The organism is Cyanobacterium sp., from assembly GCF_054166785.1.
The window spans coordinates 1-57,671 of sequence record NZ_JBSZCP010000052.1 but is presented as its reverse complement, the minus strand read 5'-3'; the positions used below and the strand labels follow the sequence as shown (position 1 = coordinate 57,671).

42 protein-coding genes and 2 tRNA genes (1 of these 44 running past the window's edge) are annotated in these 57,671 nt (G+C 40.5%); 18 read left to right on the top strand and 26 right to left on the bottom strand.

Features of this window, described 5'->3' with window-relative positions; genetic code table 11:
- From ACXITR_RS10650 to ACXITR_RS10630, 5 genes are all read left to right on the top strand, one after another.
- Positions 1–192 carry the 3' portion of a carbon dioxide-concentrating mechanism protein CcmK gene (locus tag ACXITR_RS10650; RefSeq protein ID WP_015221526.1) on the top strand. 120 nt of this gene lie to the left of the window's left edge, so only the last 192 of its 312 coding nucleotides appear in the window; the start codon falls outside the window, past its left edge; the stop codon is at positions 190–192.
- Positions 193–254: 62 nt separating this feature from the next.
- The gene (locus ACXITR_RS10645) at positions 255–602 is read left to right on the top strand and encodes a carbon dioxide-concentrating mechanism protein CcmK (RefSeq protein ID WP_069790047.1); all 348 of its coding nucleotides are present in this window, start codon (positions 255–257) and stop codon (positions 600–602) included.
- 15 nt (positions 603–617) lie between these two features.
- Complete coding sequence (locus tag ACXITR_RS10640) at positions 618–926, top strand: EutN/CcmL family microcompartment protein (protein ID WP_446684091.1); 309 nt, start codon at positions 618–620, stop codon at positions 924–926.
- Between the two features lie 125 nt (positions 927–1,051).
- Positions 1,052–3,058, top strand: a complete 2,007-nt coding sequence (locus ACXITR_RS10635) for a ribulose bisphosphate carboxylase small subunit (RefSeq protein WP_457997197.1) — start codon at positions 1,052–1,054, stop codon at positions 3,056–3,058.
- A gap of 98 nt (positions 3,059–3,156) precedes the next feature.
- On the top strand, positions 3,157–3,870 hold the full coding sequence (locus ACXITR_RS10630) for a hypothetical protein (protein ID WP_457997196.1): 714 nt from the start codon (positions 3,157–3,159) through the stop codon (positions 3,868–3,870).
- Here ACXITR_RS10630 and ACXITR_RS10625 read toward each other — a convergent pair.
- Positions 3,842–3,991: a hypothetical protein gene (locus ACXITR_RS10625; RefSeq protein WP_457997195.1), complete on the bottom strand. Its 150-nt coding sequence runs from the start codon at positions 3,989–3,991 to the stop codon at positions 3,842–3,844. The genes ACXITR_RS10630 and ACXITR_RS10625 overlap by 29 nt on opposite strands.
- 8 nt (positions 3,992–3,999) lie before the next feature.
- Positions 4,000–6,816, bottom strand: coding sequence for a hypothetical protein (locus ACXITR_RS10620; protein WP_457997194.1), 2,817 nt, complete (start codon positions 6,814–6,816; stop codon positions 4,000–4,002).
- Positions 6,817–7,138: 322 nt separating this feature from the next.
- Here ACXITR_RS10620 and ACXITR_RS10615 point away from each other — a divergent pair, with 322 nt between their 5' ends.
- Positions 7,139–7,297, top strand: a complete 159-nt coding sequence (locus tag ACXITR_RS10615; RefSeq protein ID WP_457997193.1) for a hypothetical protein — start codon at positions 7,139–7,141, stop codon at positions 7,295–7,297.
- Between the two features lie 29 nt (positions 7,298–7,326).
- Here ACXITR_RS10615 and ACXITR_RS10610 read toward each other — a convergent pair whose 3' ends face one another.
- From ACXITR_RS10610 to ACXITR_RS10575, 8 genes are all read right to left on the bottom strand, one after another.
- Positions 7,327–8,994 (bottom strand): right-handed parallel beta-helix repeat-containing protein, encoded by a 1,668-nt coding sequence (locus ACXITR_RS10610; protein ID WP_457997192.1) that lies wholly within the window; start codon positions 8,992–8,994, stop codon positions 7,327–7,329.
- On the bottom strand, positions 8,994–12,782 hold the full coding sequence (locus ACXITR_RS10605; protein WP_457997191.1) for a hypothetical protein: 3,789 nt from the start codon (positions 12,780–12,782) through the stop codon (positions 8,994–8,996). Before ACXITR_RS10605 ends, ACXITR_RS10610 begins: the two co-directional genes overlap by 1 nt.
- A gap of 3 nt (positions 12,783–12,785) precedes the next feature.
- Positions 12,786–14,720, bottom strand: a complete 1,935-nt coding sequence (locus ACXITR_RS10600) for a hypothetical protein (protein ID WP_457997190.1) — start codon at positions 14,718–14,720, stop codon at positions 12,786–12,788.
- Between the two features lie 379 nt (positions 14,721–15,099).
- Complete coding sequence (locus tag ACXITR_RS10595; protein ID WP_457997189.1) at positions 15,100–15,672, bottom strand: hypothetical protein; 573 nt, start codon at positions 15,670–15,672, stop codon at positions 15,100–15,102.
- A gap of 124 nt (positions 15,673–15,796) precedes the next feature.
- Entirely contained in the window at positions 15,797–18,481 is a 2,685-nt protein-coding gene (locus ACXITR_RS10590; RefSeq protein WP_457997188.1) for a DUF7925 domain-containing protein, read from the bottom strand.
- A 507-nt stretch (positions 18,482–18,988) separates the two neighbouring features.
- Entirely contained in the window at positions 18,989–19,498 is a 510-nt protein-coding gene (locus ACXITR_RS10585; RefSeq protein WP_457997187.1) for a Spy/CpxP family protein refolding chaperone, read from the bottom strand.
- A 217-nt stretch (positions 19,499–19,715) separates the two neighbouring features.
- Positions 19,716–20,084, bottom strand: coding sequence for a hypothetical protein (locus ACXITR_RS10580; protein WP_457997186.1), 369 nt, complete (start codon positions 20,082–20,084; stop codon positions 19,716–19,718).
- Entirely contained in the window at positions 20,081–20,650 is a 570-nt protein-coding gene (locus ACXITR_RS10575) for a sigma-70 family RNA polymerase sigma factor (RefSeq protein ID WP_457997185.1), read from the bottom strand. The genes ACXITR_RS10580 and ACXITR_RS10575 overlap by 4 nt, the downstream gene beginning before the upstream one ends.
- Positions 20,651–20,943: 293 nt before the next feature.
- Between ACXITR_RS10575 and ACXITR_RS10570 the strand changes: the two genes are divergently transcribed.
- Complete coding sequence (locus ACXITR_RS10570) at positions 20,944–22,632, top strand: alpha/beta hydrolase (protein WP_457997184.1); 1,689 nt, start codon at positions 20,944–20,946, stop codon at positions 22,630–22,632.
- A gap of 109 nt (positions 22,633–22,741) precedes the next feature.
- Here the strand turns inward: ACXITR_RS10570 and ACXITR_RS10565 are convergent, their stop codons facing one another.
- Together ACXITR_RS10565 and ACXITR_RS10560 are read right to left on the bottom strand one after the other, a co-directional pair.
- The gene (locus ACXITR_RS10565) at positions 22,742–24,382 is read right to left on the bottom strand and encodes an MBL fold metallo-hydrolase (protein ID WP_457997217.1); all 1,641 of its coding nucleotides are present in this window, start codon (positions 24,380–24,382) and stop codon (positions 22,742–22,744) included.
- A gap of 12 nt (positions 24,383–24,394) precedes the next feature.
- The gene (locus tag ACXITR_RS10560; RefSeq protein WP_255365533.1) at positions 24,395–24,517 is read right to left on the bottom strand and encodes a hypothetical protein; all 123 of its coding nucleotides are present in this window, start codon (positions 24,515–24,517) and stop codon (positions 24,395–24,397) included.
- A 155-nt stretch (positions 24,518–24,672) separates the two neighbouring features.
- On the opposite strand from ACXITR_RS10560, the gene ACXITR_RS10555 reads away from it, so the two are divergent.
- On the top strand, positions 24,673–25,428 hold the full coding sequence (locus ACXITR_RS10555; protein WP_457997183.1) for a winged helix-turn-helix domain-containing protein: 756 nt from the start codon (positions 24,673–24,675) through the stop codon (positions 25,426–25,428).
- Here ACXITR_RS10555 and dcm (ACXITR_RS10550) read toward each other — a convergent pair.
- Both dcm (ACXITR_RS10550) and ACXITR_RS10545 read right to left on the bottom strand, forming a co-directional pair.
- Positions 25,394–26,737, bottom strand: a complete 1,344-nt coding sequence (gene dcm / locus ACXITR_RS10550) for a DNA (cytosine-5-)-methyltransferase (protein WP_457997182.1) — start codon at positions 26,735–26,737, stop codon at positions 25,394–25,396. The two genes, ACXITR_RS10555 and dcm (ACXITR_RS10550), sit on opposite strands and share 35 nt — an antisense overlap.
- On the bottom strand, positions 26,730–27,089 hold the full coding sequence (locus tag ACXITR_RS10545) for an Eco47II family restriction endonuclease (RefSeq protein ID WP_457997181.1): 360 nt from the start codon (positions 27,087–27,089) through the stop codon (positions 26,730–26,732). The genes dcm (ACXITR_RS10550) and ACXITR_RS10545 overlap by 8 nt, the downstream gene beginning before the upstream one ends.
- A gap of 211 nt (positions 27,090–27,300) precedes the next feature.
- On the opposite strand from ACXITR_RS10545, the gene mutS reads away from it, so the two are divergent.
- Positions 27,301–29,922 (top strand): DNA mismatch repair protein MutS, encoded by a 2,622-nt coding sequence (gene mutS, locus ACXITR_RS10540; RefSeq protein ID WP_457997180.1) that lies wholly within the window; start codon positions 27,301–27,303, stop codon positions 29,920–29,922.
- Positions 29,923–30,140: 218 nt separating this feature from the next.
- Here the strand turns inward: mutS and glpX are convergent, their stop codons facing one another.
- From glpX to ACXITR_RS10525, 3 genes are all read right to left on the bottom strand, one after another.
- Positions 30,141–31,178, bottom strand: coding sequence for a class II fructose-bisphosphatase (gene glpX, locus ACXITR_RS10535; protein ID WP_457997216.1), 1,038 nt, complete (start codon positions 31,176–31,178; stop codon positions 30,141–30,143).
- Positions 31,179–31,323: 145 nt separating this feature from the next.
- Positions 31,324–33,975 carry a chloride channel protein gene (locus ACXITR_RS10530; RefSeq protein ID WP_457997179.1) on the bottom strand — a complete coding sequence of 884 codons (2,652 nt, stop codon included), beginning with the start codon at positions 33,973–33,975 and terminating at the stop codon, positions 31,324–31,326.
- 80 nt (positions 33,976–34,055) lie between these two features.
- Entirely contained in the window at positions 34,056–34,538 is a 483-nt protein-coding gene (locus ACXITR_RS10525; protein ID WP_457997178.1) for a DUF4079 domain-containing protein, read from the bottom strand.
- Positions 34,539–34,717: 179 nt separating this feature from the next.
- On the opposite strand from ACXITR_RS10525, the gene ACXITR_RS10520 reads away from it, so the two are divergent.
- Both ACXITR_RS10520 and lpxC read left to right on the top strand, forming a co-directional pair.
- Positions 34,718–34,790: transfer RNA gene (locus ACXITR_RS10520), tRNA-Thr, on the top strand.
- A 127-nt stretch (positions 34,791–34,917) separates the two neighbouring features.
- Positions 34,918–35,721: a UDP-3-O-acyl-N-acetylglucosamine deacetylase gene (gene lpxC / locus ACXITR_RS10515; protein WP_457997177.1), complete on the top strand. Its 804-nt coding sequence runs from the start codon at positions 34,918–34,920 to the stop codon at positions 35,719–35,721.
- A 391-nt stretch (positions 35,722–36,112) separates the two neighbouring features.
- On the opposite strand, the gene glpK is transcribed toward lpxC, so the two are convergent.
- Positions 36,113–37,600 (bottom strand): glycerol kinase GlpK, encoded by a 1,488-nt coding sequence (glpK, locus tag ACXITR_RS10510; RefSeq protein ID WP_457997176.1) that lies wholly within the window; start codon positions 37,598–37,600, stop codon positions 36,113–36,115.
- Positions 37,601–37,643: 43 nt separating this feature from the next.
- Positions 37,644–43,736: a translocation/assembly module TamB domain-containing protein gene (locus tag ACXITR_RS10505; RefSeq protein WP_457997175.1), complete on the bottom strand. Its 6,093-nt coding sequence runs from the start codon at positions 43,734–43,736 to the stop codon at positions 37,644–37,646.
- 214 nt (positions 43,737–43,950) lie between these two features.
- On the opposite strand from ACXITR_RS10505, the gene ACXITR_RS10500 reads away from it, so the two are divergent.
- Positions 43,951–45,348 (top strand): methyltransferase domain-containing protein, encoded by a 1,398-nt coding sequence (locus ACXITR_RS10500; RefSeq protein WP_457997174.1) that lies wholly within the window; start codon positions 43,951–43,953, stop codon positions 45,346–45,348.
- 34 nt (positions 45,349–45,382) lie between these two features.
- Here the strand turns inward: ACXITR_RS10500 and ACXITR_RS10495 are convergent, their stop codons facing one another.
- Positions 45,383–46,000, bottom strand: a complete 618-nt coding sequence (locus ACXITR_RS10495; RefSeq protein WP_457997173.1) for a hypothetical protein — start codon at positions 45,998–46,000, stop codon at positions 45,383–45,385.
- A 229-nt stretch (positions 46,001–46,229) separates the two neighbouring features.
- Between ACXITR_RS10495 and ACXITR_RS10490 the strand changes: the two genes are divergently transcribed.
- Positions 46,230–46,541 (top strand): hypothetical protein, encoded by a 312-nt coding sequence (locus tag ACXITR_RS10490; protein ID WP_457997172.1) that lies wholly within the window; start codon positions 46,230–46,232, stop codon positions 46,539–46,541.
- A gap of 79 nt (positions 46,542–46,620) precedes the next feature.
- Here ACXITR_RS10490 and ACXITR_RS10485 read toward each other — a convergent pair whose 3' ends face one another.
- Positions 46,621–47,613 carry a DnaJ C-terminal domain-containing protein gene (locus tag ACXITR_RS10485; protein WP_457997171.1) on the bottom strand — a complete coding sequence of 331 codons (993 nt, stop codon included), beginning with the start codon at positions 47,611–47,613 and terminating at the stop codon, positions 46,621–46,623.
- A gap of 258 nt (positions 47,614–47,871) precedes the next feature.
- On the opposite strand from ACXITR_RS10485, the gene ACXITR_RS10480 reads away from it, so the two are divergent.
- Positions 47,872–47,944 (top strand) — tRNA-Thr (locus ACXITR_RS10480).
- Between the two features lie 25 nt (positions 47,945–47,969).
- On the opposite strand, the gene ACXITR_RS10475 is transcribed toward ACXITR_RS10480, so the two are convergent.
- The 3 genes from ACXITR_RS10475 to ACXITR_RS10465 form a co-directional block, all read right to left on the bottom strand.
- Positions 47,970–49,358 (bottom strand): TldD/PmbA family protein, encoded by a 1,389-nt coding sequence (locus ACXITR_RS10475; RefSeq protein WP_457997170.1) that lies wholly within the window; start codon positions 49,356–49,358, stop codon positions 47,970–47,972.
- A 93-nt stretch (positions 49,359–49,451) separates the two neighbouring features.
- Positions 49,452–49,958, bottom strand: coding sequence for a thermonuclease family protein (locus ACXITR_RS10470; RefSeq protein WP_457997169.1), 507 nt, complete (start codon positions 49,956–49,958; stop codon positions 49,452–49,454).
- 20 nt (positions 49,959–49,978) lie between these two features.
- On the bottom strand, positions 49,979–50,344 hold the full coding sequence (locus ACXITR_RS10465; protein WP_457997168.1) for a 2Fe-2S iron-sulfur cluster-binding protein: 366 nt from the start codon (positions 50,342–50,344) through the stop codon (positions 49,979–49,981).
- An 89-nt stretch (positions 50,345–50,433) separates the two neighbouring features.
- Between ACXITR_RS10465 and ACXITR_RS10460 the strand changes: the two genes are divergently transcribed.
- Both ACXITR_RS10460 and ACXITR_RS10455 read left to right on the top strand, forming a co-directional pair.
- On the top strand, positions 50,434–51,354 hold the full coding sequence (locus ACXITR_RS10460; RefSeq protein ID WP_457997167.1) for a cation diffusion facilitator family transporter: 921 nt from the start codon (positions 50,434–50,436) through the stop codon (positions 51,352–51,354).
- Positions 51,355–51,446: 92 nt separating this feature from the next.
- Positions 51,447–55,598 carry a PAS domain S-box protein gene (locus ACXITR_RS10455; protein ID WP_457997166.1) on the top strand — a complete coding sequence of 1,384 codons (4,152 nt, stop codon included), beginning with the start codon at positions 51,447–51,449 and terminating at the stop codon, positions 55,596–55,598.
- 30 nt (positions 55,599–55,628) lie between these two features.
- On the opposite strand, the gene dcm (ACXITR_RS10450) is transcribed toward ACXITR_RS10455, so the two are convergent.
- A complete protein-coding gene (gene dcm, locus ACXITR_RS10450) occupies positions 55,629–56,639 on the bottom strand; it encodes a DNA (cytosine-5-)-methyltransferase (protein ID WP_457997165.1) in 1,011 nt (336 codons plus the stop codon).
- A 145-nt stretch (positions 56,640–56,784) separates the two neighbouring features.
- Entirely contained in the window at positions 56,785–57,210 is a 426-nt protein-coding gene (locus tag ACXITR_RS10445; RefSeq protein ID WP_457997164.1) for a YraN family protein, read from the bottom strand.
- An 88-nt stretch (positions 57,211–57,298) separates the two neighbouring features.
- Here ACXITR_RS10445 and petN point away from each other — a divergent pair, with 88 nt between their 5' ends.
- Together petN and ACXITR_RS10435 are read left to right on the top strand one after the other, a co-directional pair.
- A complete protein-coding gene (petN, locus tag ACXITR_RS10440; RefSeq protein ID WP_015222656.1) occupies positions 57,299–57,388 on the top strand; it encodes a cytochrome b6-f complex subunit PetN in 90 nt (29 codons plus the stop codon).
- Between the two features lie 3 nt (positions 57,389–57,391).
- Positions 57,392–57,529, top strand: coding sequence for a hypothetical protein (locus tag ACXITR_RS10435; protein WP_201150088.1), 138 nt, complete (start codon positions 57,392–57,394; stop codon positions 57,527–57,529).
- Positions 57,530–57,671 lie beyond the last annotated feature (142 nt).

Below are 57,671 nucleotides of genomic sequence, written 5' to 3'. Positions count from 1 at the left end.
CGTGTAACCGTTATCGTTAGAGGAGACGTATCCGAAGTACAGGCATCCATCGCCGCAGGTATCGAAGGTGCTAACCGAGTAAATGGTGGTCAGGTACTATCTACCCACATCATTGCCCGTCCCCACGAAAACCTCGAATACGTTTTACCTATCCGTTACACCGAAGAAGTAGAACAGTTCCGTAGTTATTAATATTTTTTTAATAGCTACTACAACCATCATAGTGTCAGTCCAAACAACAAAAAGTAACGATTATGTCAATTGCAGTAGGAATGATTGAAACCCTGGGGTTTCCAGCCGTGGTAGAAGCCGCCGATGCCATGGTGAAAGCGGCCCGTGTAACCCTTGTGGGTTATGAAAAAATTGGTAGTGGTCGTGTGACTGTTATCGTCCGAGGAGATGTATCCGAAGTACAAGCGTCAATTTCTGCGGGAATTGACAATGTAAAAAGAGTAAATGGTGGTCAAGTGTTATCTCACCACATCATCGCCCGTCCCCACGAAAACCTCGAATATGTTTTACCTATCCGTTATACCGAAGAAGTAGAACAATTCAGAGAAAGCATCAACCCTCGTCCTCTAGGCGGTAACAGAAGACCATAATTTTAGGTTAATCAAGTGCAAATAGCTCAAGTATGCGGTACGGTCGTTAGTAATCTTAAGTCAAGAAATTTGACTGGGGTAAAACTTCTCTTGGTTCAGTTAATAGACGCTGAGGGTAATCTTCTTCCTACCTATGAGGTGGCAGGGGATACCGTTGGTGCAGGGATTCATGAGTGGGTTTTACTGACTAGGGGCAGTGCGGCAAGAAAGGAAGCGGGGCAAGAAAATCGTCCTGTGGATGCCATGGTGGTGGGCATTATTGATACAGTTACCGTCGCATCAGGAACGCTTTATAGCAAGAAAGATGAGGAGAGAATGTATTAATAATCTACTGCCTTTTTCCTTTCTCAACACCACGAGGACAAGGAGACTAACTGAGCATAACAGGGGACTGGTTAACCTCTTGTGTCCTTTCATAACAGTTCGTAGTATAAAAAATGGAGGTTTTCATGCGCGTCCCTAGAATGGCAGCGCCCCCTACTCCTTGGTCCAAGGATTTGAAAGAGCCGAGGGTAGATGAAACTGCCTATGTTCATTCTTTTTCTAATCTAATCGGTGATGTGACGGTGGGTTCCCATGTGATGGTAGCCCCCGGTACTTCTATTCGTGCGGATGAAGGTACACCCTTTTATATCGGTGATGATAGCAATATTCAGGATGGGGTGGTAATTCATGGTTTAGAAAAAGGTCGAGTCAGGGGGGATGACGGCAAGGACTATTCGGTTTGGATTGGTAAGGAAAGTTGTATTACTCATTTATCTCTAATCCATGGTCCGGCTTATGTGGGTAATAATTGTTTTATTGGTTTTCGTTCCACTATTTTTAATGCCAGAGTTGGAGATGGTTGCATCGTGATGATGCACGTTTTGATTCAGGATGTGGAGATTCCCCCTGGGAAGTATATTCCTTCAGGGTCGATTATTACTAATCAACAACAAGCTGACCGTCTTCCTGATGTTCAACCCGAGGACAAGGAGTTTGCCGCCCATGTGGTGCATGTCAATGAGGCTTTGGCACAGGGTTATCTTTGTGCTGAAAATGATGCTTGTATCACAGGTTTCCGAAATCAGGATGTTTCTGATTCTTCTAATCATAATAATAATCAAGATAGTAATAGTTATCAATCAGTAACTAATATGAGTTTAAATACAGATATAGTAAATCAAGTTCGTTCTCTGCTCAGACAGGGTTATAAAATTGGGGTGGAGTATGCGAGTGTACGTCGTTTCAAAACTAAGTCTTGGTTGACTGGTTCCATCGACAATAGCACCCAAGAAGCCCAAGTTTTAGCGCACTTAGAAAGTTTTTTAAATGAACACCAAGGGGAATATGTTCGTTTGATTGGGGTGGATACCCAGGCGAAAGCAAGGGTGGCAGAAATTATTATCCAGCGCCCCGATGATACCCCCGGGCAACCTTCCCGTTTAAATACTACTTCCGTCGCTCCTGCGGTAGCCAGTGGTAATGGGGCTGGTGCTTCTGTGGTGGCAGCCAATGGTACGGATATTAGTGGAGAAGTGCGATCGCTCATTCAGGGCGGTTTTAATATTGGGGTAGAACACGCCGATATTCGTCGCTTTAAGGCTAAATCTTGGATTACAGCCCCTAGTATTACCACCAATTCCGTTAATGAAGCGGTAAAAACTTTACAAGGTTATCTTAAGGAGTTTGATGGGGAGTATGTACGTATTATTGGGGTAGATCCTCAAGCCAAAAAACGGGTTTCCCAAACCATTATCCAGCGCCCCGGGGAGTCTGCTTCTGGGGGTAGTAATGGCGCGAGCCATGCCCCTCGTAGTAATGGTAATGGTGGCTCGGTGGCCACTAGCTTAAGTGCGGATGCGGTGCAACAGGTGCGCTCTTTGTTGAGTCAGGGTTATCACATTGGTACTGAACACGCTGATCTACGCCACTTTAAGGCGAAATCTTGGAAGAGTTGTTCCCCCATCAAGGCAACCAATGAACGGGATGTTTTAACGGCCCTAGAGGGTTGTATGCAGGATCATGCTGGGGAATATGTACGCATGATTGGCATTGATACGGAGGCTAAACGTCGTGTGTTGGAAATGATGATCCAGCGCCCCGGGGATACCCCTGAAGCTCACACCGTAAGGACTTCTCCTAGTGCTAATGGTGCTAGTCGTCCTGCCTCCGTGGCTTCTGCCCATGGTCGTAATGGTCACAGTGTCAGTAGCCGTTTAGGGGATGATGTACTGAAGCAGTTGCGATCGCTCCTAGCCCAAGGTTATAAAATTGGGACGGAACACGCCACCGTACGCCGTTTCAAGGCGAAATCTTGGCAGAGTTGCTCTCCTATCAATAGCACCAATGAATCTGAGGTTATCAGAGCTTTAGAAGGTTGTCTTCAAGATCATAACGGCGAATATGTCCGCATGATTGGCATTGATACTGAGGCCAGAAAACGGGTAGCAGAAGCTATTATCCAACGCCCATAGTTTCTTATTCATAAGGGGCCTTGCGCCCCTTTCCTTTCCATCAAAAACCCTTTACTTCCCCATTATTTTCAAGTTCAAAAAAAAACAATTTAGTCCGAATGTCATTACCCATTCTGCAACCAAGCACCATTAAAAATATTCAAATCAGAGGCGATGTCACCATCGATGATAGTGCGGTAATTGCTGACGGTGTGATCATCCATGCGCCCCAGGGGGCAAAAATCCTCATCCATGGGGGGGTGTGTTTGGGTATGGGTTCCATTATCACGGCTTTTCCCGATGCCACCATTGAAATCAAAGCTAATGCCATTTTGGGGGCTGGTTGTTTAGTTTTTGGACAGTGTATTATCGGTAATCAGGTTTCCATCGGTTCGGCGGTAACTATCTATAATATTGATGTTGAGCCTTTGAGTGTGATTCCTTCTGGTACGGTAAAGGGCGATCGCTCTCGGACTGTTAATATTGAAAGTGAGACTATTTCCGAATCCTCTGCCCCTTCAGAAAATATATCAGAGGATACTACCCCAGAGAGTAATCCAGCATTAGACAAAGTCAAAACCGACGCACAAAAGCAACAGGATCATCTGAACAAGTATAGAAATAAAATACCCCCCATTACCCCCCCACAAAATTCAACCCCACACCCTAACCCACAAATCCCAGAAGACAGTCAAAAAAAACAAGAGAGACAAGAGCCTATCAAAACCGATGATGATCCTTGGGGTATCGTAAAATCTGATTCCAAGGAAGTGGCAGGACAAGTTTATATCAATCGATTATTTGTTACTCTATTTCCCGAAAAAAATATTTAAGATTTGGTGGGTGGGCAATGCCCACTTTTTTTTGTGATTCATTAGGGGGCGATCGCCTTTTGTCTTTTTTTAAGGGTACGGTGCGATCGCCCAGGAAGCTAATTCCCCAAAACCACCGCACCACTAACTCTAGTTATGGTCATTTAGCTTCGCTCGGAAACGAATGTAACCATAGGAGGTGGTAGGATCACCCGGAGCCGTGGCTGGGGGTAAATCTCCCAACTTAACAACCACCGCCCCAGTGTTGTTAATACCACCACAGTTCACACTAGAAAAGCCAGAGCCAATAAAGCTATTTGGTTCTAGTCCTGGAGGGAAATAAGTACCTGCATCACCATCATTAATATTGGTAAGATCTTGATCCGTTAAAGTACCGTCACTATTCACGTCATAACCCCAACGGATACCTAGTCCTTCGCCAAAGCTATTGGGAACAAAAGTCATGTTGTCAGGAATGCGATCGCACACCAACACATTTTTAGCTTCAGTATCACCAGCAGAAAGGAAATAAACTGTATATTCTACTGTGTCACCCGGTTCAATTTCACCACCATTAATCGCCCCAATCAAGAAATTACTAGCAGTATTTGCAGTGGTATCAGGCCAGAAAGTAGTAGGAGGAATTTGCCGACCATTCACGGTAACTAAGTTAGGATTATTTAAATCATCACTATTTTCATCGTAAGCATAATTAGGATCATTGTTGTAAGCACTCATATCCTGTCCATTGGGTTTAGTGTTTGTTGTACCATTAATCGAGGTGATTCGTTTAACTAATAATACATTGGGATCAGAGGAAACAGGTTCAGGAGAACAGAATTTAAGAGTACCTAACATCCCAATTCCATGATTACTTGGATTAAAAGGAGAGGTGGTTTTGTAGTCAGAGAAAAACAACTCAATCTTATCTACAGGAGAGTTAAAAGAAACTAGAACATCTCCTCGGTTACTGGTTTGATTAGGCGCATCCCCTGTTCCATAAACCATATTCCCATTTCCGTTCGCACTAACTACTAAGACAGGATTAGAAGCAACGGGGGTTATCTTTGGTGCAACAAAATCATTACCATTAAACCCATAAAACACAACCTTATCAGACCAACTACCACCAGTATTTATGTCAATATCTCTTACATCCAACTCCACATTATCAATCAACTGATCAAATTCAATGGTTAAAGTTGCTCCTGCCCCTTGTTGACTAGGGTCGATTTGGTAGTGAAGACTTTTAGCCGAACCAGGAGGATTTAAACCTGCGCGGGTAAAAAGTTCATTATCATTCGGAGTATTCCCAAAGCCAGTAACGGAAGTAAATTCAGCATTATCGGTCAAGCCCGTAGTCAAAGTAATACCGACTCCTCCGACAGAATAGCTCTCCGTGCCATTTTTTCCTTCAGGCCAATTAATATCTGGATTATCCCAATTAAATTCCGCAATGAATGTGTCACAAACCAAAGGCTTTGAATCATCAGGAGCTTGAGGGAAAATCTCCAAGCTATCTTCATTATTTGTATTATCTAAATCTGGAGGGACTGTAACAGTATTAGTAATAGTCCCAGAATCAGTATTTACTCGTGCATGAAGATACAAGAAGGCTGTTTGATTAACAGCCAAAGTACCAACATCCCAAATACCTGTATTAGGGTTGTATCTCAAAGGATTAACCAAAATGCCCGCAACATCACTACTAATAGTTGAGCCGTCAGTAGGAGGATCATTGTTAGTATTACCCAGTAAATATTTATGACTAATATAGGTTAAATTATTCGGTAATAACTCATTGACTTCCACATTATTGGCAGTACTCGGACCATTATTTTTGACAGTGATTATATATTGGATCTCTGTACCTTGTATAGGATAGATATTATCAACAGTCTTACTAACTTCCAAGTCAGTCGAGACAGTAATATCAGCAGTAGAAGTATTGTTGCTGGAAATACTATCAATTTGTTCACCAGTGGGGGAAATTTGAGCAGTGTTACTTATGGTCTCTCCCACCTGGACATTCTGACCAATTGTCGCTGTCACAGTATAGGTTACAGACTGTTGGGGCGGAATCGTTACTAATTCATCGATACTTCCAGTTCCTGTCTTGGTCGTTGAACTAGAATCGCTGGGATTGCAATCTGCTGCTTCCGTTGAAGCACAAGTCCATTCAGCATTGATAAGTTCAGGTGGTAAATTATCGATTACTCTATAGTTTGTAGCTGTTGCGGATGGGTCATTATTTCGTACGGTGATGGTATATGTAATGGTTTGACCAGGAGATGCTTCTGAAACATTACTTTCCTTTGTTACCTCAACATCTAATGTATTAAGAGTACTCAGGGCAAATACTCCCCCACTAGCAATTAAATCAAGTCCTCCAGTAGCACCACTAGTTGAACTTGTATTACGAGGAAAAATATTCTCATTTTCAATATCTAATAAGCTATTGGGATTCATTCCAACATTTACATCTCCACCCACCAAAGAATAACCGTAAAAAACTTGGCTATCAGTGATACCTAGACTCTGATAGCTAAAGAAAATACTACTGATTCGTTGATTTCCAACACTGTTTGTGCGTGTCAAAAAACTTTCAGCATCATCTTTTCTTAGAACTTGTGTTGCTATTTGTATTCCACTTGGTCCCCAAGGATTCGTATCCGTATCTATTTCTATAGAAACAACATTTCCATATGCTGTGGGATTACCTTGACCATCAATGGCAGTGATTGGAGCTATCTTAAAAGCATCATTTCCTCCACGCTCAAGAATTAAAAAACCAATTTGGCTTAATGCCGCACTAGGTGCAGAAAGACCACCCGTTGCCACAAAATCTACTCTTTCGATGTTATTGTTGTTGCGCTCAGTTTGAGGTGTAGTACCACCATCACCTGTATTACCAAAAATATTATCACTTCCTCGATTGATAATATCCCCAAGAAGTACTTGTTTCATTATCAAGTCGTTTTGTTGATTTACAGAACGATCAACTTCAGTAGGGAATAAGTTTATATTTGTATTATTGTTTGTTGAAGATCCTTCAAAAAATACTAATTGTCTGTTACCTGTGACTAGAGGATTATTAACTCTCTTAATATTAATCTGATCAACCAGCTCAAGAAGATCGTATTCTTCACTTGTACCTCTGTTAAATCCTGTCAGCTTTTGATTATTTCCCTGACCAAAGCTATAATTTGTGGGACCTACGGTGTATTGGCTTTCAACAGCAGCTTCATTTGTAACTGTTAAACTAGTAATGGCAACTTGACTCATCGCTATGGGAGCAAAAGTTAAATTGATGGCTAGAAGAAAAGATGCTATGAAGATGGATATGATTCGAGGAATTGATTTACGGGTAATCATGGGATATTCTTGGGTTCGTTTCTTAATAAATGTTTTAAATAAAGTAAATTTTGGCCTATGGGGAATTTTATAAATTTTGTTTTATTCTGAAGGCATAAAAAATTATGGTAATGCCCTAATCTCGGCATTTCTGGATGGTTCTGATGTACCATATTCGGGTAGAAGGGCGATCGCACTTATCACTTGCCCAACTTGTAAGGGTAGGGATGCCTGAAAACGTCCTTCCTCATCCGCCATCACCTCGGCAATGGGTTCACTAAGAGGACCATATAAACCATCTTCGTCCACCCGATAGAGGGTAATCACCGAAAAAGGATCTGCCATACCATCAATGGCCGTGGTTTCACCGATTTTGTAGAAATAGGGTGCTAGGAATTGGGGTGCATTAATAGCTCCATGGGCGGTATCCTGACGGCGATTTTTTGAGTTGCGAGGGGGGTTAATCCCATCTCCCTTTTGATAGTCATGAATACCAGCTTGATTACGGGTAACAAGGTCAATGCTTAGACCATTAAGACCGCCAAAACGATTGTTAGTAATGATGTTAGCCATACTTTGAGGGTAAGCCGTTACTACTACCCCCGGCCCATTATGGTCAAAAATGCGGTTATTTTCGAGGCGATGACCACTACCCATTACATAAATAGCCCCCCTAATTTCTTGTAAACCATTGCCCATAATCTCGTTATCTTCGATGGTGATTGAGCCTTTTGTTCTAAATAAATAAATTCCACTACCCTGATTTTCCACGATGGTATTATTACTAATGCGAGAGTTGCTAATATCCCCCTCTAGGCGGATGGCATCGGGTACTCCTTGATTGCCATTACCACGGATGAGATTATTACTAATTAAACTATGTTGGGCATTTTTTCCTGTGATGATACCACTGCCTAAATGACCACTAATGTAATTATTTTCTACCCTAGTATTATTACCATTAAAAATATAAACACCGAACGCCGAGTTTACAGAATTTAACCCTTGATGGGGATTAAACCCGATCCAGTTATTTTCGATGACGATGTTTTCACTGGGCATTCTATCCCTAAAATCATAACTGTAGCCCAAAGGATCTTCAAATGTTTGATCTATTCTATTTCGTCGGGTGCGCTCGTAGTTAGACAATTCTTGATTAAAGTTTTCGGGGTGCAGTTGATGGGTGATGACGATATTACCCGCAGGGGTAACTAGATTTAGTCGGTTGTTGACTTGGTTGTTTGCCCTAAAACCGTAGATATTTAACCCTCGAATGGTAATATCACTGGAGCTAAGGGTTAAGCCCCGAAAGATGGGATTTTCAAGGTTTCGGGTGAGGGTAACTACGGGTTGGGGTATATTTTGTTGCTCTAGGGGGGAAATATCAGGGTTATAGCCTTGGTTGGTGGTGCCGTCAATGATAACGGGATTAGCGATGGGGGGCAATAAACCTTCTAGGGTTATGGTGGTATTATCAAGGTTAAAGTGAATCCTGGAAACTTCCTCATCTGGGAGGATTTCTACTTGGGTTTGTTCTAACTCACTTAATTCCTCTAGGGTTAAGGTATTGTTGATCAGGGCGATCGCCTCTCGGAGGGTTAAATGTTGATCTGGGTTGATGTCACCATCCAAGTTACTATTAACAATTATTTGATAATTTTGTCTTGTTTCTAAGGCTTGAATGGGGTTATTTCTTCCTGATAAAATACAAAAAATGGTTAAAAAAAACAATTTATTGCGGTTATTTATAATTATTTTAATTATTTGTCCCATTAAAGTGCGATCGCCCATTATTGTTTCACCTCAAATAGTTTAAAGTATTCTTCTTTACTTAAAAAGACATATTCTCCTTGTAAAAAATTGACATAGTCCATTAATTCCTCCGTAGAAAATTGATTAGTTAAATTAGGATCTGAAAACACCTTTGCCATCAAATCTTCATGGATGAAATCTTGGGAAATGTTATCTTCCTCCGTAATTTGTTCCCCATTATTGTCCCCCTCATCAACCACCATCGAAACCTCTGGGGCAGAGGAAACGGAAGAAGGTTGGGGAGGTAAAGCAGGGCGATTTTGCCCAAAACTATCAAATAAACCATTAAGTTTTACCGTGAGTCCTAAATAAGGGCCCCCTGCGGAGCGAGTACCGCTAAAATCTCGGTCATCAATCCTACCGAGGGCATAGCCTGCGGAGAGTCGCATATTGGGGGTGAGGTAATACCCCAATTCCACCAAGCCGCCCCCTTCGCTGTAGTTACCACCATTATCATTAATCCACCGTAATTCACTGGTAAGATCAAATTTGTATGCAAAGCGATACACTGCCCGTAGTTGGGAAAGGGTAATCAGACTATCCCCCACAAAATCTTCCGCCATAAAGGTAGTAGTATTACGCAGGGCAATCTTGCCATAAAATTCCCAGCGCCAATTGGGGGCGTAAATTCCCTCAAGGCTAAAAACATGATCTTCTAACCCTGAACCCCGTGACACAAGGATACTTTCTGGGATTAAGGATGGATTTTTTCGATATTCGTAGCGCAGTAGGGCATTAAAACGATCATCCTCTGGGTTGCGATATGCTAAACCTAGGCGTAATTGACTAGATGCCCCCAAGTCGAGGGTTTGGTTGGCAACATAGCTTTGGCGATAAGTACCCAAGGCGGTGAGACTCGGGGATATTTTTCCTGTGATGGAGGCACTAAAGGCGGTATTGCTGCGATCGCCCGATCTACGGTGATCTAACCCTGCACTAACCCGAAAATTAGGATTATCGGTATATTCAATGCCCACACTGTAGGAATGTCCCCCCGTGGGTTGGAGGGAAGAGGCGCCCTGTCCGGGGGCAAAGGGTTGGGCAAAGGTAGAACCGGCGGCGGTGCGCAAATCCTGTCCTTGGAAGATACGCTCATAGGCAAGGTTAACTTTTAACCCGGGGGCAAGGGTGATGCCTTGGGTGATGCCCACAGCTCCCTGGGAGCCAAATCCGCCCCCAAGAATGGCATAACGGGCGGTAAGGTTGGTATCCGATGCCACTTTGTAGTTAGCCGATACCCCTAAACTGGTGATGGACTGTCCTTCTAGTTGTCCTCCCCGACTAAACCAATTTTGTCCTAAACTCACCGTAATTCCCCGCATCACTTCCCAATCAAGATTTAAGGAGGTGCGATCGGAAAAAACTGCATCGGTGCCAGAGGAAACGGTAAATTCATTGGTGGCTCTAAATCGGAGGGTATCGGTGAAAGCATAGCTAAATTGCGATCGCACTTGGCTAGAATTCCCTGAAAAAGCATTGGGAGAAATACGATCTTCTCGGCTACGATGAATCCAATCCACCGTCAAATCAGCCCTATCTCCAAGGCGTTGTTGTATTCCAGCGGTAATGGTGGTCAAACTATTATCCACCCGACTCCCCGGCACGGGTTCTGTACCTGGAAAAAGTAGTTCATCAAAGGGAAGAGGACGGGGGGCAACCCCCACATTATCCTCATGGTCATACTGAAGTCGAAGATTGGTGGTGGGGGAAAGGGTAGCTTCAACCTGCGCTCCGTAACGAGTTTGCCCCGGCACAAAACTGATGGTAGCGTTATTACTAAATCCCGTTTCAGCGGACTGTAAATAAGCCCTCCCCCTAATCCTTTCCGTAATATCCCCCTCAAGCTCAAAACGGTAAGCAGAACCACTGACCTGCCCCATTCGTTCAGAATTATTATGGGAAATGGCATACTCCGCAATTAAATGACCATTTTCTCCTAAAGGAATAAAAGCATCAGCCCCATAGAGTTGAAAATCCCTTAAACCCTGATTTTCTTGGACAAAAGAACCCCCTAACCAACTCTCTCGCCCCACATTACGACTGAGGAAATAACGGAATCTACCTCCATACATAGTACCGCCCCCCCCTTCAGCGCCCTCAAACTGATAGGTTGCCACGATGCGACGTACCAAAATACGTCCTTGGTCATCCACAGCGGTACGGATGATGGGTGAACTAAAGAAAAGAGAACCCCGATCATAATCAATGTCATAATCAACCCCCCTTCGTAACTCCTCCCTTGCCAATACCGTACCCGGGCGGTTCAACTCCTCTAACTCAATGAAGATATTTTCACTCCCCGGAGACACCAAACGACGAGAAAGAAAATAGTCTCCCCTCGTGCCATCGGGGGCAATGGTATCCCGTTGGAAACCATCCACATTATTGGCAAAAAAGGCGCTCAACTGAAGATTTCCTAAAGTATAGTTACCCTTAAAGCCGTGTAAAGAGCGTTGGGTGGCGGTAAACTGTTGGGAAGCGCTAGAAAATTCTTGGGTACGAAAATCCCCCCACATAAAATAATCAGGCTCCACATTCAACCTTTCGGAGGAGCGTTCAAAGCGCAGGTAAAATGAGTCAATGGAGGGGGTAGTTTGTTCAATGGTCGAACTATCTCCGTAGGTAGGGTAAACCTGTTCCGAGGTTTGAAAACCCCCAAATAAGCGACTTCTGCCAAACTCGTCTTCATTAATTGCCCGATCGCTATTAAATGCCCCCGTAAACTGCCAATCTCCCACGGAGCCTGTGGCAAAGGCGGAACCCGTGACATTAAACTCCGTGACATTATCTTCATCGAGGGGTAAAAATTCCCGTCGGGGGCGATAAAAGTCCGTACCCCTTGCCCCCAAACGAAAATCGACCACGCCATTGATGATGGGTTCAGACCGTAGGGCGGTGTCAAACTGTACTTGGGTAAAGGCTTCTAGCTGACTGGTTCTGGCTTGAATCCTGACGGTTTGGGCTTGGGTGGCGGTGCGGAGAGTGGCGGTAAATTCCCCGTTAACTATCTTGGCTTGAAACCCCTGAGCGTCAGGGTTTGCGTCATTGCCAATAAATTCCCCCGCACTGGTATTGAGGGTAACGTTGGTATTGTAGTTAGAACGATTACCATTTTTGTCTAGTAGTTGTCCTCGCACGGTGACGGTGGAACGACCATCGGCAGGGACCCTTGATTCGAGGGTTTCGATTTCTAGTTTGCTAGGCGCTTCGGCGACCATCAGTTGATAGCGTACTTCGGGAAGTTCTTGCCCATTTTTTGTACCCCGCACCGAGAGGATGTTTTCCCCCATGGCTAACCCTACCCCATACCAGGTTTGAATTACTAATCCTGTTTGTCGGTTGGTTTCTACCCTACCGATGAGGGTAGGATCTACTAATCTTCCATTTACCCTTAATTCTACGTTGCCTTCCACGGGGTATTGCACCACTACGGTGGAGGAGGGAATGTTTAGTACGGCTCCTTCGGTGGGGGCTAAAATTCTGATTCTGTTTAGATCTTCGGGATCTGGCGTTTGGGTAATGGCTTCACTGGGAGTTAGGGTTTGTTCGGAGGTGGGGGTGGGAATATTTTGGGTTTCAGGTTGTTCGGGGGTGGGGGTTGAATCACTATCCGTTTCTTCTTGCTCAGGGCTTTGAGCCTTTACTTCCAAGGGTTGATAGCCTTGGCTGAGGAAGGTAAGCCCAAGGATTAAGATGACTAGGTTACGGAGGTTTTTTCCACCTGCTAACCAGTTTAATAGTAATTTAACGCACTGTTGATTGTTCATTTTTTACTGACCTCCTTCTTGGGCTTTGGGGGTTACGGCAAAGTTCATTCTGACCATACCGCCGGGGGCAACCCTCACTAAGCGAGATCGGCTGTTGCGTTCGCTGACGAAAAGGTTTGGCGCTAGTTCATATTCTGGAATACTCAAGGGATCTAATACCCCTGTATAGGAACCGGGGAGAACGTTGGTAACGGAAAATAGTCCATCGGCATCGGTGGTGATGCGGTTGCCGTTTTGCAGGAAGATTACGGCATTGGGTACTCCGGGTTCCCCTGGTTGTTGTTCCCCGTCAAAGTTTTTGTCCACGAACACCCGACCGATAATGGTGCCGTAGTCGGTGAGGATTCCGCTTCTTATCTCGAGGCGGTGGGTAGCAGGTCCTTCCCTTAAGGCTCTACCGTTGATGGTTCCTGCCAAGATGGCGGAGTTTCTACCGTTTCCTCGGATGGCATCGGGAGTAACCCTAGCACCATAGACGATGGTTAATACTTGTCCTTGGGTTAGTTCAAAGGTGGGATCCGTGGGTTTAAAGGTGACGGTGCGATCGCTCCTTGTGATGGAAATGTCCACGGGTTGATCTGCTAGTCTTCCTTTGACGGTATTCTCGATTAAGTTAATCCCCGCTGGTAGTTGGTCGGTGATTTCAATATTGCCTAATGTTCCTGTGGATAGGTTACGGGCATTGAGACGATACAGCACAATGTCTCCCGGTTCGGTAGCAATGCGATCGCCCGATTTATCTAACCGTAATTCCTGAGCCAAACATACATCGGTATCTAAATCCAATACCGCTAAATTAAGTCCAAATCTTTCTGCATCCTCCACCAAAACGAACTGTCCCGTAATTAAAGTGCGCTGGAAAGGATCTGTTACCGTCAATGGTCTTCCATCCAAAGATTGAGCCGTATATTCAATGATAGTATCCCCAATTCTTTGACCAATGGTAAGACGTACACGACGTTCGTTATATAACGAATCACTGGGGGGATTCACCAACAGGATGTATTGCCTACCAAAATCCAATTGTCCCCTTCTTTCATCAAAGAGGAAATTGTACCTTCCCTCATCAGAATTAGTTAAAAAGAAAGGATTACTATTTTCTATATTAGGAGCAAGACCCAGGGGAATATTATTATTGGGGTTATCAGGAACTTCCGTGGTGGTTAAAGGTACCGCCCCCAAAATGCCCCCCGTAGGATCATTCGGGTCAGGATCAAACAAACCAACGAAAAATCCTTGATAATCCGCCAGAAGTTCCCCCTCACAGCCCGTAATCTGCCCCAGAGGGTCAATCAAAGGAGATGCCACCACATTAACCCCCAACTGTGCTACACTATTTCCACAGATATTACCTACCCCCAAACTGATGCTGACGGGATTGGGTTCATCTTCCAAAAAACGATTGGGTAATAGCACCCTCACAAACAACCGAACCAAATCTTCTGGCGCCAGGGTGACGCTCACAGGCTCACCGATTTCCTGCCCTTCTTCTCCATCCCCTTCTATATATTCCACCCCAAGAATGGTAGCTTCTCCCGTTAAGCCCGATTCTTGAATCGTGCTAGGGTTCGGAAGGGTAACATCAGCAGATAAATTGCCTTTGTTTTCGATGGCAAAACTATAAATAAGAACCTTTCTAGCAAAGTCTGCCCCCGAAATTTCCTCCTCTTCAATGGTTTCGCCCTCATCGTTGCGAATACCCAAAGCGCTAACCTCGATTTCTCCTCGTTCCAAAACAATCTGAGAAGTTAGGCGGTTGGATAATCCATTAAAAATATTTTGTTCATTTTCATAGCTATAGATAGCCTGATTTTCCAATACCTCTCCATCCTCCGTAGTAACTTCGCAGGGTAAAAGGGCAGAGATATTTTCGTTGACCTCCTCCTGGGCGATGAGGGAGGGAACATTGATGGTCAAAAATATAGTTGCCAAGACCATGGCAACAAAACGACGTATTGACCTATTTATGGGGAAACTTTTGGCTTTTATCACTGGCAGACTCATGGATAGAAATCATGATTTGAATGGGGAAAAAGATTGGTTTAAAGGCAGGTGATTTTTCTTCTCTTTAAAAGTTAATTAATACTTAAAATCTTGATTATTTCAGAAAAAAATTAACTCACTTTAGTAGAGTTCAGCTATTAGCAATGAAATTTACTTTATGAGGAATATAGGTTTTACCCTATGACCCCCTTTAGAATAAATAAACAAAGCTAATAGCAAAAACTGACTAAAGCAACTAAGAAAAATGAATTTTAGGTTAGACTTTGCCCATGCCCTGCTTCAGACAGAGGATCATTTTACAGAAACAAGTTATTTAACGTACAATAACTTGATAACCCACGGTCATATCACCCTCAGCGGTCAACTCTTGAGCGGCTTCCCAACGGACATGGGTATAGGAATCGGCAGGGGCGGGTTGTACCTCCACCGTGCCATCTTCAAGGGTTACTTCAATGGTGGGATTTTCCACGAAGGTTTGCCCCCCGTCAATGCTGTAGGTGATGGTTGCACCGTTGCTGGTGGTAGCGGAACCGAGGATATAAATCATTTCCGCAGGAATGGGCTGGGTAATAACCAAATCTCTGGCGGCTTCTTCCCCTAGGTTTTGACTTGCTACTTGATAGCGAAGGGTATCCCCCGGAACAACGGTTGCCTGAGTACCCAAATCTTCCCAGACAATTTGCTCTTCTCCTTGTTCGTTTAGTTCAATGGATTGTTTATCAACGGTTAGGTTCAGGCGAACTTCTGGGGTTCTGATGGCCTGAGCAATGATTTCCCCTGCTTGTTGTAGGGTTGCCCGTACGGGGGAATCGATCATTAGGGTGAGAGTGGCGGCAAAGAGTCCTACCGCACCGAAACCAATTATTTTTTTGTTGATTTTTTTCATGATGTTCAAATGTGATTTATCGCTGAAACTATTTTTTGTGTTTTTACGGTTATCTCTTTTCCCCTAAAGTTCAGAGAAAAAGAGATTTTACTTCAACTTTTGATGAGTTGATTAACTTTAATTTCTACGGGGTGGGAGGATTGGTAGGTCCAGTTTCACCTAGAAGACGTACTTGACGACGGAAGGTAAAGTTACCAATGCCTTGGGGTGCTACAGTACCTATTTGGTTAATGTAAACCCCCACAGTCGCTCCATTAGTAGGATCGCTTGTACTAATAAACCCTGGTAAGGTGTTTAGAACAGTGGATGGAGTTATGGTTGCAAATGGGTCACCAAGATCAGTAAGATTAGTGTCACTGTAGAAAAATACATTTCCATTGGTTGCAGAAGTATTCTGCCAGTGGATAGTATTATTATTTTCAGCCCAATTATTACCGTTTAAGACATTACCATCTTCCACGATACGGAAGTTATTGGCACTTAACGTTACGTTGCCACTGCCCGTTGCAGGAGTTGATACGTTTCTGTAACGAATACGATACTCAATAAACTGACCGGGGGTTGGATTGGTTGCAATAGTTGCATTACTACTAAACGGAGCTATTTGTGTGCCGTTCGCATCTAGGATACGAGCTTCTTTGATTAGTTCCATGAATCCACCCGCATACACACGGTTAATGGTAACGTTTGTACCTGTAGGTGAATTACCATTCACTAAAGCATAAGCTGGGATGAAATAATCTCTACCGTTAATATCTATAGGATTAGCATTTAAATCTCTGCTAGTGTCAGGATCTACAAATACGGCAATGGGTATGGCATTGTCACTTAAAAAGTCAACACCGCTAGGTAATGTAATCGTCACAGTATAGTTTTGTAGTTGATTGGGAGCAAAATTATCAATGGCAGTAGGTAGTTCACCATCGTCTATTCTTAGCCATCTTTTTGTGCCTTGATCATCTACATATTCATAGGTAACAGAATTACCATTCACGGTAATTGTAACCAAAGTACCAAGGGGTATGTCATCATCATTACCAAAGTTTCCACCAGTGTCGGGAACCTGACTAGCTTGAGAGGGGGTAATGGGTTCAACAGTAACGTTATCAAAGGCTGTATTGGTAGTGTTGGTAATGGTGTTGATAAATTCTACATCGTTAAGATTATTTACAACATTTCCATCAACATTTCCTGATGCCGCTTTATTGGTAAAGTCATCATTATCATTAATAGGCCCAGTTGCGTCAGGACGACCTTGGGGACCAATTAAGAGATCCGCTGGAGGAGCGAGTACGGCAACAATAGTAATTTTGTTGACTTCACCAAACTCTCCTTGCCCATTGTTATTACCAGGATCTACTCCATCTCGATTAGGATCTGCGATACCATCATTTGTAAGAGGATCGTAGAAGGATCCATTTCCATCGTCATCGGGAGGAGTATTATTATCATTAAAGTTATTCGGTCTTTGATCCCCAGATTCATCATAAACGATCTGATCGATAGGTTCTACATTGTTACCAGGATCATTATAGGTGCGACCAAAAACTTGAGCGATGTTATTAACAGTACCACCGTTAACTCCTAAACCAGTGGTTCTAACTGCGAAGCTAAAGCCATCCACTGTTGTATTAACCGTCACTCGGTTAGTCGTATTCTCATTATCAACAGGATCGCCCGCAACAGTTTTGATAAAACCAACTCTGGTAACACTGCTTAAGTTAGGTGGATTTGTTGTCCACTCTACTTCAGGAACTGGTGAGTTAGGAACAATGACAGGGCTATTCGCCAATGGGCTTTCTGTATAAACAACCTCCCAGCCAGCTGGGGCTGTAGGAGCGGCATTAAGTTGAGTACCCGCAGGAATAGCATCGGATACAAGAATTCTTGTTCGTTCTTGTCCATCTAATCTGATAGGTGTACCTACTAAGTCTTCAGGAACAAAGCGAGTTTGATTAGGAGATTGTCCTTGAACCCTTAACTCTAAGTTATAGGTGATGATATTATCAGTGTTAGTAGTTTCCGCCCCTGTGCTAGTGACAGTTCCTGTTTTAAGTAGTAATGCTAAGGCAAGGGGTCTAGCAATAATTTCGGTCCCAGACTCAACACTTTGAAAAGCACTAGCTTCCCTTTCACCATTAGCTGGTGGATCTCCGATGGCCTGAGTTTGAAGATTTCCAGTCCCTTGTATTGGTTGGTTTTGAGTTCCAGGGCTATTATCATTTGCCCCTGTGTTACCTAAAGTTACGCTAATTTCTTGACCTAAGTTCGTTATATTAGCAGTACCAGTGACTATTACTCGAATGGTTTGATCTGGTTGTACGTTTAGGATTGTTATTTCACCATTATTAACGGTAAAGTCAGTTCCCTCGACAAGGGGAGTTCCGTCACTATCTTGTAAAGATATTTCTCTGTTAATTAGGCGTTGAGCAATTAATTGATCAGGAGCAGGAACGATAATATTGGTCGCATCATTACCTGTGTTTGTTACATCGAAAAGAAAATCTAATATATCTCCATTTTGAACACTTCCATCATTACGATCAATAATACCTGCAGGTACAGCACTGATACCCGCTACTTTGGCAACTTCTATGATTACCCTGTTAGACTCAACGGTGAAAGGGTCATTAGGATCCTCTGGATTTTCGTAGGTAGCCGTAGCGGTGTTACTAATATTAGTACCGGCTCTAGTACCCGCTGCTAATACAGGAAGAGCCATTTGAGAAAGGCTGGTACCGACGAGGGCAGAGCCGATGAGGGCTCGGTAATAACTTGCTTTGCGTCGGACTTTTCGAGATTTGGTCATTGAGTATGTTCTCCTTCTGAGAATAATATTTTTATGAAGTTTACTCTAGTTTGAACTAATTAAGAAAACTTTTTCTTGTTCCTCTGATGGTAAAAATAAGTAATGGACTGAGTTATTTTTGCAATGTTTTTTTGCAGAGTGCCAAAGATTATTAATTAGTTTGACTTAGTATTTGTTATTTTGTGGATGATACCTATATAAATTAGGGTGAGTCAAGACTTTGTAACTTTGTATTACAATTTATTTTGACAATTTCCACTTAGTTTCTGAAGGGAATTATATACTAAGTTGTCTAACCTATTCCATCCAAAAGTATGAAGTTTGTGTAAAGTTTCTATGAATGCAATAAAGTTTGTATGAAGAAAAATTTTTAAGGGGTACAAAATGATCTCCCTAAATCCCCCGCAAATTCGGGGACTTGGTATCAGAGAGAAAACGTCAAGATTTGGAAAAAAAAACCCACATTCCTTGGTGTGAATGTGAGCGTGTAATGGTAAAGTTAGCTATTTATTGAGCACGGCGGGTATTACTAGATCTCCTTTCGTTCATAATTTGGCTTAGTTGTTGCCTTTGTTGGGGTGTTAAGACTTCACGCATTTCTAGCATGGTCTCAAACCCTAGCTCCCGCATTTGTTGGTTGAGGTTGGAGATGGTTTGGTTTTTGGCTCGGATGGCTTCGGTGGATTCGTTATTGTTCATCATGGTTTGGAGGGTTTGACGCTCTGTCCTCATTTGTTCCCGAAGTTGGGTCATGCGAGGTTCATATTTATTTTTAATTTCCACCATTTGCTGTTGTTGTTCGGTGGTGAGGTTTAGTTCTTGGATAAGACGGCTTTGCCCTCCTGTTTTGTTGGCTCCCCATCTTTTGCCCCCTTCTCTGGCTTGGGCTAGTTCGATGGTTTCGTTTAGGCTAGTTTCGAGGTTGATGGGATCAACATTAAGCGCCATGGTTCTGGTGGCCCCGGCGAGGGTTAAGATGGTTGTAAAAGCTAAGATTTGGCGAATATTGTTCTTCATAATCATTTTTTTCCTTTGAAATAGGATAGTGTTAGTTTGTGAGTTTTATGGTTTGGGATCTCCCTAAATCTTCTTTGGGTTCGGGGAGAGATCCCCCTATGTTCCCCGTGGATTCGGGGGACTTGCTATTTAGTTACCCCTATTTTTGTTTTCGGTTGTTAGATTTTTTGAGGGGTTTTCCCCCTTTACTAAGGGGCACTAGGGGCAATCTTAATTTTTAAAATTCATTGGTGAAGGTGACGTAGTCGGAGTTTGGGTTAAAATCAGCATTTTGAGTGGGGGATGAATATGACCATACTTCAAAAATAAAGGCTTCTAACTCCGTGGTATCTTGGGCTACTTGGGGGGTTATTCGTTGGGATGTGGATGCACCCCAAAGGATTAGTAAACCCGTGACTAGGGTGGTGGGAATGGCCCAACGCCAACGAATGGTTTTGTGATGATTTGCTTTTTTCTCCTGGGCAATGGCGTTAAATAACAACTCTTCATGGTTTGAAGGTGGGGAAGGAGTTTTAGGACAATGGTGTTTGAGAAAATGGACAAATTCTTCGTCATCGGAAGAATGATGGTGGAAAAGTTTACTCATATATTAACCCCCTGATTTTCTAAAAATTTGCGCATGGCTTTACGAGCGTTAAACAGTCTTGATTTTACTGTACCCACAGGAATTGTCAGTATTTCGGCAATTTCTTTTTGGGGTAAGTCTTCGAGATCGTGTAATACTAGCACCACACGATGATCTATTTTGAGACTTTGTAACCCTTGTTGCACTATTTCTTGGTAGTGGATTTGTAATAATTCTCTTTTGTCTGTGACGACTTCGGGAGCGTATTGGTAAAGGGTTTTTTTGTCTCTACGGATCTTTGCTAACTGTTTACGGCGATCGCACGCAACGTTCCAACAAATGCGGTATAGCCAAGTGGAAAAATATTTTGATTCCCTAAGTTTTGGCAATGCTTTCCACGCTTTTAAGAATACTTCTTGGGTTAAATCATCGAGTATTTCTTGACCGCATAGTTTAAACAAAGTTGCTCGTACTTTGTGCCGATAACGTTGATATACTAAACGAAAGGAATTCTCGTCCCCAAGCTGACACCTCTGAATTAGTTCAGAATCAGTCATTTTGGTGTGATCATCCGCTAACACTGTCATAAATCTTTGTTTTTTAATTGACTTACTATTTTAGACAAGAGAGGTTTTTAAAAGGTTCAGTGAATAATTGATAATTGATAATGAATAATGGATAATTAATAGGTCATTATTTTTGTATTAGATTAATATATAGCGTTTTTTATAATTATGAGATACATTTATGATTTTCAAGCCCCCCGAATTTGTGGGGGATGTAGGGGGATCATTTTGTACCCCGTAACCATGATAATTGCTATATAAAGGCTGTCATCTTGTGCTTCCTGCCCATTCCTTTATTCATTCAACTAATTATTATGTTTCGAGTAAATAAAATTAGTGCCATTGCCCTCAGTGCGATCGCAACGTTAACTACCATCGGGATTGCTGAAATTATTAACACACAAGAGGCGATCGCCCGTAACATATCATTTATATATAGCCCCCTTAGTCTTACCCTGAGAGTAGAATCCCTACAACTATTTGCACAAACAGGGGAAGTTAACCGCAATCTACAAACCTACCTCAATTTAGCAGGAGTAAATGAAAACCAAAAACAACAATTTAGGGAAGCCCTCATCACCCCCGTAGAAGTAGATCCCATTCTCATTTCCCGCTCCCTCAACACCGAAGAAGCCGAAAGACTCCTCAACTATTTAGGTAGTGTTATCAACGTAAGAGGGGGTAGAAATGGCAAACACTTAATTCGTGGGGCATTGGTAAAGTCAGTATTGCAACCTGAAGGGCTAAAACTAATTAATATCCTCAATAACCTTGCCGTAGATGTGGAAATTGACATTCAGCGCATCCTACGCTACACCCGACAAGTAGAAACAGTCCTCGAAGCAGGTAGGATTTATGAACAAGAAGTAATTAGACAAGCGGAAATACAAAGCCTTCAATCGAGAGGAATAAACTACGCTAACCTGCCCGATATTCGTCATGAGGGAGATATTTCCTTTAACAACGAAACCATTAATTTATTTGATCAATCCCGTGACAGAAGATACTACGCTGAAATTTATTATCCTACTCAAATGGGGGCAAATACCCCTGTAGTAGTAATTTCCCACGGAATTAACTCCCGCCCCGAAGATTTTCACGCTAGGGCAGAGCATCTCGCTTCCTATGGCTATTTTGTGATTATTCCCCAACACATTGGCAGTGATATTCGACAAACGGAAGATTTTCTTAGGGGATTTACGGGAGAATTATTTGTGAGGGATGAATTTATTAACCGCCCCCTAGACATTACCCATGCCCTTGATGAATTAGAAATTTTAAATCAATCTAGGTGGCAAGGCAAATTAAACATGGAAAACGTGGGGATTTTTGGTCACTCTTTCGGAGGATATACCGCCCTAGCTGTGGGGGGAGCAACCTTTGATTGGGAAAGACTTGAGGAACGTTGTAACCTAGATATTGGCAATCTTAATACCGCCCTTATTTTACAATGTAGAGCATTGCCATTGCCCCAGGAAGACTATCGATTTAGGGATGAAAGGATAAAAGCTGTTTTTGCCATGAACCCTGTTAATGGTGCAATTTTTGGACCTGATGGAGTGAATAATTTAGAAACTCCTTTATTTCTTGCGGCAGGAAGTTATGATCCCGCTACGCCTTTTGTATTTGAGCTAGCACAAACCCATCCTCTCCTTGATATTCCTGATGTTTATTTACAGTTACAGGAAGGACAAGCCCATGTGGATTTTTCCCAATTAGATGCGGGTATTACTGATTTAATCACCACGGTGACTAATTTAACTTTGCCTTCCCCTATATTGTTAAATGAATATACCCATTCGATGATGTTGGCTTTTTTTGAGGTACACATCCGGGATAATGAAAGTTTTGCTCCCTATCTTCAGGCTGGATATGCTGATTATTTGAGCGAGGGGCAAGAGTTTAAAACCTATTTGGTTAATGAGGAGTCTATTCCTGCACTGCGGGAGGTTTTTTTACGTTTTGTGCGAGATAATTTCAATATTATTTTTACGAATAATTAGGGTACTTTTAAATCCCCCTTAATACTGGCTCTGATTTATTAGTATGGTCTTTTTTTTGCTCCCCAGCATAACAAGGGGAAATGGTGAAGTAGTGGACGATGTTTGGTGTTTAATCATCTTCAAAGGCTGGACAAAATCCGTCTTCGGGTACTTCAAAACCGTGAAGGGGGGAATTTTCGTTATGACAACTATCTTCATCGTAGTGAATACAGTTATGGCATGATTCGGCATTGAGTTGACGACGAATGGAACTATTTTGCTGTAGCAATTCCCGTTGAGATAAGCCCCGTAATACTAATTCTTCTCCTTGCCATCGGGCTTCTATTAATCCTGTATCGGCAAAATTTTGCCATCGAGAGTCTTTGTTTAGTTGCTCTGGTAGGGTGATGGTGATATATGCTCCTGTTTCGTTCAATTCTCCTTCGTAGTTTTGTTGGGGGCTAATTTTTGGTTGAATAAATTGCTCTCCGATGGGTAAATCTACTTTGATGTTTACTTCGGGGCAGTGGAGTTGGTAACGATTTTGTAATTCTTCGAGGGCGGTTAAGTCGGCGAGGTAGTTGGGGGTGCCATGGACAAAAATGACGTGTTGAGGACGGAGGTTGTGGATTAGTTGGGTGGTATTTCGTCCGTCGCTATGTTCTGCTAATAGGTAATTTTCTACGATTACTTTTTCGGGATTTAGTTTATTTATAATTTTATTAAAGGTTTGACTTTTATTAATTTTTGAATGTTCTGGAATCAATATTAGCCATTTATATTCGTTTTCTTGGCAATATTCTTCTATTTTTGATAGGTTATCGGTTAGTATAATGGATGTTTTTTCCCCTAGTTTTTTAAGGTCAATGTCAGGGGTTAATCTCCTCATGCGGGGCTTTATTTTTTCATCCCAAAAAAGAGGTTGATGTTTGGCAAAGTTTTGCACATTGGCGGGAAAATAGTCCATTAGTTCCAAGTATAGATCACAGGCGATCGCCACGTTGCCATCTACCCATATATCAATATTTGCCCCAGTAAATTGATGGTGCGATCTCAATAGTTTTAATAATTCTTGCCCTAAACCAAAGGTAGGTACTGGTAGGATAACATTTATATCAGAGGCGATCGCTTCCCGAATTTTGGTCATCAAATGTTTTTCTTGTTGACGACGGTGGGGATGCCGTGCAGTGCCGTAGGTCCCTTCAATAATCAACACATCGGGGGTTAAACCACGCATATTATCAAGGGATAAACCCTCTACTAATTGCAAATTAGATAGGCAAAAGTCCCCCGTATAAAAAATTTTGTACACCCTATCCCCATGATGGTAACGGAATAATACCGCCGCTGCCCCCGGTAAATGCCCAGCAGGATATAATTCTACACTTAAATTATGTTCTAATTGTAAGGGCGATCGCCATGGAATACTATCACAAAAAGGCTCCACCATCGAGCCATCATCCCGAAGCCAATTAAGAGGCAAAAGTTTTCTAGTCACCTCGCTAGAATAAATAGGAAGATGGGGATATATTTCATGTAAAGATAACAAACCCCGAGCATGATCATGATGGGCATGGGTACAAAAGACCCAATGGGGCGGTAAAGACTGGTCCACTACCAAGGGCTTCATATCCTCCAAACCGCAATCAAGCAAAATACGATATTCTCCCACATTTAACATAATAGCCAAACCCTCCGTACCATGACCCACCGCCAAAGGAGAGCAAGACAGATGAAAAGAAGGAGAAGAATATTCCTGCCGTTGAATCATAACCGCCATAAATTAATGAGCAGAGCCATTTCCGTCATAATTATCGGAATCATAAAAACCATTTCTAGTGCCAAAAAACGGAGCCGCTACGATAAATAAACCAGTCAAAATCAATAATAATAGTTTAACATCCATAATTCCTTAAATCTCCAATAATTACTTAACTACTAATCTAATCGATCCCCAAAAATTACGTCAAAAAATTTTAACAAAATTAATAAAGCAAATTAAAATCCTTAACCCATATTCTGATATAAATGTTATTAGAGAACAAAACATAGAGAGTTTTTATGCTTACTCTGGATTTACCGCCCATTGCCTCCAGTACAAAAAGACAACTCCCCAGCCGTATCCTTGTCATTGAAGACGAAGACTTGATCCGAAACATGATTGGTCTTAACCTAGAAGAAGAAGGCTATCAAGTAATTAAAACTAACAACGGTAGAGAAGCACTCAATTTACTAGAGCGTCAAACCATCCAAAATACTGAAAAGCAAGGGTTTGACATGATAATTTTAGATCTAATGTTACCCGAAGTAAATGGCTTGGATATATGCCGTTTGCTCAGAAATAAAGGTAATAATATCCCCATTTTAATTTTAAGTGCCAAAGCTGCTGAAACCGATAGGGTATTAGGATTAGAAGTAGGGGCAGATGACTACCTCACCAAACCCTTCAGCATGAAAGAATTAGTCGCCCGTTGTCGAGCCTTAATTCGCCGTAACGGTATCAACAACACCCCATCAGACAACCTTAAACAATATAAAGAAATTATTCTATTTCCCGATGAATGCAGAGTAATGGTGAGAAATGAACCCGTAAGCCTTTCTCCCAAAGAATTTAAGCTCTTAGAACTATTTATGACCTATCCTAAAAGGGTGTGGGATAGAGATCAACTCATCAACAACATTTGGGGTGCAGACTTTTTGGGAGATACTAAAACTGTCGATGTGCATATTCGTTGGTTAAGGGAAAAATTAGAATTAGACCCTAGCCACCCAGAATATATCATTACCGTAAGAGGTTTTGGTTATCGTTTCGGATAGTTGAACCATAACAACTAATATCAAATAAGTCTATTTGTTTGTTACCCATGGTAGGAATCTGATAAACCTGCTTATTCTTGAGCTTATTTTTGTCCTCTATTTGATTTAAAACAGCTATTAGACTATTACCCAAAGCCCACCCCAAATTAACGGGTACCGCATTACCTATCTGGCGATATTGACTACTAATTGACCCCATAAAATTCCATTCGTCAGGAAAGGTTTGAATTCTAGCATACTCCCTGATTGTTAGAGGTCTAGTCTCTTCGGGGTGACATCTTTCTGTTTGTTTTTGAGCAGGAGAACATGTTAAAGTTAAGCTAGGAAGATCAAAAGATAACCTTCTGGCAATACCCGTTTTTCCTCCCCCCAAAAAATAACTTTTGCCCATATACTCACGCTTAATCTCTTCAGGCAAATCTGTCCAACAACCCCCTGGGGGTACTAAATCCATTACTTTTTGTTTTTTAACAGGATAATTTTGACCAGCAGAGGGAGGACAATCACTATTATATAATTGCCCTTTTTTTAAGGCATCTTTTAAAGTCATAATGCGTGGAAAAGGATCAGGCCAGATAAAATTTGTATAGTTAAATAAATCCTTTCTAATACCTATTAAAAATAATCTTTCTCGCTTTTGAGGTACACGATAAAAAATAGCTTTTAATACTCTAGGTTCAATTAAAATATATCCCAATTCAGCAACTACTGATTTAATGATACTTAAAGTTTTACCCTGTTCATGGTTTAGTAAACCTCGTACATTTTCCCCCACAAAAACTTTTGGTTGTAACTCCTTAATCGCCCTAGCAAATTCAAAAAAAAGAGTTCCTCTCGTATCTTCAAATCCTAATTTATTTCCAGCATAGGAAAAAGCCTGACAAGGAAATCCTCCTGATAATAAATCAATATTATATTGACTATAGTTTAAAAAATTAACCTTACTAATATCTCCTTCAATTACATTCCAATGGGGGCGATTATGTCGTAAAGTATTGCAAGAATCTTTATCGATTTCATTTAAAGCAATGGTATCAAAACCTGCTTTTTCTAAGCCAATGGCTAAACCACCAGCTCCTGCAAAAAGTTCTATGGATTGATATTTTCTTTTGGGAATAATATTTTGTTGCTTCTCCCACTGAGAATTGATCATCGATTTAATAGAAGGAAAATGTTGTAAGTCTTCTAAGTAATATCGATCATTTGCAGAAGGTTTTATCTTACCGCTTATTTTCCATTTTTCGATGGTTGTTCGAGAAACTGATAATATATCAGCGAGTAGGGCTTCTGTGACAAATTCTTTAGACATTAAACTGATCAAATCCTTGATATTTACGAAAAGATAGTAAATAGATACTTTTTAACTTCTCATTGATTACGTCATAACCATGTTTTGGTACTGTCCAACCATTCCCAATATATTGAAAAATATTTTGATGAAAATAGCCAATATGATTAGTGTTTGACTTATCCATTTGTCTAATTATTTCACTTTCAATTACATCAACAATACTTCTATGATAAACTTTAGAGTCAAATGTTAATTTAATAAGGTCAATTAAATTTTTATTAAAAGTTTTTAAGTCTATTTTAAATTTGTATTTTTCAACGGTTTCTTTTGTGTGATTATATATAGCAATTATTATACTAATGAAATACAAAACGATCCCCCTAAATCCCCCTTAATAAGGGGGACTTGGCAATAATCAACATACCTCATAACTCTGAGAAACGCTATAAATTAGCATCGGTGATAAAACTGAGATTATATTTTGCCATGAGTGAATCGATAAGTTTTAGGGAGATTATTGATTAGTTTCCTCATCCTAGTTAATAATAGAATAGGAAAAGCCCAAAAATTGATAGGAAATAATGACGGAAATTGTTACCACTAAAGCCACCAGAAACGCTCCCCACGAAGATTATCGGTTAATCAACATCAAAGACTTAACCCCCATGTATCATCATTATGTGGAGGTAAAGGAACAATATCCTAACTGTCTTTTACTGTATAGGGTGGGGGATTTTTTTGAGTGCTTTTTTCAGGATGCGGTGACAATTGCCCAAGAGTTGGAATTGATGATTACCAGTAAGGATGCGGGGCAAAATGTGGGTAGAATTGCCATGACAGGGGTACCCCATCACGCCCTTGATCGTTATGCTCGGCAACTGGTAGAAAAGGGCTATGGGGTGGTAATCTGTGATCAGGTGGAGGATGCCGCCAAGGCTACGGCGGAAAAAAGGTTAGTAAAACGGGCGATTACTAAGTTATTAACCCCCGGCACGGTGACGGAAGATGAGATGCTACCCTCACGGCAAAATAATTTTTTGGCAGCGGTGGTGGTGGCAAAGGAGCATTGGGGTTTGGCTTATGCAGACATCTCTACGGGGGAATTTTTTACTACTCAAAGTAAAGATTTAGGCAGCTTGGCTACGGAGTTGTTACGATTGCAACCTGCGGAGATATTATTTCCTGTTAATGCTCCTGATATTAATAGTTTATTGCGTCCGGGGCAAAAGTCGGAGCATCTACCTGAATTTCTTCCCGATTGTTTTTGTTATACGTTGCGATCGCAAAAAACCTTTGATATTAACGAAGCCAAACCCAAGTTATTATTAGAATTTAAACTCAAATCCCTTGAGGGGGTGGGTTGTGAACATTTACCCTTAGCCATTCGGGCGGCGGGGGGATTACTCGATTATGTGCAGGATACCCAAAAGGCGAATCAAGTACCCTTGCAACTTATTCGCACTTACAGCATTGCCGATTATTTGATGTTGGATGCCACTTCACGGCGTAACCTCGAAATTACCTCTACGGTGCGAGATAACACCTTTCACGGCTCTTTACTGTGGGCTTTGGATAAGACTTGTACCGCTATGGGAGCAAGGGCGTTAAGGCGTTGGTTATTGCAACCACTACTCAGTAAGCGGGGAATTATTGCCCGTCAAGATACCATTGCGGAGTTAATTGATAATTTGCCTTTACGAGAGGAGATGAGGAGTTTATTTAAGAGTATCTATGATTTAGAACGCATTACGGGCAGGGTGGGTGCTGGTACGGCAAATCCGAAGGAATTGCTCAATTTGGGGGATTCTTTATTAAAATTGACCTATTTAGCGGAGTTGGCAAAGGAAGGTAAATCGCCCTATTTCCAAGCCTTGCAAAATGTACCTCCTGAGTTGGAGGAGTTGGGAAAAGAGGTGGTAGATTCTTTGGTGGAGTCTCCTCCGCAACACGTGAAGGAGGGGGGTATTATCCGAGATGGGGTAAATCAGCAGTTGGATGAGATGCGCCGTTTAATTGATGGGGATAAGGAATGGTTGGCTAATCTGGAGGTGACGGAAAGGGAGCGCACGGGGATTAGTAATCTGAAGGTGGGTTATAACAAAACCTTTGGTTATTATATCAGTATGCCTCGTTCTAAGGCGGAATTTGCCCCCGAAAATTATCAGCGTAAACAAACTTTATTAAATGAAGAAAGATACATTACTGCTGAGTTAAAAGAGAAGGAAAATCGCATTTTAAATGCTAAGGATGATCTAGCAAAGTTTGAGTATCAAATTTTTGTGGATTTACGTGCTACGGTTGCTCAAAAAACTACGGAAATTAGGAAAGTAGCAAGGGCGATCGCCGCTATGGATGTATTAAGCGGATTGGCAGAGTTAGCAGTATATCAAGATTATAACCGCCCAGAAATTACCGAAGATCGCACCATAAAAATAAAAAATGGTCGTCATCCCGTGGTAGAAAAAATATTAGGTTTTGGGATGTTTGTGCCTAATTCTACTTCTTTAGGGGCGCAAAAAACCCCTGATTTAATAGTATTAACTGGACCTAATGCCAGTGGCAAAAGTTGTTATCTGCGTCAGGTGGGATTAATTCAATTAATGACTCAAATTGGTAGTTTTATTCCTGCGGATAGTGCCAAAATTAGTATATGCGATCGCATTTTTACCCGTGTAGGGGCGGTGGATGACATCGCCACAGGGCAATCTACTTTTATGGTGGAAATGAACGAAACCGCCAATATCCTCAACCATGCCACCGAAAAATCTTTGGTATTACTAGATGAAATAGGTAGAGGTACAGCCACCTTTGACGGTTTATCTATCGCTTGGGCCGTTGCCGAATACCTTGCCATCGAAATCCAAAGCCGTACCATTTTCGCCACCCATTACCACGAGTTAAACGAATTGGCTTCTATCTTGGATAATGTGGCTAACTACCAAGTAACGGTAAAAGAGTTAGAAAATGAAATAATTTTCCTCCATGAAGTTAAGGCAGGAGGGGCAGACAAATCCTACGGTATCGAGGCAGGAAGATTAGCAGGTTTACCAAAGGTAGTAATTAGCCGTGCAAAACAGGTAATGACTCAAATTGAAAAACACAGTAAAATCGCCATGGGTTTGCGCAAGAATATCAAAAAGTTAACTCCTTCTAATCAGGAAAATAGCGAGGAAATTATGACTCAGTTGGATATTTTTGAATGATTAAACCAATCACGATTCAAGTAAAGTTACTTACCGTAAAAGTTTAAACATTATCATTTTTCCACATAATCGTAAACAGAAAATAAGAAAAAAATAGCCATTTTAATAATAAACCATAAGAGAAAAACTCCTCTTTTCACCTAAAAAAAGGATAAGCCCATGGGCAGAGGAGTTAAAATATTGAATTATAAATTCTTAAGCAAAGTTAAGTAGAAATACTATTTTAATTGGATAGTTTGAGGCTTATCAAACATGTGGACAGTATCTACAAAACGAGCGGTACTAGACTGACTAGAAATAACTAAACTTTGGGTTCTGGCGCCACCATGGAAGAAACGAACACCATTCATCAAAGTACCAGGGGTAATACCACAGGCCGCAAATAAAACGGTTTCTCCAGAAGCTAATTCCTCAGCAGTGTAAACCTTATCAGGGTCAGTGATGCCCATTTCGGTTAGACGAGCGAGGTTTCCTTCTCTGCTCTCACCAATTAAACCAGTTTTAACTACCGCAGGATCATAAATTAATTGTCCTTGGAAGTGACCACCCAAACAACGCATGGCAGCGGCGGAAATAACCCCTTCAGGAGCCGCACCAATACCCATGAGGGCATGGATGTTAGTACCAGAGAAAGCACAGGATAAAGCCGCACTCACGTCACCATCACTGATTAGGCGAACCCTTGCACCGGCAGCACGGATTTCTTTAATTAAATCTTCATGGCGAGATCTGTCCATTACGACAACTACTAATTCTTCGGGGGCGCGTTTTAAACACTCGGAAAGAATTTTGATGTTTTCGGTAGCGGATTTGTTGATGTCCACAAGACCTTTAGCAGCAGGGGGGGCAGCTAATTTCTTCATGTAGAAGTCGGGGGCGGCAAACAAGCCACCTTTTTCTGAAATAGCTAATACTGCCATGGAACCATTTTGACCGTAGGCTACGAGGTTAGTACCTTCGCAGGGGTCAACGGCGATGTCAATTTCGATTAACTCATCAGGGTTACAGAAATCTTTGGCATTTTCTTGGGTACATACGCCCACTTCTTCACCGATGTAGAGCATGGGAGCGTCATCTCTTTCCCCTTCACCGATTACGATTCTACCGCGCATGTTGATTTTGTTCATTCTCTCGCGCATGGCTTCTACTGCTACTTCATCAGCAATATCTTTTTCGCCTTTACCCATCCATTTAGATGATGCGATCGCAGCTTGTTCAACTACTTCAATAATTTCTAATCCGATAGTAGTTTCTATCATTGTGTATCCTCCGAGGATTTTTAAATTTAATTTTCTATAATGATTTGAGTAAATCTCATCAAGATTAAAGTCTATCAGAGTGAGGGATTTCCCACAAAAAAAGTTTTCCTAGGGAACAGGGAACAGGCAATGGGGAATGGTTTTAAGATGGTAAACGGATGAGAATAACGGTAGTGTCGAGTTTAGAGGCGATCGCATCGGGGATATTACCATGGATAGTTTGTTTTAATAAACCATCCCGAGAAGCCCCAACGATGACTAATTCAGCCCGTTGATTATGGGCAACTAAACGGATGCCATCTACCACGGAATGGGAAGCAATGGACAGGGGTTTTACCATGGTTTCTACATGGGGCTGCAATTCTTCCACGGCAAAGTATAAGTCAGAGGAATCAACTTTTTTATCATTGGGAGGAGAAACCTTTGCTAACCAAACAGGGGGTAAACTACCTTGATGATACACATTCAGAAAAGCAGGTAAAAGTTTTAAGCCTTCTCTAGCATTAGGGCCCCCTGCCATGGGTACAAGGCAACTACCCCTCGCCATCAAATTATGGGGATAACTATGGCTATTTCCTAATTTAATTAAGATTAATTCGCAGGGTGCTTGGGTAATCAAATTATCTACTAAATGGGAAAATATAAACTCTTGGGAACTAGAATTTTTACCCCATCCCATTATTAATAAATCAATGTATTCTCTTTTGATTATTTCTAACAATAGCCCTGTACGATGGTGGGTTATTACTATTCTGGTATGGATAGGTATATTAGCTTTTTTCCCCATTTCTTCGAGCTTAAGCATTAATTCCCTAGCATTTTTTGTGTCCACATAGGTACTGTGGGGATCTAAATGTTTGGCAACTTTTAATACTTTGATAAATTCAATTTCATAATGATTATAAAGGGCGATCGCAATGGCAATTTTAGCTAAACTTTCGTAGTCATCCTCGGAAGTGACAGGCACCAAAATTGAACCTCTCCCCGTAGCAGGGGAACGACTTTGATAGACGGTATAAGCAACCTGTGCCTTGATGGCGACATCTGCCTTCAACTCATCCACCTCTACCCGAATAATATCCGTACGGGTAATGATGCCCACCAAACGCCCATCCTGCACCACGGGTAAACGGGAAAGGGTATAACGATTGAGCAGGTATAAAACATCACTCAAATAAGCCTCTGGAGGCACACTGATGGGGTTAGGAGTCATAATCTCCTTGGTTAGTAACAAGGAAGAAGGATTGCGCACCTTAACTAAATCCGACTGGGTAACGATACCCACTAACTTGCCATCACTCACCACAGGGAAACCTCGATGGGATGATAAAGACATCAAATCTAATAAATCAATGACCTTTAGGCGAGGAGAGACAGTTTCTACATTGGTTTGCATCACCGTACCCGCCTTTAATTCTCGCAAAAAATCCTTTTGACGACTACTATCATTATTATTTTCATCATCCAAATCGTAGCCCATGTGATGTAATAGTAATTGATCCATGGAGCCTTTTTGCACTGCTTCTGCACTGATGTAAGACACCGCACAGGTAATCATGAGGGGCAATACCAGATTAAAATTAGCGTTTAGTTCAAATATCATCACGATGGCGGTGACAGGTACCCTGACAACCCCTGTAAAAAATGCCCCCATCCCAGCTAAGGCAAAGGTTGCTCTGGTGTCAATGTTTATCCAAACGCTACCGATGTCTGCAATGAGATAACCTAAAGATGAACCCATAATCAGGGCTGGGGCAAATAATCCCCCCGGGGCGCCTGAACCTGCGGCGATGATGGTTAAGATAAAATGGGCTGCTAATACCAAGGCAATTTGTTCCCATGATAGTTCCCCTTTAACTAAAAATTCCCTTAATCCTGCATTGTCTCGGAAATAGGGGGGCAAAAGGGCGATCGCACTGCCACAAACTAAACCCGTTAAGCCAATTTTTTGCCAGAGGGGTATTTTCAACTTTTGATTGAATTTGACACTTTTTAATACTCCCTTATTAAACAAAGCCCCCAATAACCCCCCCGAAATACCGAGGACAAGATAGAGGGGAATATGTTGGGGGGAAAAACTAATACTATCGGAGGGTAATAAACTAGAAGGGAGGTTTAAATCAGGACTTTGTAAAATAATTGATACCACCGCCCCCGTAAAAGAGGCTACGATGGCAGTTTCGAGGGTGAGGTTAGATACATCCCGCATCAACTCCTCAATTACAAACATAACCCCTGCAATGGGGGTATTAAACCCTGCAGCCAATCCCGCTGCTGCCCCTGCGGCAATTATTTGGCGACGATGTTCGGGGGATGTGGGTACTAAACGGGTTAATTCGGCGGCTAAGGCTGCCCCAATATGTACCGTGGGGCTTCTTCTACCTAGGGTTAACCCTGCCCCCAATATTAAAATAGTACCAATGATTTTGACTATAGCTATCTTGAGGGATAATGGCACCGCATAACGGGCAAGGGAGGCTTTTACTTGGGCTACCCCTCCCCCCCCTGCCGTGGGTGCAACATATTCCAAGAGTAACCCTGCTAATGCTCCAAAAAAGAGTCCAAAAAAGGGCAAAATGGCGATCGCCCCCCATTGGTTTACCAAACTAATCCTTATGCCCCCTAACCAACCGATACCCTGTTTTAGTAACAAGGCAGCTAATGCCCCAAAAACTCCAATCAAAGCCGCCTCCACGAGGGCGTAACGGGGTGAAATGGAGTTTCTCGCCCAATGACGAGACTTGAGCCAAACCAAACTTTTCTGGAGCAACTTCTGGGGCAAAAAACTATCCACAGTAATAGTTAGGGGAATTTTGGTGGTCAGACTTTCAACATGGAATAAACGAAGGATATTTTATCCTAAAACCGTCATAACTAGATAGAAAGACCTAGTTTTAATCCTAAAATTGCATGGATAACCATCACGGTTACGGCAATACTACCAAGGTAAGCATGGGCAGTGCGTAAACTATCTTTATTTCCCACAAAACCAGTGGCAGAGATTAAACCATTTACACTTAATAAACCAATTACCAATGAACCAGTCCAAAAGTGAGGACTAGATAAAATAGGCTCTCCTTGCATGATCAAGGATAATAAACCACCACTGTAACCCATTATGATAAATAACGTCATCAGGGGAGCAATTTTACGATGATTCATTTTGTTTTCCGCAATTTCTCCTTCAGTGGTAAGAAGACGACTACGCCACCCCGTAACGGCGACGGCACTACCCATAAAGAAAATCACAATACCCATAAAAAAGGGATGTCCCCAATGTACAACGATTTCGGGGGTATTGAAGCCAGAAAAGAGGTCTGCTGCAGGTTGTAAGATTTCTCTAATTGTTTCCTTCATATTTTTTAGTAGTTCTTTATAGTTCTTAACTTATTTGAAGTATAACCGTAAATAATTGATAATTGATAATGGAAAGTTAATAATTATGACCTATTTCCACTATTCAGCTCCCACTTTCCACCATTCAAGGATGACTTATCATAGGAGTTTTGTTATAATTGTTATCGGTAAATTTGTGTGCTACCTTGGCTCAATTGGTAGAGCGAATCATTCGTAATGATTAGGTTGTGGGTTCGAGTCCCATAGGTAGCTTGGAATAGTTGACAATGGACAATGTACAATGGACAATTAACCTTCTTGAGTAATTAGGTGGTAATTTTGATTATTAGCAACATTCAATTATCCATTATCAATTCTTAATTATCCATTATTAACACCTATGTTTAAATCTTTTCAGTTGTCAGGAGTCGGGCTTCATTCAGGTAAAGTTAGTACGGTAAAGTTGTTTCCCGAGGAGAAGGGAAAGGGAAGATATTTTGTGCGGGTGGATTTACCTAATAGCCCTTCTATTCCTGCAACCATTGATTCTTTAGACACTACTTTATTATCTACGGAGTTGGCACAAGGAGAGGCGAAGGTACGCACGGTGGAGCATTTGTTGTCTAGTTTGTGTGCTTGTGGTATTGATGATGTAAGGATGGAAATTGATGGGGCTGAAGTACCTTTATTAGATGGCTCTGGACAATTATGGTGCGATCGCCTTTCCCAACCTGACTATACTTTTAGTGAGAGTAAATATAGTATTAATGAACCAATTTGGATACGCCATAAAGATGCTTTTGTGGCTGCCCTACCTTCCGATAAAATGGTATTTACCTATGGTATTGATTTTCCCTACAAAGCTATTCAGAATCAGTGGTTTACATGGTATCCTGAACGGGAAACCTTTCAAAGTGCGATCGCCCCTGCCCGTACCTTTGGATTTGCCGAACAAATTGAACACTTACAAAGTCAAGGGTTAATCCTTGGGGGCAACCTCAGCAATGCCCTAGTATGTAGCCATGACGGTTGGGTAAATCCTCCCCTACGGTTTGAAAACGAGCCAGTGCGCCATAAAATCCTTGATTTAATCGGTGATTTAAGCCTTCTTGGCACTATTCCCACCGCCCATTACCTCGCCTACAAAGCCAGTCATCAACTCCATACCCAGTTAGCTAAACAAATAGAAATCAAACATTACTGAATTTAAATATGATTTTTGGTTGAGTTAGGGAATAGGGAATGGGCAATGGTGACAATAACCTTTAATTCAGATTTATAGTCATTTGACAACTCCTCTGCCTAAAGACGAGAGGATTCTTCCTTCACTAAGTGATGCCTTTCAAAAGTAAACTTTTTACTTGGTCTTACTCTCTCTCGGTGAAGCTGTAGCGATATGCCCTACCGCCAAAAATACCACAGACGTTATACTTGAAATTGGCTTGGTTTTTGCCTATTTACTGTCCGTAGCTACATCGGTTAAAAACCTTGCTAACACTTTAACATAAAGCCGTCATGAATGACGGGGTTTTATACCCAAAATTCTTGATAAAAGAATTATCCATTATCCATTGTCAATTATCCATTATTTATTCCTACGCCCAACCGTGCGCCCTTTCCACCGCATCAGCCCAACGACTGGTTAAAGCATCCCTTTCTGAATCAGATATTTTAGGCTTAAAAGTAGTAGTGGTAGTTTCTAACTGTTGAATTTCTTGTAAATTTTTCCAGTAACCCGTTGCTAACCCAGCAAAATAAGCTACCCCCCTTGCCGTCAACTCAACCCCTGCGGGGCGCTCTACGGGTACACCCAGTAAATCGGCTTGAAATTGCAATAAAAAGTCACTACGGGCAGCACCGCCATCCACCTTGAGCAATTCGAGGGGAATATTAGACTCTTTTTCTAAACTACGCACCACATCATATACTTGGAAAGCAATTCCCTCCAAAGTCGCCCTCGCAATGTGAGCTTTCGTAGTAGCACGGCTAATACCTACTATAGTACCCCTTGCATATTGATCCCAATAGGGAGAACCTAACCCAGCCAAAGCAGGAACAAAAAATACATCCCCCGTATCGGGTACAGATTCTGCTAACTCCGTTACTTCAGAAGCAGATTTAATTAACCCTAAGCCATCCCTGAGCCATGTAATAGCCGACCCTGCCGCCAAGATACTCCCCTCCAAGCCGTAGGTAATCTCGCCATTGAGACCCCAGCAAATGGTGGATAAAAGACTTTTTTCCGAGGGTACTAGCTCTTTTCCCGTGGGGGAAATTAAAAAGCATCCCGTGCCGTAGGTATTTTTAGCAATACCCGGATGGAAGCCCGTATGTCCGAAGGTGGCTGCCTGTTGATCTCCTGCAATACCTGCGATCGCAATTTCTTCCCCAAAGATGCTAGGATCAGTATAAGCCACAACACCGCTAGAGTCGCATAATTTAGGAAGCATATTCATCGGTACATCGAACAATTCACAAAGAAGTACATCCCACTGTACCTTGTTAACATTGAGTAAAAGAGTGCGAGAAGCATTACCCACATCCGTAATATGGGTTTTTCCCCCAGTCAAATTCCAAATTAACCAACTGTCGATAGTACCAAAAGCAAGTTTTCCCGCCTTAGCCAGTTTCCTCGCCCCCTGCACATTATCCAAAATCCACTCTATTTTACTACCAGAAAAGTAAGCATCTAGTAAAAGTCCAGATCTACTTTTGACCTCTTTTTGTAGTTCCCTAGCTTTCAAATTATCGATGGTGCCAGAAGTGCGTCTATCTTGCCAGACAATGGCATTGTAAATGGGTTTACCAGTTTCTTTATTCCAAACTACGGTGGTTTCCCGCTGATTGGTAACACCAATAGCCTCTATTTGCTTTTTCTCAATATTAGCTTTATCACATACCCCCTCAACCACCGATAATACCGATTGCCAAATTTCTTGAGGATCATGTTCTACTTCCCCCGGGTTAGGATAATATTGGGTAAATTCTTCTTGGGCAGTAGCCACTACATGACCATTTTTTTGAAAAAGAATCGCCCGAGTGCTAGTGGTTCCTTGATCTATGGCTAAAATATATTTATTCATAATTGTGTCTATAATTTGTTAACATTTGTTCGCAACCTTGACGTTAAAATCTTCTTTGATACCGTACCCTAAATTCGTTAAAGATATAATCATAGGATACAGAAATGTTAGAACGATTTTCGAGGGGATAAACCCCTTCAACGAGAGGAAATACCCTTAAATCGCCCATTCCTAAAGGACTTCCCCAGGTACTAACCCTTTCATTGATACCAAAAGTAAGATCTCCGAGCAAGGGTACAACAATAAATTGTAATAGTCCAGTTTCTATTAAATCAATATTACCAGCCCCTTCTAGTTGATCGAGTAAACCAAAAAATTGTCCCCCCACAATCAGGTTAACTAATTCCCCCTGACTACGCCCCGGGATACTGTTAAGTCTGACGAGGGGAGAGTTAAGAATTTCGAGGTTAGAGTTTTCGGGGTTAAAACTTCCTGCAGTATTAGTACATTGGGCAACAGCTTCTAGGGTTTCTGGCGCCCAACCTTCTGTTTTGCTAAAGGTTTGGGAGGGAGGAATATTACAAGGGTTATTTTCTGCGGTACCTGCAATTAAGGGGGTGAGGGATTCTAAGTTACCTGTAATGGCTAATTCTACCCTGATGGTTTCTCCTCTACCTCCCCTGACGATGGGATCTGAAATTTCGCTGCTTCTGGTAGTATTGAGTTGTCGGGAGTAATCTACTACATCTCCTTCTACTAATATATCTACTTCTGGATTGAATAAACTTTGATCTGGTCTAAAGATAATTCTATTTTGATTGGTGCGAGAGAGGAAAAATGTAGTTTGTTCTGTAATGGCACTACCTACAAAGCCAAAGGGAGATGATGTACCCAAGGTAATTCTTCCTCTACGGAGGTTTAATTCGCCGTCAGCGGTTATGTTTTCAGGATTTAGTCCCGTACCGTTTACCATTAAATCACCGTCAAATAGGAAGCGATAAACCCCAAATTGCGAAATATCAAGATCCCTTAAGCTAACTTCTAGGTTGTTGATTTGTGGTTGAAAAATACTTTCTTCTGTAAAGCCGTTTTCCCCCAACCATTGACTGGCGATGTTGATTTCTTCTGGGCTAAGGTTTTGTCCATTATTGTTAAGGTTAGGGATGCTTACTCTACCCCTTGCTAGTTGGAAAAAGCCTCCGATAACGGGGTTTAACACGGTGCCATCGATGCGGATTTCGGCGTTGACTCCCCCTCGATAGAGGTTGGTTAAGTCAAGGGTTTGGTTAGGGATGGAAATGGTGAGGGGATTTTCGTTGTCAGGTTGGGCATTGGTTAAAGGTAAACTACCCCCCAGATTAACCTCAGTATCCTTTATTTTAGCTTGTACTTGGTTAAGGGCGATCGCACCGCCATCAATATCAACCTCCCCAGACACAATTACAGAATCCTCAATACTAGAAGACTCCAACTGCGCATTATCCAAATTTACCCTTCCCTTAAGTTGCACCTGATTCAAATCGGGATTAGCAATAAAACGATTAAGAGAAGCAATTTCCACCTCAAACTGCGCATTAGCATCTCCCCCCGTCAACGCCAACTGCCCCTTCGTTAAAATTCCCAACACCTCCAAAGCCTCCTTCGCAAGAGACACATTTAAAGTAGCCGGAAAAGGAGCAGCAAACAAAGGATGATAAGGTATGGTAGAAGTTATCTGAATTTCCTCGGGTGCCGTAGAAGCAAAACTAAACAAATAATCCCTGTAAACAAAATCCCCCTTCACTTCCTGTGCCAAAATTGCCCCATCAAAACTACTATCCCTCACCACCACATTTCCCTCAATCACAGGATTTAATAAATTACCAGCCAATCTTCCCTCCATATCCAAAATTCCCCCAAAATCAGAGTCAGGAATAAGGGCGCTGAAAGTGTCTAAAGATAAATTAGCAACCCTAAACTCTCCCTCCTGCCGATTCAAAGACAAATTACCAGCAAAAGTCACCTCACTATCATTTACCGCTAAAACAAAAGGTTGAACTTCTAAATTATTATCCCTAAACTGCGCCCGTAAAGAAACTTGAGGAATAATCACAGGTTGACTCTGTTGGATAACCAACCCCAAACCATCCACAATATCAGGATAAGCAGGTTGAGGTAACCATTGCCAATTACGCCCCTCAAAATCCACATCCACCACAGGATTACTCAAATTACCACCGATGATAATTTCTCCCTGATAACCCCCCATCACATCCAAATTAGTAGGAATTCCCCCCTCCTGAATTTGCCTAGCAACCTCCTTAATTTGCCTATCAACACTCGCCAATAAATTAACCTGATTACCGATGGTATCATCCCCATCACCCAAAGATTGAGGAGGAATACTATCCGCCGACGCAAAAACATCTTGGGTTTGAATTTGTTGCACAATGGAAGCCAAAGTTTCCACATCACTAATTTGTAAAGTCGTAAAAATATCCCTCACATCCCCATCCACATTTACCCTACCCTCAATATCCTGAGTGGCAAGATTAAAACTACCCTGCAAAGCATAAACACTATCCCCAAAACGCAAAGAAGCCTCCCGCAACTGCGCCACATCATCCCTAAACACAAAATCTGCATTAATTTCATTGGCGATGATATTACCGATACCAATTTCCCTTAAACGAATATTTCCCCGACTACTAAAATCCCTTAAATTAACCGTTGTCTGTTGTTCTACCCTACCCTGTAAATTACCCACAATACCAAAATTTACCACAGGGCTAATCCTTAAACTAGCCAAATTGAAATTATTAACCGTAGCCGTAAACTCCTCCCCTTGTCTTTCCCCTTGCACCAAAAAACCATCCTCTCCCCCCTGAGAAATCAGCACTTGGTCAGGAATAAAAGCAATATAATTATCAGAAGTAACAGGGGTAATATTATTAGGTATCAACCTTGCATAGATAACATCCTCCTCACCCCGTAAATCAAGAATAATTCCCTGACTACCATTAACATTCAAACTACCAGCCAACAAAGGTTCAAATTGAATATCATTGAATATCAAATTAGCTAACTTCACATCCCCCACCAAACGCAGATTATTTTCTCCGAGGGGATTTGTCAAAAGATTGTTACCCGTTAATCTACCCACAAAATCACCTATCCCTGATAAATTTGCCTCATCAGGTAATAACCGAATACCCTCCTCTTGGGGAAATTGTGCCAAAATCGCATTAGCAGGAATCGTCTCCAAATCTGCTTGGGTTTCTATATCCAAAGCCAGATTATTTATATCAATATTCGAAAATAAATTAACCACATCAAACCTTCCCCTCGCACTAAGGTTATTCTCACCCAAATTAACCAAGGCTTGGGTAACTTCCACCCCTGCTGAGGGATTGTTACTAAAAATAGGGGCAAGACTTCCCCGCAAATTTACCTGACTATTTAGGGGAGAAGTAGCCAGTAATTGATTATCTAAATTTAAGTCTAATTGTTGGGCAAAGTTATCAACATTTATATTTTCAGTATTTAAATTAATACCCCATTGATTGTTACTAATATTAGTCACCGCAACCCCTTCCCCTTGGGCAACATTAAAGTTACTATTAGCATTTACTACCAGACTATTGAGGGAAGATAAAGTTTGAGTATCGAGATAATTGATAGCCGTGGCAACAACCTCTTGGAGAGAGACATTAAGATTAATCCGACTATTAACTTGATTGACATCGAGGGGAAAATTAGCAATCAATTGTTGGGCATTAATATTTTGGGCATTGGCATTTACCCTAACTAATCCGTTACGAATATTCGTCTGACTGGTGACAATTCCTCCTCCTCCCCGAAGACGATTATCTGCATTTACTACCAAACTGGGTAAAGAAGCAATGATACTATCAAGGGATGTAAAGTTAGTTTGATTATTAATCAATTCAGAAGTCACTAAGGATAAATTAACCCTACTGGTTTCGATGGTAATGGGAGAGGGGGCATTAAGATTATTGAAGTTAATTTCTGAGGCGGTGGCAAGAAAAGCGGTATTTTGAGGATTAACCTCCCCTGAAAGATTTACTAATCCTCCGTTTACTAATACCTCACTGGTAAGATTGAGGTTAAGGGTGGTAAGGTTTTGTTGCCCAAGGGTAATTAATTCTTGGATACTACTTTCTAACTGTAGGTTACTGCTAATGATGTTAGTATCTACGGCAAAATCTGGTATGAGATTATTAAGATTAATATTTCGTGCATCGGCATTGGCAAGGATAACACCGTTTTCTAAACGGCTATCCAATACTACATTTCCCCCATCTATCGTTAATTGTAGATTGGTAATGGCATCAATGTTATCTAAATCGAGATTATTAAAATTACCCCTTGCTTGAATATTACCCTGATTGGCACTTATTAGGGTGGCGGTGTTAATATTTTCTGGGCAATTACCCATGGTTAAGCAGTATTGACGCACAAAGGGAGTTAGGGTAATGGAATTGATAGCTAAGTCGGCATTCCAGCTATTGGTTTCTAAGTTTGTTAAGGCATCAATATCTATAGTGCCATCGTTAACTATTAACTGAGTATTATTAACCCTGAGTTGATTGTTGTCGTAGGCTAACTCTCCCCTACCCGCAATATTACCTAATGCTTGGCTACCATCATCGGGCAGGTTAAAGGTAATTAAAGCGGAGGGGTTGCCAATCTTTCCTGTAATGTTTCCCGTGGCTTGTAGTCGATTAACTCTTATATCGGGGGGTAAAAGATTATAAACGTTAATTAATTCTTGGGTAGGTAAGTCGGCATCGAGATTTATTTGTAGGGGTAAATCATTAATATTTATTTCTTCTTGATTAGCTATTTTTTCCCTAAGATTAGTATTTATTAAACCCGATATTAAAACTTCTCCCCCTGCCATGGGATTAATTTGTAATCTATTTAAACGAATTTCGTCTAAGTTACCATCTAAGGAAAAAAGGGTTTGACCTAGTTCAACTTGATCAACTATGGTATTTTCAATATCGATATTAGTGTTAATTTGTGGGTTGTCAATTTCCCCTGTGATAGTTAAATCCCCTTGAAGAATGCCGTTAATATTGATAGGAGAAATAAGGGCAACAGAAGCAAGGGCATCGTTAACATTAATGGGATTAAGATTTCCTTGAATGTCGTAACCTTGATTTAAGTCAATGTTTCCCGTTAGATTTCCTGCTAGGTTACCAAAACTAGCGTTAATTTCTTGAAGGTTGATGATTTGCCCGTTAATGGTAATGTAGGCTTCACTGCGAAGGGGTTGGATGATGGCTTGAGTATCATTTTCGCCTAAAAAGATATAATCTCCTTCTACTTCGGTAATGGCAATGCTTCCTCTACCTTGAGTTTCTACAAGGTTATCAAAGGAGGGGATATTTATTTCTAGGTTGGTATTTATTAATCCTTGGGTGAGGTTGAGGGGAAGGGTGGAAAGAATAGGATTAATTTGCGTTAAATCGAAGTTGGTTATCTGAATTTGATTGTTACTTTGGGTGGTGGAGAGGATGGTTTCCCCTGTGAGGTTGATATTACTATTTTCTATCTGGGATTGAATGTCATAACTGAGGGGGTTGGTGTCGTTGTTGTAGAGAAGGTTAAGGTTGATTTTATTTTCTATGTCAACGGCTTGGGTTGTGGCGTTGGGGGTGATAGCGAGGGTGGCTTTTTCTACGGTAAGATTAATGTCGGCGGTAATGGGTAATTCTGGTAAGTCAATGGTTTCGGGGATTTCTGCTATTTCTTCTTCGTCAACGGTGATGAGGGTGTCTAGTTGCCCAAGGGCGGTAATTTCTTCGATGGTAATATGGAGGGGGAGATGGTTTTGAAAAAGGATATTAAGAGGGTTAAATCGGGCGTTGATATTTTGTATTTCGACGAAACTGTTATCTTCGCTGGTGGGGGGGAGGGTAACATCATCGATGGTGATGTGAGTGAAACCAAAACTACTTATTTCCCCGATGTTTACTTCTCTATCAAGGGCTTTTTTTAATTCTTCTTCAATGGTATCTGGTATGACTTCGGTGATAACATATTTTGCCCCTAAATATGCCCCCGAGGCGATCGCACCTGCACCTACTACTACAATAATAATAGTTTGGGGAGAAGTAACTACTCGTTTAACCTTACCAAAAATGGTATTAGAATTTTCCTCTGGTTGAGGAGATTGTGGATTTGTCATGGGCTTCACTCACACCGTTAGGGTTGCTAATCATAACTTACCTCAACTTCACACTTTTTTCATTCTTATTTTAAAACTTAGACATTGTCATCATCAATTCAGATTGTACATTGAATTTATTTACATCAAATTAGTATATTTTTTTCTCTGTAATCGATAATATTGAGTTTTTCGTATAATTAATTTATTATATTTATTATTTTCTAAATATATTATGTTAGAGTCTTACATTCCTCGGATTACTATTACCGACATTAATCAAAAAATAAAAACTAATCTCCATAACCAATCTTATTCTTCTACGACTCCTACCTCTGTAAATACTCAACTAGATAATACCCCCATCAAAAATATAGATGACCAAGAATTCAAGCATTTTATCAATCTTGCTACAGAAAGAAGCAAAGTAAGATCTACTCTTCCTAAATCTTTTAATAATTCCTATCTTTCACTATTTAATAGCTTTATAGGCAAATTTTTACTAAAAATTTTAGCTTATATTTTGAAAGATCAAAGAGAAGTAAATTTCAATATAATTAATGCTCTAAAAGTTCTAGAAAAAACAGATAAACAACTGCTTACTAATATCAAAAATGTTAATAAATACAGAGAAAATGTCAAGCAAGTAGAAGAAACACTAACCAAAACAAAAAAAGAAATAAAGCATGAACAAGATAATTTTAGAAAAGATATAGAAAAGAATAGTCGAATCTTACAAAAAGAAATAAATAATAACTTTGCCAAATATCAGTGGGAAATTGAACAACTTAAATTATCTTTCAAGCAATTAAGTATAACAAATGATAATTTAATTCAAAAAAATATTTACTTACATAAAACATTATATCAGCAAGAAGAATTAATTCAATCTTTAACTAAAAAAATTAATAGTAAAGATATTAAAGAACATATTTCTGTAAAAAAAGAGATTAATAATCGTCTAGCTGATAATAGCTTAGATAGCTTTTATTTAGCCTTTGAAGATAAATTTAGAGGAGATAAAGAAGATATTAAAAATGTTCTCAAAAAAGACTATGGTTATCTTATTGAAAGTTTAAATATTGACAAAACAAACTCTCTTTTCGTCGATGTGGGTTGTGGTAGAGGAGAATGGTTGCAAATTGTTCAAGAATTGGGATATCAAGGTATTGGGGTTGATCTTAATCGGGTAATGGGTCAAGATTGTAATGACCGTGGTTTAAACGTGATTATTTGTGATGGTGTCGAGTATTTAAAATCTCTCGAAGATAACTCCGTTGATGCAGTAACAGGATTCCATATTGTCGAACATTTACCCCTTGAAGTAGTTTTAAACCTATTTCACCAATGTTTACGAGTGTTAAAACCCCATGGCATGGTAATATTTGAAACACCTAATCCTGAAAATACCTTGGTAGGTAGTTGCAATTTTTATAACGATCCTACTCACCGTAATCCCATTCCTAGTGCTACCCTAACATTTATGTTGGAATCAGTAGGTTTTCCTCGGGTGGAAGTCTTGAAACTACATCCTATCCCCAATCAAAGCCTAATAGGGGATGAATTAGCCTTGAGGTTTAGTAAATACTTTTATGGCTGTCAAGATTATGCTGTCATCGGATATTTAAAATAGATACAGTGGTGGGCAATGCCCACCCTACTATAATTTAATCAATTAAAGCGTTTAACAGTACCTGAGAAAGGGGCATTTGTTGCATATCTTCAAGGGTGATAGTATCGACAATATCAAATTTTGCTCCCGCTTCCTCTAATAAATCATCCAAGGCTTTAAAGTATTCCGTGGCTTTTCTATCTTTACCGATTTGGATAAAGGAAATTCCCAATTCCTCATCCTTGTCTATTTTATGACTAGCATCAATGATTAATTTTATAATCTCTTTTGGCTCATCAGGGATACCATCAGTAATAACTAACATAGTTTCACCGTTGGCTTTGGCTTTTCCTTCTGCTTTTCTTTGAAAGTAGTTATCAAGGGCATCTTGAAGTACACTTTTTAAGTCAGATTTGCCCATCGGCTCATTTACAGCATAAATTTCTTTGATTTTATCAGCGGTGACATTATCGTAGCGACGAAAACGCCCTGAATAGAGATAGATAGTGATGCCATCATAATCTAATTCATCACATTTCTGGGCAAGGGCAAAGGTTGATTCTTGGGCAATTTCCCAGCGAGTTTTACCGATGCCGTCGTCGGTATTTAGACTACTACTTTTATCAATAATTAAGGTATAGTCCCTATTATTAACGAGTTCATTTATATCCATAATATAATTCCTTAAAATCTTTTCTATAAAGAATCATAGCTAAAAATTTAAACTCGATTATGAAAAAAATATCTTAATATTGATAGTTATTCAAATTTTGAGGAAATCTTAATTTTTTCTAAAGAAAAAACAATGTAAATTGTTATTGCAAATCTGGTAAAAATCTTAAAATATGAGCTAAAACGGACTTACAGCTTTAGGTTAAAGATAGTAATTTTTTATTAGGACTATGAATAACGAAAATAAGTATCGTATGATTTGCACTTTATCCTTTGGGGATATTTACGCTCAAATTATTATTTGGTTAATTGTAATTTTTATTAGTTTAGCAAGTACCCTTGCTCTTTGGAGTAGCACCAGACAAATTTATGCCTTTGCTACGGTGGGTATTGTTTTGGTTTTATCTTTACCTTTCCTACTATTTGCCTTTGTAACTACTTTATTTAATCATATTGAATTTGTGGCTGTAGATAAGGAAGAGGAAAAAAAATCAAGGGCTAAGGCGAGATTTCAGGGAAATAAACCAGCAGAGGCTGTTTAAGACAAAAATTAAGAAAGAAGTTTACTTTTGAAAGGCATCACTCTATGAAGCAAAAATCTACTCACTTTAGGGAGCGGAGTTATTGGTAGTAATCTAATAAGCTTTGACGGGGATTAAAAGTTTCTATTTCCCGAATTTGTTTATATAGTTCTTTTTCTTGTTCAGAAACCTGATTAGGGGGTACAATGCGTAAAATAACCATTTGGTCGCCTCTTTCCCCTCTAATGTTGGGATAACCTTTATCTGCTAGTTTTAACCTTTGTCCAGATTTAACTCCGGGAGGTACATTCATTTTTACCAAACCATCAATGGTGGGAATTTCAATGGCCCCTCCGACGATGGCTTCTGCGGGGGTGACGGGAATTTCACAGGAAATATCCGTTTTTTGTAATTTAAAGAAGGGATGCTCTTCAATTAAGATTTTGAGGTATAAATCACCCCCCCTAATTCCTTGTCCTTTTAGTCTTATTTTTTGTCCATGGTACATGGCCGCTGGCATATCAATTTCGAGGGAGCGTCCATCTTCTAGGCGAATGCGCTCTCTACCCCCTAAATAAGCCTTTTCTAGGGGGAGGGATAATTTTGCTTCTATATCCTTGGATTTGGGGCGAGGGGGGACGGATTTGATGCGTTTAGCGGTGCTAGATTGATAATCCTCTGTACGGGTGGGGCGGGTGCGATTTACTCCAGCGTTATTACCCCCAGAAACATTATTTCTCGGAATATTATTTTTAGAATTGTTGCGCAAGTCATCCCAAACGTTATTAATATTAGTAAAGGGAAAACCAGAACCATTGTTACCTTTTGGACGAACTACACGACGGCGGGAAGTACCAATTAAGAGGTCATATTGGGAGCGTTTACTGTCATCTGAAAGGGTGTCATAGGCTTCATTTATCTTTTTAAACATTTCTTCGGCACTTTTATCCCCCGGATTTAAGTCTGGATGGTAACGCCTTGCCAGAGTACGAAACTCTTTTTTTATATCTGTCAGTGTTGCTGAGGGTTCAACCCCTAAAATTTGATAATAATTATTCACAGTAGTGCGCAAATTTCCCGTGTCAAAACTCATAACAATATTGACATCTTCCCATGAGTAAATCAAATTTAGAGATTTGTGGGGAAGAATTTACTTAAACAGTATAACATTTAGCTTTGTTTGATGAATATATTATTGATTGCTTTGGGGTATTGAGGGAGATGCTGTGGATAAATTGGTGGGGGGTAAATGTGGGCTTGACAAACTCCCCACTCTATTGGTTATAATATATTTTGCAAATAAAAAAGTAGTTTTTGTATCTACTAAACAGTATTTTAGAATACTAAACTTGCCATCTTAGCTCAATTGGTAGAGCACATCACTTGTAATGATAAGGTTGTCGGTTCAAGTCCGATAGATGGCTTTTTATAATTACCTGATATGGTGGATTACTCGATGTTTTCTCCGCCGATAACTACTTCTTCGATGCGTAAACTAGGGCCGGCGCATCCTACGGCTAAACCTGATTGCCCTCCTTTACCACAGCCTCCCGATTCATCCCAATAAAAGTCATCACCGATCGCACTTATTTGTGCTAAGGTTTTAAAGACATTACCTGAGAGGGTGACATTTTTAATAGGTTCAGCAACGTGTCCATCCCGAATCATCCAAGCCTCCCCTGCGGTGAAGGTAAACATCTCTCCATTGGTCATACCTCCTAACCAGTTAGAAGCATATACCCCCTCAGAGATATTTTTAAATAAGTCCTTAACGGGAGTTTCTCCTCTGCCAATCCAAGTGTTTGTCATGCGGACGATGGGGGGATAATGGTAGTTTAGACAACGGGCATTTCCTGTGGGTTTTTCTCCCAATTTTCCAGCGGTTTCCCGTGAGTGTAGGCGCCCTACTAATATCCCGTCTTTAATTAATTGGGTGGTGGTAGCCTTAGTGCCTTCGTCATCATAATAATAACTACCTCGGTGTCCTTCGGGCATTGCTCCGTCAAAAATTTGTAAAAATTCTCCGCCAAATTTTCGCCCCATGGTCATTACTTCGAGTAAATCGGGGTTTTCATAGGCCATGTCGGCTTCGGAAAGATGCCCAAAAGCTTCATGGACAAATAATCCTGTGAGAATAGGGTCAATTACTACGGGATATTTACCCCCTTTGACGGAGGATAAACTGAGGGCATTTACGGCACGGGCAGAGGCGCTTTCTATTTGTTTATCTAGGTTGGTTAAGTCTTCATAACCCTTTCTTGTGCCTGTGGTTTCTCGCCCTGTTTCCCGTTGATTGGCTTTTTGGGCGATCGCACTAAAACGCATTTCACTATCTATCCAAGATTGTTTGATCATACTCCCTTCGGAGGTGGCGAGGATAATTTCTTGTTGGGAGTCGTAGTAGGTAACGGATGCAGAGTTGATGGCGGAATGATAATTTTTAAGAATATTATAGTAATGGTCGCACAGAGCTTTTTTATGGTCAAGGGGAATTAAACGGGGATTTGTACCCGTGAGGGGTAACTGACAACTAACTTCTACTTTTTCTACGGGGGCAAGGATAGTCTCATCATCTCCTATGATACGGGCAAAGGCGATCGCCTCTTCTACCCTTTCTTTTAGCTGTGATAAATCGTTAAAGGTAGCAAAACCCCAACCCCCCTTATAACAAGCCCTTACCTGTCCCCCTGTGGATATTCCCTCGCTCAGGGTTTCCACCGCCCCATTTCTCAGGGCTATATTAGTACCCTCAGAGTTTTCTAGGCGAATACTCAAAAAATCTACTCGCTTTTGATACTGGTGGATTAAATCTGATAATAGATTACGATAGTCTTTCATTTATGTAACGTTGGTGAATTGGCTATGATTTTTAGGTTAATTGGGCAATAGTGATAATATTTTAACGATCATTCATACTAATAATATTTCATATTATCTCCCCCACTCCTCATTACCCTTTCTTCTATCTTTCCAAATTCCTTTATCCATGATTCGGGCGTAGTTTTGGGCATTGATTAAAATATCGTCATATTTCCCATCCGTGTAGGTTAAATTGGCGATCGCACTTCCTTCCTCTATAATTTTTCGATTAATAAAATCAGAATTTAGCCATACATAGCCAGAAAGACGACCAAAGGAATCTTTTGAGGTTAAATCCGTTTCAAGGGTAACAGAAATAGAATTTATGGGATTTTGACCATTATTTGTAAGTAGATCCAATATTGTTTTTTCGGCTATTTTTCCTTGACTCTCAGGCACATCTAAACCGTTTAATCGTACTCGATAAATTTGATTATCAATAGCCACTTCTAGGGTTTGCCCACTAACTATGCGCACCAGTTGCCCAGAAACCAAGTTATCCGATGAAACATTTTGTCCCCAAGAAAACAATAGACAACAAAGAATAATAGGAAGCACAAACCCTTTTAACCTAGCCATTATAACCATCGAGCCAAAACTTAATCATCCTCAATGGGGAAACCAAAACGGACTTTTCCACGACCAAAATAACGTCCAAATTGTAACTCGTAAACCTCATCTTCGTCTTGGGTTTCTACCACTAAATCTGAGCGAGGATAACTTACACATAACAAAGCGTAACCCTCTTTTTGTAAATCAGGGGATAAGCCCATGGCTTCGGGTTGATACACCTCTCCTTCAATTACCCTCACCGCACAGGTAGTACAGGCGCCGTTGCGACAGGAAAAGGGGGCATCGGTATTTTGATGTTCGGCGGTTTTTAAAATATATTCATCTTCGGGTACTATGACTGTTTTTGTGGTGTTTTCTTGGCGGTTATGAATAGTTACCTTATAGTTTCGCATTGTAAATCGTATAATTAAATATATAGCTTTCCCACAATCATTATAACTAAACTGGTTCATAGACCATGGATAATTGACAATGGATAATTATGGCAAAAGACATCAGGAAAAAAGTTCGGGAAGTATTGATAATTACCCTTGTACTAAATATGACGGTGGTGGCTATTAAAGGGGTAATCGGAGTCGTAACAGGTTCTCTTAGTTTACAAGCGGATGCGCTCCATAGTGTCACCGATGGGGTAAATAATATTTTGGGTTTGGTGACAAATCAACTTTCTTCCCCTATTCCAGATCGAGATCATCCTTATGGACACCAGAAGTTTGAAGCCCTTGGGGCATTAGGGGTGGCGGTTTTTTTAGGTATTGCTTGTTTTGAAATCTTTAAAAGTGCGATCGCCCGTATCTTTACCCCTAGTGAAGCCATAACCATTAATAGTGCTGAATTGTGGCTATTATTTTTAGTATTGGGGATAAATATATTTGTCGCCTTGTATGAGCGTAGGGTGGGCAAAAAACTGGGTAGTCCAATTCTCATTGCCGATGCTAGTCATACCATGGGGGATGTATGGGTAACAATCACTGTTTTAGCGGGATTAATCGCCGTCTGGGCATCTAATCAAGGTTATATTTTCGCCCTACAAACCCTCGATGTTTGGTTAGCATTTCCCGTGGCTTTTTTGGTTTTTAAAAGTGGTTGGGATGTCTTACAAAATAATATACCATGGCTAGTGGATCAAATGGCGATCGCCCCTGAATCTATTTATGAAACAGTGATGGGGGTAGAAGGGGTAATAAATTGTCACGACATCGCCTCTCGGGGGTTACTAGGCAGACAAGTATTTATTGAAATGCACCTCATCGTCAAACCTCAAGATGTGGAAACAGCCCATGCCATTACCGAGAAAGTAGAAGCAAAATTACAAAAAAAATTCCATCCTGTACGTACTTTAATTCATATTGAGCCTTTCTCCTACGAATCAGATCATATTACTTTTGAAGAAAATGGGTGAATGGTATTATCTAATAATTGATAATCTTTGAGTATGCAGTCAAACCAGAATAATTCGACTATGATAGGGATAGGTAACAAAGCTCAACAGTTATGAATTATCCCACCGTAGAAAATGTCTCGATAGTTAATAATTGGGCAATCATTAATCATCAACCCATAACTGTTTCCCCAGAAGCTACTTTTTTGGATGTATTAAACAAGTTTAATCAAGGATGTGATTGTTTAATCGTCGTTGATAGCTATACTCCGGTAGGGGTTATTACTGTTCAGAAAGTAATTAAAATAATTGCCACCGGGGTTAACATTTATTCCCTACGGGCAAAGAATTTTTGTCAAGATTTTCCCATTAAAAAAGAAGCCGAATTACCTGATATTTTTACCATCGCCCAAGGGATTTTTCAAGGGCAGTACGATGTTTATGGTTGTTTAAATGAAAAAAATAATTTTAGTGGCATTATCAGTGCAAAAAGTTTAATTCGTTATCTAGTTACGGATTCTTTATATCAAAACATTTCCTTAGAAAGTGTTGTTAAACCGAATTTAGTTTTAGTTAACCAACAGAATAGTATTTTAGAAGTTACTGAAAAATATATTAGTACCTGTGGCACCTACGGACTTGTTATTCAGCATCATAACCAGCTAAAAATAATTTCTCCCCATGATATTATCCGAAGTTTCCTTGATACTAATTGGCGTAACTATGATCTTGAAAAGTTAAATTTGGAAAAAATTCCATCCTTTTATTTAAAGCAAAATATTCTTAATATTGTCAATGTTTTACAACATAAATGGGCTATTTTAGTTCACAGTAAAAATGTTAATCCTGAAAAGCAATTATCTAAATCTTTTTGTGATTTGGGAGTGAGTGGTATTTCCCCTGATTTAATTGAAAAGTTGAGTTTAATTACCCCCCATCATTTGATAGAGGTACTTAATCCTGTTTGGCAACAAAACTATTTACGACAACAACAGCAAGAATTAGATAGTCTTAAAACTGCTGTAAAGTTAGAACAAAAACAAGTAGAACAAGAAAAGTTATTATCTAGTCTTAGTTATCGTATTCGCAAATCTTTAAATCTGGATGAAATTTTAAGTAATACCGTTAATGAGGTTCGTTCTTTTTTAGAGTGCGATCGTGTGATAGTCTATCAACTATATCCTGACGGCGATGGGGTGATTATTGCTGAATCCGCTGGAAAGAATGTTATGTCTATTTTAGGGCGAGTAGTGCAGGATCATTGTTTTGCAAAGGATTTTGTTAAGCCTTATTTGAATGGTAGAATTCAGGCTACGGATAATGTTTTTACCGCTAATTTATCCCCCTGTCACCTCGATTTATTATTAGGGATTCAAGTACAAGCAAATTTAGTCGTACCCATTATATTCCATGACCATCTCTGGGGTTTGTTGGCTGCTCAAAATTCCTTCTCTCCTCGACACTGGGCAAAGGATGAATTAGATTTATTGCAAAAATTAGCGGCTCAAGTGGCGATCGCCATTCAACAATCAGAATCCGCCCAAAAAGCCATACAAGTAGCAGAATATCAAACAGCCATCGCTCGGTTAGGTAACACCGCCCTCACCACCAACAACTTAGAAATATTAGAAAGGAATACCGTCGAAATCATTGCTCAAACCCTCAACATTGCACACTGTAACTTTCTCGAATTACAAGCAAATCAAGCCTCCTTCGTTCTCAAAGCGGGGGTAGGATGGCAGGAAAAGTGGCTAGGAGTCGCTAGGGTAGGGGCTTCTCCCCGTTGGATGCCTGGGTACACCATGACCGTAAAAGAGCCTGTCATCACCGAAGACTTATTAATAGAAACAAGATTTAGCCCCCCTCCCTTTCTGCACAACATCAACACCGTCAGTGGTGCCATGGTAAATGTGGGTAGTGACGATAATTATTTTGGCATTCTCGGGGTATATAGCCAAAGTCAGCGCAAATTTAGCCCCGAAGAAATCAACTTTCTGCAAACCGTTGCCAACGTTTTAGCCACCGCCACCCTCCGCACCAAATCCCAAAGACAACTAGACTACTTTTTCAATTTATCCCTCGATATGTTTTGTATAGCAGGGGTTGATGGCTCATTTAAGCGGGTAAACTCTAGTTTTTCCACCACCCTTGGCTATGACGAGGAGGAAATGATCAATAAAAATATGCTTTCTTTTGTTCACCCTGATGACGTGGAAATCACCGCCGAAGAATTAGAAAGACTAAGCAGGGGTTTCCCCAGTCAAAACTTTGAGAATCGTTGGCGTACCAAGGAAGGGATGTATCGTTGGTTAGCATGGAAGAGTTTACCCTACGAGGAGGGAACTTTTTATGCTGTAGCACGGGATATTACTTTGGCAAAACAAGCTGAGGAACAATTACGCAGTCTCAATGAAGAGTTGGAAACGAGGGTAAAGGATCGTACGGAAGAGTTAGAACAAACTACCACCCAATTACGTACCTTTGTCCAAACCGCAGGGACAGTTTTAGTGGTGTTAAACCATGATTATCGTATCATGGAATGGAATGAGGAAGCGGAAAAAATATTTGGTTGGACGAGGGATTCTGTTTTAGGAGAGGATTACTTTTTACTGTTTGTTGCCCCCAGTGATAGGGATATTTTGAAGGAAAAACTCGACATTACTTTGGTAGAGGGTAAGGTACAAAGAAACCTAGAAAGTAAGGTAATGGTAGCTGACGGCACGGAAAGGACTTTGTTATGGAATGTTAACCGCTTTACCGATGGTAAGGGAGAGGGTATTGGTATTATTGCCTGTGGGCAGGATATTGAGGAGGTAAGACTGGCACAACTAAGGCTAAAGTTGAGTGAAGAAAGATTCCGCAGTATCTTTAACCAAGCGGCGGTGGGCATTGTGCAGGTAAGTCTTCCAGGAAAGTTGGTTTTGGTGAATGATAAGTTTACTCAGTTGGTGGGCTACAATCGCCATGAGTTGTCGGAGATGGATTTCCATGCTCTCATTCATCCTGATGATGTTTCTGATACCCTCACGGATTTGTCGGAGTTGTTGGCTAGTAATCGGGCTACCTTTGAGCGAGAAATTAGGATAAAACGCCCCCACGGGGATTATCTTTGGATATATCTTACTATGTCGGTGGTGTGGGTATCGGTAGAGCCATCTTACTTTATCGCTGTAATTAATGATATAAGCGATCGCAAACAGGCGGAGGAATCTTTACAAAAAAGTGAGTCTCGTTTGAATAGTGTTCTTAGTTCATTACAGGATGTAGTATGGTCAACGTCTTTGCCTGATATGAGTTTACGCTACATTAACCCTGCCTGTGAAATTTTATATGGACATTCCCCCGCTTCTATATTGGCAAATCGAGGGTTGTTATTGGAGATGGTGGCGCCAGAATATCGTCAAGATGTGGAAGATACATGGCAGGAAATTTTGGAGGGTTATAAACTCGGTATTTTACAAAATGAAATTCATAAAAGTTGGGAATTAGAATATAAAATTATTTTATCCACGGGTAAAGAAAGATGGATTAGGGAGCGATCGCACATAGTCTATGATAAATATGGTAGGGCGGTAAGTATTGACGGAATTTCCACCGATGTAACCCAACGTCACGAAGCCGAAGAAAAGCTATTTAAATCTTTGCAAGAAAAAGAAGTCTTACTCAAAGAAATCCATCATCGAGTCAAAAATAACCTGTACGTCATCTCAGGATTACTCAACCTGCAATCAAGTTATGTAGAAGATGAAAAAGTACGCAATCTTTTCCACGACAGCCAAAACCGTATCCAAACCATGGCAGTCATCCATGAACAACTATACCAGTCCGATGACCTTTCCGAAATAAACCTCGCTGACTACATCAACCGCCTAGTGTCCAATCTTTTCCTTTCCTACAACAACAGCCGAGAAGGCATTAAACCCGTCACCAACCTTGCCGAATGTTACCTCAACATCGAAACAGCTATTCCCGCCGGTTTACTCATCAACGAATTAGTTACCAACGCTTTTAAACACGCTTTTCCCCACGGTAAAGGAGAAGTTTCCATTAATTTATCCCTCAAGGATAACCAACATATTATGTTAGAAGTAAAAGACAATGGTAAAGGATTTCCTGATGACTTAAACTGGGAAGAAAGTCCATCTTTAGGTTTGAGATTAGTAAGGTTATTAACTCAACAATTAGACGCAGAAATTCAAGTTACTTCTTCTCCGAATAAAGGTACTTGTTTTTGTTTAGATTTTTCGTTACTTAACCAAGATTAGTTGTTAATAATAAACTTTAAGTTAATACTTTTACCAATTATCATTAATAAACCTAGGTAACTGTGACAAATTTTGAATAAATTCAGCAGTTAATTTTATTTGCTTAATAATATCAGTAATTAATGGTACAATGACCGAATTTCCAAATTGTTTATAAGCCTGATTATCAGATACTGGAATTATAAAATCATCAGGAAACCCTTGTAATTTTGCACACTCACGGGGGGTTAAACGTCGAGGATTTTGAGTAGCTTGTTTTATTAAAATTTCTGAACCATCCTTATAATATCTAGCACTTAGGGTTCTGGTATATTCTGATTGATCGTCGATGATTCCGTAGCCAAAACCATTTCCTTTCGCTTTACTATTCTTTTTATGTTGTTGTAAATAACTCCATAGTTTGTCAGATAAAGTATATTTACTATCTACATCTTTTTTGATAATATCTTGTAATTCATATAATCTTGTGGATGGAGGTGTAGGAAAAATAAAATCAATATCAGGAAAATAACTTTTATTAAAACAGACAATAAAAATTCTTTCTCGATGTTGAGGAAGATAATATTTACCGTCAATTATTTGTGAAAAAATATAGTAACCTCTTTCAGATAGTTTACTGTTAATAACTTTCCATGTATTTCCTTTATCGTGACTTTTTAGATTTTTTACATTTTCTAAAAAAATTACTTTTGGTTGATGATAGTCAATGATTCTTAAAATCTCAAAAAATAAATTACCTTGTTTTTCATCATCAAAACCATGCTTTCTGCCTAAAGATTGTTTTTTACTAACTCCTGCAATGGAAAAGGGTTGACAGGGAAAACCCCCGCAAAGTAGGTCAAAATTAGGTATTCTGTCTGCAGAAATGTCATTTAAGTCTGCACAATGGATGTCTCCAAAGTTTGCGGAATAAGTTTGACAACTATATTTGTTATGATCGTTAGAATAAATGCACTCTATCCCATTTTCTTCAAGGGCTAGTCTAAATCCCCCAATTCCTGCAAATAAGTCTATGGCAGTTTTTATTTTTTGCTTATCCAATTTTGTATTCCTAATATGAACTAACTGATATTTATAATAGTGTTATTTAGAAAATCATACAAAAGCTCAGGATAATAAAAAATACTTTTTTCCAGAGCGTTTTATATTTTTAGAAAGTTCTTGAACAGCTTCTAAATAACCAAGATTAAAAAATATTTTTTAGATGATTTTTTATAGTGAAAATATAATTTTCATACATAAGTTGGTTGCTATTTAAAACTTTTATGATACTGTGACTATAATTATTATTTCTAGTGATATAGGTTAATAAAATTAAATCAAAACGACAACTATAATTTTGCCATGGGGGATTTTTGGAGAGAAATATTTGGGCGGTGGTGTAAATTTTCTGTTGTTTATTTGAGTTTATTGCTTCTAGTCCATTTTGATCCCAATTTTGGGGTTTACGGGTTTTAACTTCAATAAAAACTAGCTCAGAGTTATGGTTATCTAGGGCAATCAAATCAATTTCGCCCCATCGGCAGTGCCATCGGTTATGTAAAACTTGATAGTTGTATTGTTCTAACCATTTACTGACTATGTTTTCTCCTAACTCTCCTATGGTGATCATGGTTGGCTAAATGACTGTTTTTGAGGGATGATAAATGATAAAATATAGTATGCTGTTTATTTAAAATAATCTTTAATATTTAGGAAATATGGATATTCTTACTTTAGGTTGGGTTGGTGTACTTTCTTTATTTACATGGTCTATTGCAATGGTAGTATGGGGGCGTAAAGGTTTTTAAGTTGTGGAATCAATTTCTATTCTCAATGTTTTATTTTTAGTGGCGATCGCCCTTTTAGTCCTTGTCAGTGGCGGTATCTTATATCTGACTACCTTGGAATGGCGTGATCGTCGTCGGCGTGATCGAGATCAAAAATCTTAAATTTGAACCTCCCCTGCCTGAAGGCGAGGGGATTCCCATATAGACTCTTATCTAGGCTTTCGCCCCTGACAGAACGCCATTACTGGGCTGTTTCATCACGATAGTTCCTACCGCAACATTTTGTAAACCTCTATTTTTGATT

Coding starts and splice junctions, on each gene's coding strand:
- ACXITR_RS10565 (WP_457997217.1), bottom strand. CDS start 24,382: ATGATTCAACGGCAGGAATATTCTTCTCCTTCTTTTCATCTGTCTTGC.
- ACXITR_RS10490 (WP_457997172.1), top strand. CDS start 46,230: ATGAATAACGAAAATAAGTATCGTATGATTTGCACTTTATCCTTTGGG.
- ACXITR_RS10560 (WP_255365533.1), bottom strand. CDS start 24,517: ATGGATGTTAAACTATTATTATTGATTTTGACTGGTTTATTTATCGTA.
- ACXITR_RS10610 (WP_457997192.1), bottom strand. CDS start 8,994: ATGGGCGATCGCACTTTAATGGGACAAATAATTAAAATAATTATAAAT.
- ACXITR_RS10455 (WP_457997166.1), top strand. CDS start 51,447: ATGAATTATCCCACCGTAGAAAATGTCTCGATAGTTAATAATTGGGCA.
- ACXITR_RS10505 (WP_457997175.1), bottom strand. CDS start 43,736: ATGACAAATCCACAATCTCCTCAACCAGAGGAAAATTCTAATACCATT.
- mutS (WP_457997180.1), top strand. CDS start 27,301: ATGACGGAAATTGTTACCACTAAAGCCACCAGAAACGCTCCCCACGAA.
- ACXITR_RS10590 (WP_457997188.1), bottom strand. CDS start 18,481: ATGACCAAATCTCGAAAAGTCCGACGCAAAGCAAGTTATTACCGAGCC.
- glpK (WP_457997176.1), bottom strand. CDS start 37,600: ATGAATAAATATATTTTAGCCATAGATCAAGGAACCACTAGCACTCGG.
- ACXITR_RS10460 (WP_457997167.1), top strand. CDS start 50,434: ATGGCAAAAGACATCAGGAAAAAAGTTCGGGAAGTATTGATAATTACC.
- ACXITR_RS10620 (WP_457997194.1), bottom strand. CDS start 6,816: ATGAAACAAGTACTTCTTGGGGATATTATCAATCGAGGAAGTGATAAT.
- ACXITR_RS10485 (WP_457997171.1), bottom strand. CDS start 47,613: ATGAGTTTTGACACGGGAAATTTGCGCACTACTGTGAATAATTATTAT.
- ACXITR_RS10635 (WP_457997197.1), top strand. CDS start 1,052: ATGCGCGTCCCTAGAATGGCAGCGCCCCCTACTCCTTGGTCCAAGGAT.
- ACXITR_RS10570 (WP_457997184.1), top strand. CDS start 20,944: ATGTTTCGAGTAAATAAAATTAGTGCCATTGCCCTCAGTGCGATCGCA.
- ACXITR_RS10605 (WP_457997191.1), bottom strand. CDS start 12,782: ATGAACAATCAACAGTGCGTTAAATTACTATTAAACTGGTTAGCAGGT.
- petN (WP_015222656.1), top strand. CDS start 57,299: ATGGATATTCTTACTTTAGGTTGGGTTGGTGTACTTTCTTTATTTACA.
- ACXITR_RS10500 (WP_457997174.1), top strand. CDS start 43,951: ATGTTAGAGTCTTACATTCCTCGGATTACTATTACCGACATTAATCAA.
- ACXITR_RS10470 (WP_457997169.1), bottom strand. CDS start 49,958: ATGGCTAGGTTAAAAGGGTTTGTGCTTCCTATTATTCTTTGTTGTCTA.
- ACXITR_RS10495 (WP_457997173.1), bottom strand. CDS start 46,000: ATGGATATAAATGAACTCGTTAATAATAGGGACTATACCTTAATTATT.
- lpxC (WP_457997177.1), top strand. CDS start 34,918: ATGTTTAAATCTTTTCAGTTGTCAGGAGTCGGGCTTCATTCAGGTAAA.
- ACXITR_RS10585 (WP_457997187.1), bottom strand. CDS start 19,498: ATGAAGAACAATATTCGCCAAATCTTAGCTTTTACAACCATCTTAACC.
- ACXITR_RS10475 (WP_457997170.1), bottom strand. CDS start 49,358: ATGAAAGACTATCGTAATCTATTATCAGATTTAATCCACCAGTATCAA.
- ACXITR_RS10600 (WP_457997190.1), bottom strand. CDS start 14,720: ATGGTCTTGGCAACTATATTTTTGACCATCAATGTTCCCTCCCTCATC.
- ACXITR_RS10630 (WP_457997196.1), top strand. CDS start 3,157: ATGTCATTACCCATTCTGCAACCAAGCACCATTAAAAATATTCAAATC.
- ACXITR_RS10580 (WP_457997186.1), bottom strand. CDS start 20,084: ATGAGTAAACTTTTCCACCATCATTCTTCCGATGACGAAGAATTTGTC.
- ACXITR_RS10445 (WP_457997164.1), bottom strand. CDS start 57,210: ATGATCACCATAGGAGAGTTAGGAGAAAACATAGTCAGTAAATGGTTA.
- dcm (WP_457997182.1), bottom strand. CDS start 26,737: ATGTCTAAAGAATTTGTCACAGAAGCCCTACTCGCTGATATATTATCA.
- ACXITR_RS10615 (WP_457997193.1), top strand. CDS start 7,139: ATGGGAGCAAAAGTTAAATTGATGGCTAGAAGAAAAGATGCTATGAAG.
- ACXITR_RS10645 (WP_069790047.1), top strand. CDS start 255: ATGTCAATTGCAGTAGGAATGATTGAAACCCTGGGGTTTCCAGCCGTG.
- ACXITR_RS10575 (WP_457997185.1), bottom strand. CDS start 20,650: ATGACAGTGTTAGCGGATGATCACACCAAAATGACTGATTCTGAACTA.
- ACXITR_RS10555 (WP_457997183.1), top strand. CDS start 24,673: ATGCTTACTCTGGATTTACCGCCCATTGCCTCCAGTACAAAAAGACAA.
- ACXITR_RS10595 (WP_457997189.1), bottom strand. CDS start 15,672: ATGAAAAAAATCAACAAAAAAATAATTGGTTTCGGTGCGGTAGGACTC.
- ACXITR_RS10465 (WP_457997168.1), bottom strand. CDS start 50,344: ATGCGAAACTATAAGGTAACTATTCATAACCGCCAAGAAAACACCACA.
- ACXITR_RS10525 (WP_457997178.1), bottom strand. CDS start 34,538: ATGAAGGAAACAATTAGAGAAATCTTACAACCTGCAGCAGACCTCTTT.